Source organism: Arthrobacter sp. Y3221087 (genome assembly GCF_059089905.1).
Genome location: NZ_JBNHFE010000011.1, coordinates 1 through 56,404, shown reverse-complemented (window position 1 = coordinate 56,404; position 56,404 = coordinate 1). Strand labels below are relative to the sequence as shown.

The following is a 56,404-nucleotide window of genomic DNA, read 5'->3' as shown; positions in this document are numbered from 1 at the left end:
TCCTCCGCGCCGTCGGGCGAAACATAGGAATCGATCAGGCGCGGCTGGAGCATGACCCCGTTGTTGGCAATGGACTGGAACGCCCGCACCGTCTGGAGGGTCGACTGGGAGACGCCCTGGCCGAACAGGACCGTGTATTCCTGCCGGCCGTCCCATTGCTCCCAAGGAGTCAGGATGCCGGAGGCTTCGGCGGGAAGCCCGATGTCCGGGGCCTCGCCGATGCCGAACTTCTGCAGCCATTCGTACCGCTGTTGCTTGCTGAGCCGTTGCCCGGCCATCACCGTGCCGGTGTTCATCGAATAGCCCAGGATGCCGGCGAGGGTCCGTTCCTCCGTGCCGTGGGCGAAGGAGTCGCTGAACGTCTGGCCGTCCACTGTATAGGAGGGACCCAGGGTGAAGGTGTCCAGCGGGCTGGCTTTTCCCTCCTCGATCAGGGCGGCAACCGTCATCATCTTCTGCACGGAGCCGGGTTCATAGGCGGCCGTGACAGCGCGGACTCCGCGGTCCTTGGCGGCCACCCGGCCGGGATCATTGGGGTCCGGGGCATTGGTGTCCGCCATGGCCACCAGGTCGCCCGTCTTGGCATCCATCACGATGATGGTGCCCCACTCGGCGCCGAGCTTGTCCGTCTGGCTTTGGATGGCCTGCTGGGCGAAGTACTGAAGATCCGAGTTGAGGGTGAGCTTGACGTCCTTGCCATCCTCCGGCGGCGTCAGTTCGTCCATGCCCACCGGGATCCTCAGTCCGTCCGCACCAATCTCGAAGAGCCGCCTGCCGTCCTTGCCCCGAAGCAGTTCGTCCTGGGTCTGCTCGATGCCTGCCTGGCCGGTGCTGCCGTCCTTGAGGAAGCCGATAATGCCGCCGGCCACGGAACCGTTGGGATAGACCCGCTTGCTGACGCCTTCCGTGACGATGCCCGGGATCTGGAGTTTCGAGATGCGGTCTTCTACATCCGGCTTCACGTCCTTGGCCACGATGTAGTAGGGCCGCTCCCCGGTCACGGCTTCACGGATGGCGTCCTTGTCCATCCCCAGTGCGGCAGCGAGCTCGGTGAGCCCCTGGTCCCGGGAAACGTCCACCAGCTTTTCGTTGGCTTCGTCGAGCCGCTTAAAGGTTTCGGTCTTGGTGTTGACCCGCTGGTCCACCACCACGTTGTACCGGATGACGCTGTTGGCCAGGACGGTGCCGTTCGAGTCCAGGATGCTTCCCCGTTCGGCCGGCAGGACCGTCTCGGTCATCCGCTTGTTGAGGGCGGCCGCTGCCATGCCACCAACGTCCAGCCCCTGGACCAGGAACAGCTTGCCGCCCACCACCAGCAGGAGGGTGAGCATGATGCCGAGCCCCAGGCGCAGCCGCCGGGTGGCGTTGGGTACCTTGTCTGCCGGTTTGCCGGTCCTCTGCGCCACCGTGGAATTCCTTGCTGTTCGTCCCTGTTACCTGCCGGATGTCCTGGCTATTGCCCCGGGACCTTCTGCTGCGGCACAGGTACAGTGCCGCCGTGAAGCTCAACAGGGGGTACCGCCGCGGCAGGCGGTGCTGCGGGCGCCTGGGCCTGTGCCTGTGCCTGCGCTTGGCCGGCGGGAGCGTCAGCGGCGGGCGTCTGGGTTGCAGGCGGTGCCGCTTCCACAGGCTTGCGGCTTTCCAGCGGCTCCCCCTTGGTTGCCGGCGGGACCACCAAAAGCTGGCCGGCGACGGCCGGGGCCGGGATGACGGCTCCCTCGGAACCTCCCTTAACTGCCGGTGTCGCCTTGCCCGTCACCGACAGGGTGGACAGATCGATCTGCCCCTTGACGGTGGAGGCCACCATGCCCAAGTCCTTGGCTTTGGCGGCCAGGTTCTGCGGAGCCTCAAAGTTCTGCACCTGCTGGGTAAGGTCCTGGTTCTGCTTGGTCAGGGTGCTCTGCCGGGCGCGCAGCTCCACGAGCTGGTACTGCGCGGTGGAGACCGAGATGTTCAGGACCAGGACAGCGATCAGCGCCACGGCCAGCAGGGCAAAGCACAGCACCACGAAGGGAGCGCGGCGCTTCCGGGGAATGTTGCGGACCACGGAGAGCGGCGTGCGGCTCTTGCGGCCGACGCCCGGTGATCCTGCAGGCAGGCTGCTGCTGGCTGCCGAACTGCCGGAGACGACGGGAAAGTTCTTGACGGCAGCGGTGCTCATGCAGCTCTCCTGGCTCTGATTCGTTCAGCCGCGCGCAGCCTTGCTGAGGCTGCCCGCGGGTTTTCGGCGATTTCGACGGCGGTAGGTACCTCGGTGCCTTTGGTCAGGGTCTTGAGTTCCGGTTTATGCTCCTCCAGCTCCACGGGGAAACCGAGGGGCGCCGACGACTTGGAGCGGGACTGGAAGACGCTTTTCACGATCTTGTCCTCCAGGGAGTGGTAGGACATCACGACGATGCGCCCGCCCAAAGCGGTGGCGTCGACCGCCGCCGGGACGGCCCGCTCCAGCACATCGAGTTCTTCATTGACCTCAATGCGCAGTGCCTGGAAAGTCCTCTTGGCCGGGTGTCCCCCGGACTTGGCGGCGCCGGCAGGTACCACTGCCCGGATCTGGTCCACCAGTTGTCCGGTGGTGGTAAAGGGTGCCTCTGCGCGGGCAGCGACGATTCGGTTGGCTATCCGGCCGGCAAACTTTTCCTCGCCCCATTTGCGGATGATCCTGACCAGCTCTTCTTCGCTGTAGTTGTTGACCACATCCGCGGCGGTCTGGCCCCGGCTCGTGTCCATGCGCATGTCGAGGGGAGCATCGAAGGAGTATGCGAAGCCCCGCTCCCGCTCGTCGAGCTGCAGCGAGGAAACACCAAGGTCCATCAGGATCCCGTGCACCTCCGGCACGCCCAGGTCCTCAAGGACGTCCTGGATCTCGTCATAGACAGCGTGGACCAGGTCCGTGCGGGCTTCGAAGGGCGCCAGGCGCTCCCCCGCGAGGGCAAGGGCCTCCTCATCCCGGTCGATGCCGATGAGGTGAAGGTCCGGGAAGCGCTGGAGCATGGCTTCGGAGTGGCCGCCCATGCCGAGGGTGGCATCTATTGCCACGGGCGTTTCGCCGCGGAGCCTTGCCGCCTCGAATCCCGGGGCCAACAAATTGATGCACCGGTCCCGCAGGACCGGCACATGGCGTTCGGACGTGGGCTTCGGTTGTTCGTTCATGCCTCGTCCTTTCTCGCCGTCGTGGTCGCCGTACCTGCTTCTTGGGCCAGATCCCCATCCGCGCCTATCGTCCCGCCCGCCTGGCTCCGGGGAAGTGAGTCAGGTTGGCCAGCCGATGGGCGGCTGGAGATCTCGTCCAAGAAACTCCTGATGCTTATTCCGGGAATTCAGAGAATGCCCGGAATGGGATCATCAGTTTCCGAGAAGGCAGTTTCCTTCTCGGCGAGGTATTCATTCCAAGCCTGGGCGTCCCAGATCTCGGCCCGCGAACCCGCCCCAATAACGGCAAGCTCCCTGCCCAGTCCTGCGTACTCCCGGAGCGCCGGTGGAATAGTTACGCGCCCCTGCTTGTCAGGTACCTCGTCAGAGGCTCCAGAGAGAAAAACGCGGATGTAGTCACGGGCCTGCTTCGAGGAGATTGGCGCCTCCCGCATTTGCTCATGGACCCGTGCAAATTCCTTCTCACTGAAGACGTAGATGCATCGTTCCTGGCCCCTTGTGAGCACCAGCCCGCTGGCAAGTTCCTCGCGGAACTTCGCGGGGAGAATGATCCGTCCCTTTTCATCCAGACGTGGCGAGTGCGTGCCCAGAAACACTGGCCCACCGTCCGTCCGCTGTCAGGAACTGCACATCCCCAATGTTGCAACCACCCTCTTATGTCCTCCACATTACTCCACTTTCCCCCACAGTCAACGCAAAACACACCACGGAAGCTGCGAGTTATGGGAGTTGAACCCTGAAATGGCGCGGATTTTGGGCCGGTGGTGGAAAGTGGAGGGCATTTATCCAGCCAGCGCTGTTGGAAGCACCGCCTGCCTCGCCCGCTGCCTAACGGTCAGCAGGCATGTGGGGCAGCTGCATCCCGGTCCTGAAAAGAGGGGGCTTAAAGCAAAAAAATCCCCTTTCGGGGATCTTTTTGGAATTGCGCACCCCGCAGGGGTGGAAAGTGGCGGGGCCAGGGCCCCGGCGATTACTGCTCGCCCCTGCGCCTTTCATCCCAGCGCTCTTCGAGGCTGCTCATGAAAGAACTCCTCTGCTTGCCGGACTTTCCGCCGCCGGACTTGGTACCCGTTTTTGCCCCGGCCGAACTTCGCATCGTGGCAAAGTAAACGCCGCCGCCCATCACGATAAAACCCAGGACGCCGACGAGGATGCTCTGCAGCGTGACACCCACCAATAGCAGGAAGACTCCAGCCAATGCGCAGAGGACGCCAATCACCACATGCCGCGTGGACCAGGAGCGTCCGGGGTCGGACCCCATGGAATTCGCGAACTTCGGGTCATCCTCGTGAAGCTGCTTCTCCAGCTGCTCAAGCAGCTTCTGTTCGTGCTCCGACAGCGGCATCACGACCTCCTTTTGTAGGCCAACGTCCGGGCTGGTTCCCAGCCACTACTTCTGCACCGTTAACGACTGCTGTTCCTTTGTGGTTCCCGCTTTGCCGGCATTGGCAAAAACAGAAACCAGGCACACAGCCGCGGGAGCGGGAGCATGTCCAAGAGGGTCCGGCAGTAAGTCCAGTCACTCAAAAACTATGTATCTCTAAGGATAGTTTGTTGAGGGCTGTTCTGAAAGACGGCAATCGGCTTTGTGGACCGCCCGCAGACGGGAGCTGACCGCTGATTAAGTGCCCGTTCCGGGTTCCATCAACCGGGCCGGCAACACCGACTTGTTGCCGAATTTCCGGGCCACTTCATCCAGCGCCTGTTCCGCCGCGCGCCAGTTGTCATCCCGGCGGTCAATGCTGAGCTGGAGCGAGGTCCGGGAGGCATCTTCCAGCTGCTCAGCCCTTACTCCCACGAGGCGGACCGCCATGCCCCGGTTGCCCGCCGACTCCAGCAGCTGAAGGACCACCGCGTAGATGAGCTGGGCGCTGTCCACCGGCGTGGGCACTGTCCGGCTACGGGTAATGGTGGAAAAGTCGGCAAAGCGCAGTTTCAAGGCAACGGTCCGCGCCACCATTCCCGAACTGCGCAACCGCGCGGCGGTACGGTGCGACAGTCGAAGCAGTTCCCGGTGCAGGACTGCCTGGTCTACGGTATCCGTGGCGAATGTCTCTTCTGCCCCGATGCTCTTCTCCAGCCGTACCGGGGTCACCGGGCGGGGGTCGATGCCCCAGGAGAGCTGGTGGACGTGTTCACCTGTGGCACCCAGCGTCTTTCGGAGTGCGGATACCGGTGTTGCCGCCACGTCCGCAACCGTCCGGATGCCCATCTTGGCAAGGACCTCAGCCGTTTTGGCGCCGACTCCCCACAGCGCACCGACCGGCAGGCTGTGCAGGTAGGGCACCGTTTCATCGGGCCCGATGAGGAGCAGGCCATCAGGCTTGCACCGGGTGGAGGCGATCTTGGCCACAAACTTGGTCTCGGCTATGCCCACCGACGCCGTGATGCCCAGCTCCGAGGCTACCTGCCGGCGGACCAGTTCGCCGATCCCTCTCGGCGGACCGAGCCGGCGGAGGGCTCCGCTGACATCGAGGAAGGCTTCGTCGACGCTCAGCGGCTCAACGAGTTCGGTAATGGACCCGAAGATGGCCATCAGCTGCGCGGAAACCTCGTAGTACAGCTTGTGACGCGGTTCGATGATTACCGCCTGCGGGCACATCCTTGCTGCAACTGCCATGGGCATGGCGGATTTGACGCCGAAAGCCCGGGCCTCGTAGGAGGCGGACAGGACTACCGAGCGCTCCGCCGGAAAGCCGACGATAACGGGTCTTCCACGCAGTTCCGGACGCGTCCGGAGCTCCACCGAGACGAAAAAGGCGTCCATATCCACGTGCATGATGCACTTGCGCCTGCGGCCCGGAATGCGCGCAGCGGCTGGCTGGTTGGTATGGTCTGGCCCCACGACTGCAATCCTATCCGCCGGTACTGACTAAACTGGAGGCTGCATCCGGCATCAACTCCAGGAGGAAAATCCCTGTGACGGTCTTTGGAAACCTCAAGCCTGTGGGCTTGGCTGCTCTCGCTGCCGGTGCAGCCCTGGCGCTGGCAGCCTGCAGCCCCACTCCGTCAGCGGCACCGGGATCCACTTCCGCCACGTCCCGGCCGGCCGCCACGCAGGCTACGGTGACGGCTTCGCCCAGCCCGTCCGCTTCGCCCAACACCTCCGCCACCGTCGGCGGCGTGGTGGCAGGTTTCCCGCAGGAACTGCTGCCCCTCATGCCGGGTGCCACGGTGGTGTCCAGCAGCTTCGACAAGGCGTCGGCACCCGCAACCGCTGCCCTGGTCGCAACAGCGGGCGCGCCTCCCGCCGCCGTGCTCGATTTCTACACCAAGGCCCTGGAGGGGCAGGGCTTCAAGGCGGTCCCCGGTGATGCTGTGGGGGCAGTGGCATCCAAGGACTTTGTCCGGGGCGACAACGAAACGGTGAACGTCGCGGTAGTGGAAGCCTCGGGCGTGTCCACCTTCACCATCGGCGCCAATGTGGCAGCCGAGTCAGCCAAGTGACCGCCGCGGAGCAACTGCGGCACGAACAGGCAGACTATGTGGCGGCGGTGGCCGGTGAACTCACCGGGTTCCTGACGTCGCGGCAGTCTGTCATGTCTGCCATTTCCCCTGATATCGATCCGATCATGGGCTCCATTTCCAACCTGGTCACGGGCGGCAAGCGCCTTAGGGCCCTGATGTGCTACTGGGGCTGGCGCGGAGCAGGCGGCGAAGCCGCGGCCGCGGAAGTGGTGACTGCAGGTGCCGCCCTGGAGCTCTTCCAGGCAGCCGCCCTTATCCATGACGACATCATCGACCGCTCGGACACCCGGCGGGGAGGACCGAGCGTACACCGCCGCTTCAGCCAGCTTCACGGTGCCCAGGGCTGGGCGCTGGACAGCGAAAGGTTCGGCCAGGCGGCGGCCATCCTCGCCGGCGACCTGTGCCTGTCCTTCAGCGAGGAAGCCTTCACGGACATCGGCGAGCGGGCGGCCTCGGGGAGCAGGGCGAGACTGATCTTCAACCTCATGCGGGCAGAGGTCATGGCCGGCCAGTACCTGGACATCCTCGAGGAAGTGGCAGGCCCGGTCCGGGACCGCGCCGGCGCCGTCAGCCGGGCCCAGTCGATCATCCGCTTCAAGAGCGCCAAATACTCCACCGAGCACCCCCTTGCCCTGGGCGGTGCCTTGGCGGGTGCTTCGAATGAGCTGCTGCGGGGCTATTCAGCTTTTGCGTTGCCCCTGGGCGAAGCTTTCCAGTTGCGGGACGACGTCCTGGGTGTCTTTGGTGACCCGCTCACTACCGGAAAGCCTGCCGGGGACGACCTGCGCGAAGGCAAGAGAACCGTCCTGGTGGCCCTCGCACTCGACCAGGCAACAGCTGCGGAGTCCGCATTCATCGACGGCAGGCTGGGCAGTCCGGACCTGTCGGATGACGACGTGGAGGAAATCCGCAGGATCATTGAGGAATCCGGTGCACTGCAGGCCACGGAGGTTCTCATCAGCGAGTTCGGCTCGGCGGCGTTTGAGGCCCTGGAGGCCCTTCCGCTCGAGGAGCTGCCCAAAACAGCCCTGCGGAGGCTGGCTGAGGCCACCGTCAGCCGCGCCTCCTAGGGCTGTTTGTCACCAGGCGAGGGTCTGGGCCCGGCGCCTGATCTCGGTCTTGCGGCCCTCCCGCAGCGCGTCGATAGGCCGGCCGCGCAGCGATTCGTCGTGAGTGAACAGCCAGATGATCAGGTCCTCGTCCGAATATCCGGCATCGGCGAGGACCACGATTGTCCCTTTGAGGCTGTCAACAACCTGCCCGTCCTGGATGAATTCCGCGGGCACAGACCTGATATTGCGGTCCCCCACCCTTAAAGCGGCCAGTGCCCGCTCGTCAATAAGGCTGTGCACCTTGGTGATGGAAACATCCAAAAGACGGGCTACGTCCGGGAGGGGCAACCATTCGCCCACGAGGTCTTCTACATTACTCACGGATCAAGGTTGCCACGGTGGGCCCCCGGGCGCCTAGTCGATAAAGCGCAACCTGGCTCCTGACCTGCGGACACTCCGAAAATCTTTTCTTGCCGGGATTCCCGGAATTCTTGTGCTATTTCCGGATTCATGAGAGATTCACAGTGATAACGCCAGTAACAGCAATAACTTGAGTAACAGTAGTATCAGGAATGTCAGCGGCATCCCCGTCCGCGCCCGCAGTTGAGAAGAGGATTTTTTCCATGACAATGTCCCGCTCGCCCAAGCGGCCACCCAAGCCGAGCCTGCCAATGATTGCCGCCACCACAGCGGCACTTCCCGCGGTCGTATTGTCATCCCTGGCTGTGGCCGAGCCTGCTGCTGCGGAAAGGCCTGCGCGCGCCCTTCCTGCGACCCTGGCTGCGGCCATGGAAGCGCAGGCGGCACAGGCAAAGGCGGCCCACATTCCTGCGGCTTCGGTGTCCACGACCATCCCCACCGCTTTCAAGCCGGCACAGCCTTCAGCTCCTGCGGAGTACACCATTGTGCGGGGCGACACCATCAGCAGCATTGCCGGGCGGTACGGCTTGAACACCGGGGATGTCCTCCGGCTCAACAACCTCCAGGCGAACACCCTGATCTACCCGGGGCAGAAGATCAAACTTTCCGGAGAGCCGGCGGCACCGGCCGCGCCCGCCGCTGCGCCCGCACCGGCAGCACCCGCAACGGGTGAGGGTGCCACCTACACCGTAAAGCCCGGTGACACGCTGGGAGCGATCGCCGCCCGGCACAATGTGCGCTTGTCCGAGGTGTTCAGCTGGAACAACCTCAACATGCGCTCGATCATCCATCCGGGACAGAAGATCAAGGTGGGCGGCGGACAGCCCGCACCGGCTGCCCCCGCCGCAGCGCCGGCACCCGCGGTATTGGCGAATTCAGCCGCCACCCCCGCCCCGGCCACTGGTTCCTACACCGTCAAGGCCGGGGACAGCCTCTATGCCATCGCGTCACGGCACAACGTCAAGCTCTCCGAGCTCCTGTCCGCAAACAAGATGAGCATGAGCACCGTCATCTACCCGGGCAACAAGCTGGTCATTCCCGGCGCCCCCGGCCAGGCTCCGGCCCCGCAGCCCGCGGCGGCAGCCGCACCGCTGGTACCGAGTTCCTTCCTCGGATTCAGCTATCCCGCCGCCGTGGTCAGTTCGGCCAATGAGAACAAGGCGCTCCTGAACGCGGCTCCGGTGCCGTCCCGCGCTGAAATGCGCAACATCGTGGCGGACACGGCACGGCGCATGGGCGTTGATCCTGCGCTGGCCCTCGCCTTCGCCCACCAGGAGTCGGGCTTCGACCAGCGCGCCGTCTCTCCCGCCAACGCAATCGGCACCATGCAGGTGATCCCCAGCTCCGGCCAGTGGGCCTCGGACCTCGTGGGGAGGAAGTTGAACCTCCTGGACCCGTACGACAATGCGACTGCAGGCGTGGCGATCATCCGGCAACTCCTGGCAACCAGCAAGGACGAAGACACCGCCATCGCGGGGTATTACCAGGGTCAGTACTCCGTCAGCAAGTACGGCATGTACGACGACACGAAGGCTTACGTAGCCGCCATCAAGGCGCACCGCAAAAACTTCGCATAGTCCCAGCGGCACTTACTGTGGTGATACGGGGACTGCTGTGAGGAGGGTCCGGACCGATGATGGGTTCGGACCCTTTTCATTGCGGGATTAGGATCAAAGGGTGCAGGAACACGTCTCTGACCCCTTTGTGGGAACGCTGGTGGACAACCGCTACACCGTGCAGTCCCGGCTCGCCCGCGGCGGCATGTCCACGGTTTACCTGGCCGTGGACCAGAGGCTGGAGCGCGCCGTTGCACTGAAGGTGCTGCACCCGCACTTGGCCGCGGATGAGAGCTTCCTCGGCAGGCTGGGGCGGGAGGCGAAGGCGGCGGCCCGGCTCTCGCACCCCCATGTTGTGGGGGTCCTGGACCAGGGCCATGACGGCCACACCGCCTACCTGGTCATGGAATACATCAAGGGCCACACCCTTCGCGACGTCATTAACGACAAGGGGGCCTTGCCGCCGCGGCTCGCACTTGCCCTGATTGATCCCGTGGTGGAAGGACTGGCAGCGGCCCATACCGCGGGCTTCATCCACCGCGACGTGAAACCCGAAAACGTCCTGATCGCCGACGACGGCAGGATCAAGATCGGCGACTTCGGCCTTGCCCGGGCGGTCACCTCGTCCACGAGCTCCGGGACACTGATGGGAACCGTCGCCTATGTCCCGCCCGAGATCGTCCTGGGCCGGCCGGCAGATGCCCGGAGCGACGTCTACTCAGTGGGCATCATGCTGTTTGAAATGCTGACCGGGCAACAGCCGTTCAAAGGCGACGTCCCCATCCAGGTGGCCTACCAGCATGTCAACGGCACAGTGGGTCCGCCGTCGGCTCTGGTGCCCGGGCTGGCCGGCGAGCTGGACGAGCTCGTGCAATGGTGTACGGCCAATGACCCGGAGAACCGGCCAGTGGATGCGAATGCGCTCCTCCAGGAGCTGCGGCACATTCGGACCAACCTGACCGATTCCGAGCTGGACCTGCATCCTCCGGCCGCCGCCGGGACCCCAGCGCCTGCCTCCCCCGGCGCCCAGGAGACAGCCCCGGTCCAGGATGCAGCTTCCCGGAATCACACAGAGTTCATTGCGCAAACCAACAACCCCACCACGGTCATGCCCTCGGGCAGGCCGGCGCCGCCTGTCCATGGACCCGCGCTGGGGCGCGAGCCTGCGCGGCCGGCTCCCGGAGCCGGCCGGGGCAGCCACATCCTTACCCCTCCCGGGGAGGATGTGGAGGAACCCTGGGCGCCCCCGGCACCCCAGCTCAGCAAGCGGGCACAGCGCAAGGCTGAGAAGGAGGACGAGAAGGCCCGCGCCCGGGCCGCCGCGACCCCTGTCCGTTCACTCCGCGAAGGCAGTGCCCGACGGCGAGGCGTCCTGTGGGTGGTGGTCCTTGTCCTCGCGGCCCTGCTCGCCACGGGAGCGGGCTGGTTCTTCGGTATGGGCCCCGGGGCTGCGGCCACCATCCCGGCCGTGGCAAACAGGACGGTGGCGGAGGCCCAGCAGCTCCTCAGTGAAGCAGGATTCAGGTCCACCACGAGGGACGTATTCGACGACGATGTTCCCAGCGGGCTGGTGGTGGGAAGCGAGCCGGAGGCCGGAACGGAAATCCGAAAGTTCCAGCCTGTATCGCTTTATGTGTCCAAGGGCCCGCAGCTTTTCCCTCTGCCGCAACTCTCCGGCGGCACGCTGGACGAGGCCAAGGACGCCCTGAACGGTGCCGAAATGGCGCTGGGTACGGTCACCGCGGAATTCAACGAGGACGTGCCTGCCGGCATTGTCCTGTCCCAGGAGCCGGCTGCCGGGACGCCGGCCAGGCATGGAACGCCGGTGGCCCTGGTGGTTTCCAAGGGACCTGAGCCCATCCCCGTCCCCTCCGTGGTGGGCCAGGACGAGGATGATGCCGTGGACGCCATCGAGGCGGCCGGGCTGCAGGCTGAGGTGGCCCGCGAAGAGGTGTTTGACCGGAATGTGCCCGAGGGTGCTGTTGTCAGCCAGTCGCCTGCCAGCGGGACGCTTACCCGCGGCGGCACCGTGACCCTGACCATTTCCAAGGGCCCTCGAATGGTGGAGGTTCCCAGCTTCATCGGGCGGCAGGCGAACGAAGCCAGGCGGGCGCTCGAGGCACTGGGCTTCGAGGTCCGGGTGAACAATGTGCTGGGCGGCTTCTTTGGAACAGTCCGCGCCCAGGACCCCGTGGACACAGAGGTCCCCGAAGGGTCCGTCATAACGCTGACCGTGGTGTAGGCGGCCCGGCCGCCCACGCCATCCGGCAGGGTCAGTGCTTGGCGAGTGCGCCGGCCACCAGGAATGCCATTTCCAGGGACTGCATGTGGTTCAGCCGCGGGTCGCAGACCGACTCGTAGCGGTCCAGGAAAGCATCCTGGTCGATGGGATCGGCGCCGCCAAGGCACTCAGCCACATCGTCGCCGGTCATCTCCACATGCAGGCCGCCGGGCACCGTTCCCAGGGCATGGTGCACCTCAAAGAAGCCGCGCACCTCGTCAATGACGTCGTCGAAGTTCCTCGTCTTGTACCCGTTGGGGGACGTCACAGTGTTGCCGTGCATGGGGTCGGTGACCCACAGCACCTGGGCGCCGGAGGCAGTAACCTTCTCGACGACGGCGGGCAGCTTCTCCCGGATGTTGCCGGCACCCATCCGAGTGATGAACGTCAGGCGTCCCGGTTCGCGTTCCGGATCCAGTTTGTCGATCAGGCGCAGGGCGTCATCGCCGGTGGTCGAGGGACCAAGCTTGACGCCGATCGGGTTCCGGACGCGGGACAGGAAGTCCACATGGGCATGGTCCAGTTCGCGGGTCCGCTCCCCGATCCACAGGAAGTGGGCGGAGGTGTCGTACGGGAAGCCGGTCCGGGAGTCGATCCGGGTCAGCGCCCGCTCGTAGTCCAGCAGCAGGGCCTCGTGGCTGGCGAAGAACTCGACGCGCTTGAGCGCCTCAAAATCCGCACCGCAGGAGTCCATGAATTTGATGGCCCGGTCGATGTCCCTGGCCAGCGACTCGTAGCGGGCGTGGGCAGGGTTTTCGGTGAAGCCCTTGTTCCACTGGTGCACCGAGCGGAGGTCGGCGAAGCCGCCCTGCGTGAAGGCCCGGATGAGGTTCAGCGTGGATGCGGAGGTGTGGTAGGCGCGGAGCATGCGCGAGGCGTCGTGGCCGCGTGATTCGGGGGTGAACTCGTAGCCGTTGACGATGTCGCCGCGGTAGGCCGGCAGGGTGACACCGTTCCGGGTCTCGTCATTGGAGGAACGCGGCTTGGCGAACTGGCCGGCCATCCGGCCCATCTTGATCACGGGCATGGCAGCGCCGTACGTCAGCACGACGGCCATCTGGAGGATGGTCTTGACCCTGGCGCTGATCTTGTCCGCCGTGGCGGCCTCGAAAGTTTCCGCGCAGTCGCCGCCCTGCAGGAGGAACGCCTTCCCCTGGGCAGCAGCGGCGAGCCGCTCGCGCAGGATGTCCACTTCACCGGCAAACACCAGCGGGGGGAGCACGGAAAGTTCCTTGACGGAGGCGTCGAAAACTTCCTGGTCCTGCCAGCTGGGTTGCTGGGAAATGGGAAGGTCCCGCCAGTCGTCCAGTCCGGGATAGTTGGCGGCTCCGCTCTGGGCGGTGCTGGACAGCGAAAAGGCAGGTTTTGCAGATAGCTCAGTCACCATCTAAGACTAACGGCAGCGCAGGACCACTGGACACCGCACCGTCACGCTGGCCGGCGTCCGCGTCACAACCCCCATGCGTGAAAAAGCCCGCCCATCAGCCGGTGGCGGCAGCACCGCCGTCGTCCGTCCGGTCCTGCTGCCTCACACCGCGGCCGGGAACGGGATCCGCGGGGTTCACGCCGCCCGCCGGCGATGCCAGAGGTTCTGCGCTTGCCTCGGGTTCGACCGGCCTGCCGGCCAGCCGGAGCTTCACTACCGCCGCGTACTCGTCAACATATTCCTGCCCGGAAAGCCGCTGCAGTTCGAACATGATCTGGTCCGTGACTTTCCGCTGGACATCGCGGTCCTCTGCCTGGTCCCGGTAGGCCGTGAAGTCCAACGGCTCACCGAAGATCATGCCGATCCTGCGGATATTGGGCAGCCGTTTGCCGATCGGCTGCACCTTGTCCGTGCCGATCATGGCCACCGGGATGACCGGAACGCCGGCCTCCAGCGCCAGCCGGGCAACACCCACCTTGCCGCGGTAAAGCCTGGCGTCCGGGCTGCGGGTGCCCTCAGGGTAGATGCCGAGCAGCCCGCCGTGGTTGAGCACGTCCATCCCGGCGCTGAGGGATGCCGCAGATGCCGCACCGCCGGAGCGGTCCATGGGCAGCTGGTTGGTCAGCCGGAAGAACAGGGCTGTCAGCCGGCCCTTGATGCCGGTGCCCGTGAAGTATTCCATCTTGGCCAGGAAGACCACGGGGCGGCGGACCATCAGCGGCAGGAAGATGGAATCGGAGAACGACAGGTGGTTGGAAGCGATGATCGCCGCACCCTGGCCGGGGATGTTGTCAAGGCCCTTGACCCAGGGGCGGAAAAGCAGCTTCAGGACCGGACCGAGGAAGATCCTCTTCATGACCCAATAGAACACGTGGTGAACCTCTCCGGAAGGCGGCCCCCAGGCTCCGCACCGGGCCTGGTCAGCAGTTCAATGCAACCCTACTCTAGTGAGATTTGGCCGGAACAGTGACACGATGGACTCATGACTGAAAGCAGCGTCCCGCCCCGCCCTGCCGCTTTCAGCTATCCCGGGCATGGAGCAAACGCGCAGGTGGGCGTGGCAATCTGCCATGGATTCACCGGCAGCCCGCTGAGCGTGCTGCCGTGGGCCGAGCACCTGGCCGGGCAGGGATATGCCGTCTCGGTCCCGCTGCTGCCCGGGCACGGAACGGACTGGCGCCAGCTGGCCAGGACAGGATGGAGCGACTGGTACAGCAGCTACGAGACCGCCTTCCTGGAGCTCCAGGCACGCACCGAAACGTGCTTTGTGGCGGGACTGTCCATGGGCGGGGCGGTGGCCCTGCTGACCGCCTCCCGGCATCCGGTGGCAGGGGTCTCGGTGGTGAATCCGGGGCTCAGTTTTTACGACCGCCGCATCCATATTATTGGGGTGCTCAAATACTTCCAGCGCACAACCATCCCCATCCAGGAGGACCAGCCGACGGCGCCAGCCACCGAAGACGGTGACTACTCCCGCACGCCGCTGGCGGCCGTGCACGAGCTCAAGAAGCTCTTTGGCGCCGCAATCCGCGGCTTGCCCCGCATCACGGCACCGGTCCAGGTCTTCAAGTCCAGGACGGACATTGTGGTTCCGCCCACGTCGTTGGCATTGCTCCAGCAACGGCTCGGCCCGCACCTCACTGAGGTGGTGGACCTTGCCAGCAGCGGCCATGTGGCTACGCTGGACGTGGACGCGCCGGAGATCTTCGCCAGGTCCAGCGCCTTCATCCGCGCCCATGCCCGATTGACCAGCACTTCGGAGACACCATGACGTCCAGCCCGGACCACAGTCCCTTCACCAGCGCGTCCAGCGGGGACGGGCCCAGGACCGGCGTAGTCCTCTCCCATGGCTTCACCGGCAGCCCCCATGGACTCCGCCTGTGGGCGCAGGCCTTTGCCACTGCCGGATTCGCTGTGCGCATGCCATTGCTGCCGGGACATGGCACCAGCTGGCAGGACCTCGCCCGGACCCGCTGGCAGCAGTGGCACGGCGCGCTGGATGATGCCTACCTGGAGCTGGAAGCGGAGTGCGACCACGTGTTTGCGGCGGGGCTGAGCATGGGCGGCGCGCTGGCCCTGCGGGTTGCGGCCACACGCCCCGTGGCGGGAGTGGTGCTGGTCAATCCCGCGCTGGTGATCGACGATCCCAGGGCTCCGCTCGCGGGCATCCTCAAGCTGGTGTTGAAATCCACGCCGGCCATTGCCAACGACATCCTCAAGGAAGGCATGGACGAGGGCGCGTATACCCGCACTCCGGTAGCGGCGGCCCATGAGATGAACAAGATGTTCAGGGACACCATCCGGCTGCTCCCCCGGATCACCGCCCCCGTGCAGGTCTACAAGTCCACCGTGGACCACGTGGTCTCCGATGCGAGCATTGCCGCGCTGCGACGCGGCTTGAGCGCGCCCGTGGAGCTGGTCCGGCTCGACAACAGCTATCACGTGGCCACCATGGATAACGACGCCGAACGCATCTTCCAGGGGTCGGTGGAGTTTATCCGCCGGGTGCTGGCCGCCGGCGAAGCCCCGGCGGCGGGAAGCCAGGAGGTGCAGCATGAACAGGCATGACTCCGGTTCCCCCGACTCTGCGGACCAGGGAGCGAACCAGGACGACGCCGTCTGGCTGGACCTGGTGGCGCGGCTGGAAGCTGACACCGCTTCCGGGCCGCCGGATCCCCGCACCCCGGATCCGGCGCCGCCCGCAGAGCCGGAGGCTCCGGCAGCCCGGGGAACCGCGTCCTTCCGCGATTTCGATCCCTTGGGCCTGGCGGGCGCAGCCCCGGCCGAACCGTCTGCGGCGCAGCGCCAGGCAAGGGCCGGCCAGGGCCGGAACGGGGATGCGCCGGAGGGCCCCCGGCACTATGCAGTGGACGACGACGGCGGCGACTTCATCCCTGAAGAACCCCCGAGCCTGGCCGGCACGGACCCGCTGACCATGCTGGCGTGGCTGGCGGCGGTGGGCGGGCCGGTAGCCCTGCTGCTCTCGGCGATGTTCTGGCGTTCCGCGCCGCTGCTGGCGGTTGTGGGCATCGTGGCCGCGTTCGTGCTGGGAACGGTTTACCTGATCATGAAGCTCCCGCAGGAAAAAGACGAGGACGACGACGGCGCCCGGGTCTAGCGGGTCAGTGGCGGACCCGGCCGCTGACCCGCGACAGGTCCGCCGCCCCGATCAGTCCGGCATTGGGCCCCAGGGCGGCAAGCTCGATCCCGGCGGCGGGACGGAAGCCGCGCCCTGTAAGGTTCCGCGCGAACGCCTTCTGAGCCGGTTCAACCAGCAGGTTTCCGGCCGAGCACAGTCCGCCGCCAATCACGAACAGGCCGGGATCGAGCGCTGCTGCCAGGTTCGCGAGGCCCAGGCCGAGCCATTCGCCCACTTCCTCGAGCAGCTCACGGGAGGCAGTGTCGCCGGCCAGCGCGAGGTCGGTCACCACGGCCCCGGTGATGGTGTCAGCGCGGCCGCCGACTGCTGCGAGCAGGTCCTGCGCCATTGGGGAGTTACTGCGGGCCAGGATCCTGGCTTCGCGCCCCAGGGCATTGCCGGAGGCATACTGCTCCCAGCATCCGCGGTTGCCGCACTCGCAACGGTGCCCGCCCGGCATGATGATCTGGTGGCCGAACTCGCCGGCCACCCCGAACCGGCCGCGCTCCACCCTGCCGTCCATGACCATCGCACCGCCGATGCCGGTGCCGAGGGTGATGCAGACCAGCCGGTCCTCACCCCGGCCGGCACCGAAGCGCCATTCAGCCCAGGCCGCGGCATCGGCGTCGTTCGCCAGCAGCACGGGCCTCCGCAAGAGCTGCTGCAGGTTGGCCCTGAGGGGCTCATTGCGCCATGCCAGGTGCGGACTGAACAGTACGGTGCCGCCGTCGAGGTCCATCCAGCCGGCCGCGCCTATTCCAACCGAGCGGATGCGCTGTCCCCTGCCCAGCTCTTCCACGAGTTCCACGATGACCTGCTCAACCTCGCGCGGATCCGTGCCCGGCGTGGAGCGGCGCGCCTCGCTAAGGATCCTGCCTTCGGTATCCACCACTCCGGCCGCCACCTTGGTGCCGCCAATGTCGATACCTATGGCCAGTCCCTTCCGGCCAAGCCGCACCTGCCCGTGGAAGCCGTCACCCCCTCTTCTGCCTGCCCGGTAGGGGGCGGAGCGGCGCCGCCAAGGGACGGCCCTGCTAAGGGGACCGGCCTGCTCGCCGGAAAATTGTGCGTACATAGTTCCCCATTCTAGGTTTTGCACCCATGGGCGGCGGGACCGCTCCTCGTGCAGCGGGAGCCATTGACGGATAAGTTACTCACCAGTACGTTTAAGTGCTGCACTGCTCCCGCACCGGCGTACTACTCTGTAGGCATACCCCTGAAGCGGGAGTTCGGATATCAAAGGAGCTATAGTGCGCGAATTCAGTGTTCCGCCTCTTGTTGTTGTTCCACCGGAAACGAATATCACCGATCTGGTGCTGCGGCAGGCGAACAAAGCCAGCAACCCGGCACTGTTCTCGCGCCTTGATTCAGCGGGTGCCTGGCAGGATGTTTCCGCCACCGAGTTCCTTGCCGACGTCAAAGCGCTTGCCAAGGGGTTGATTGCCAGTGGCGTCGGCGTGGGTGACCGCGTTGGCATCATGTCCCGCACCCGGTACGAATGGTCCCTGGTGGATTTTGCCATCTGGTTCGCCGGCGGCGTCTCCGTCCCGATCTACGAAACCTCGTCCCCGTCCCAGGTTGCCTGGAACCTTGGCGACTCCGGCGCCGTGGCCGCCTTTGGCGAAGCCGCGCACCACGAGAACGTCATCCGGCAGGCCGTAACGGCGGAAGGCCTGACTGGCCTCCAGCATGTCTGGCAGCTGGAAGGTGCAGGCCTGGATGCCCTCCGCGCGGCCGGATCAGGGATCAGCGACGAGGAGCTTGAGTCCCGCCGGACTGCCGCCAAACTGTCCGATCTCGCAACGATCATCTACACCTCGGGCACCACCGGACGCCCCAAGGGTTGCGAGCTGACCCACGGCAACTTCGTCGAACTCTCCGACAACGCCTTGGCCATCATCGGCGAGATTGTCCATGAGAACGCCAAGACCATCATGTTCCTGCCGCTGGCCCACGTCTTCGCACGGTTCATTTCGGTACTGGCCATGGGCGCCGGCACCACCGTTGCCCATACACCGGACATCAAGAACCTGCTGTCGGACCTGCAGAGCTATGAGCCCACCTTCATCCTCGCAGTCCCGCGGGTATTCGAGAAGGTCTACAACTCTGCCATGACCAAGGCGGAGGACGGCGGCAAGGGAGCCATTTTCCACAAGGCGGCGGATACGGCCATCGCCTTCTCCAAGGCACGGCAGGCCGGGCGGGTGGGACTGGGGCTGAAACTGCGCCACGCCTTGTTCGACAAGCTGGTCTACAGCAAACTCCGGGCAGCGATGGGCGGCCATGTCGCCCACGCGGTGTCCGGGGGCGGGCCCCTCGGCGAACGGCTGGGCCACTTTTTCCAAGGCATCGGCCTCCAGGTCCTGGAAGGCTACGGCCTGACCGAGACCACGGCTCCCATCTCCGTCAACACCCCGTCCCGGATCAAGATCGGTTCGGTCGGCAAGCCGCTGCCCGGGAACGCCGTGAGGATCGCCGAGGACGGCGAGATCCTGGCCAAGGGCGTCTGCGTCATGCGCGGCTACTACAAGCGTGAGGACCTGTCAGCGGAAACGTTCACCGACAGCTGGTTCCGCACGGGCGACATCGGCCGCCTGGACGAGGACGGCTTCCTCTGGATCACCGGGCGCAAGAAGGAAATCATTGTCACGGCCGGCGGCAAGAACGTCATTCCCGCCCTGCTTGAGGACCAGATCCGCGCCGACGCCCTGGTGTCCCAGGTGCTGGTGGTGGGCGACAACCGGCCGTTCATCGGCGCCTTGGTGACCCTGGACCAGGAAGCCCTGCCGGGCTGGCTGCAGCGCCACGGGCTGCCCGCGGACACCACCCTGGACCAGGCCGCCGCCAACCCTGTGGTCAAGGCCGCGGTCCAGGACCTGATCACGGCGGCCAACGGCTCCGTGTCCCAGGCGGAGGCCATCAAGTCGTTCCGGATCGTGCCTGCCGATTTCACCGAGGCCTCCGGCCACCTGACCCCTTCCATGAAGGTCAAGCGGGCGCAGGTCATGAAGGACTTCGAGACAATCATCGAGGAAATGTACGCGGCGCCGCGTTCCTGACGCCGGCAACAACAAAGGGTCCTTCACTCGTGAAGGACCCTTTGTTGTTATGGCTGGTGTTACTGCTCGACCACCAGGAGCAGGTCTCCGCCCTGCACCTGCTCCACCGAGGAGATGGCGAGGCGGGAAACCTTGCCGCCCACCGGCGTCGTAATGGAAGCCTCCATCTTCATCGCCTCGATGGTGGCCACGGTGTCTCCGGCGTTGACGGTCTCGCCGGCCTTGACCGTGACGGTCACGGCACCGGCGAACGGGGCCGCAACGTGGCCCGGCTGCGCCGGGTCTGCCTTCTCGGCGGACTTGACGTTGCTCACCACCGAACGGTCGCGCACCACCACGGGCCGGGACTGGCCGTTGAGGGTACACATCACGGTGCGCATGCCCTTCTCGTCGGGCTCCGACACTGCCTCCAGGGAGGCGATCAGCCGGACGCCCTTCTCCAGCTGGATCTCGTGCTCCTGGCCGCGCTGGAGCCCGTACAGGTAATCGCGCGTATCCAGGACAGAGATGTTGCCGTAGGTCTCCACGCTCTTCAGGTAGTCCTTGGTGGGGCCGTCGAAGAGCAGACGGTTCAGCGTGTGCTGGCGGGTCTTGGAGTCGGACTTCAAGGCAGCGCTGTCCTCGGAGCTGAGCTCGGCGTCGCGGACCTTCACGCTCCGGCCCTGCAGGGCCTTGGTGCGGAAGGGCTCCGGCCATCCTCCGGGGGGATCACCGAGCTCGCCGGACAGGAAGCCGATGACGGAATCCGGGATGTCGTAGTTCTGCGGGTTCTCGTTGAAGTCGGCGGGGTCCGCGTTGAGGCCCACCAGGTGCAGGGCGAGGTCGCCCACAACCTTGGAGGACGGCGTTACCTTGACCAGGTGGCCCAGGATGCGGTCGGCAGCGGTGTACATGTCCTCAATGGCTTCAAACCGCTCCCCCAGGCCCAGCGCCATTGCCTGCTGCCGCAGGTTGGACAGCTGGCCGCCCGGGATCTCGTGCTTGTAAACCCGGCCGGTGGGGCCCGGAAGGCCCGACTCGAACGGGGCGTAAACCCTGCGGACCGCTTCCCAGTAGGGCTCCAGGGAGCTGACGGCGTCCAGATCCAGGCCGGTATCGCGCGGAGTGTGCTCCAGGGCCGCTACCAAAGCCGACGCCGACACCTGGCTGGTGGTGCCGGCCAGGGATGCGGAGGCCACGTCCACAGCGTCCACGCCTGCGTCCACAGCCGCCAGGAGTGTGGCCAGCTGGCCGCCCGCGGTGTCGTGGGTGTGCAGGTGCACCGGCAGGTCGAAACGTTCCCGCAGGGCCGCGACAAGCCTGGCGGCCGCAGCGGGACGCAGGAGGCCCGCCATGTCCTTGATGGCCAGGATGTGCGCACCGGCGTCGACGATCTTCTGGGCCAGCCCAAGGTAGTAGTCCAGCGTGTACAGCGTTTCCTTGGGGTCCAGCATGTCGCCGGTGTAGCACAGCGCCACTTCGGCGACGGCGGTGCCCGTGGCGCGGACGGCGCGGATCGCGGGTGCCATCTGGCTGACGTCGTTCAGCGCGTCGAAGATGCGGAAGATGTCGATGCCTGTTGCTGCGGCCTCGTTGACGAACGCCTCGGTGACCTCTTCCGGGTACGGCGTGTAGCCCACCGTATTGCGGCCGCGGAGCAGCATCTGCAGGCAGACGTTCGGCAGCGCCTTGCGCAGCGCCACCAGCCGGTCCCAGGGGTCTTCGCCGAGGAAGCGGAGTGCGACGTCGTAGGTGGCGCCGCCCCAGCACTCGACCGACAGCAGTTCCGGCATGAGCGCGGTCACGGCAGGACCGGCGGCAACAAGGTCGCGGGTGCGGACACGGGTTGCAAGCAGGGATTGGTGTGCGTCGCGGAACGTTGTGTCCGTCACCGCCACTGCCTGCTGCTCCCGGAGCGCCCTGGCGAACCCTTCCGGTCCCAGTTCAAGGAGCTTCTGCCGTGAGCCGGCGGCGGCCGGCCGGTCCTTGACGGACGGAAGCTTGTCTGCCGGATTGGAGTGGACCGTCAGCTCGCCGTTCGGCTTGTTGACGGTGACCTCGGCCAGCCAGGTGAGGAGCTTGGTGCCACGGTCGGCGGACACCCTGGCCTTGAGCAGCTGGGGGCGTTCGTCGATGAAGTTGGTGGCGACGTCGCCGGCGATGAAGTCCGGATCGTCGAGCACGGCCTGCAGGAAGGAGATGTTGGTTGAGACGCCGCGGATGCGGAATTCTGCCAGGGCACGGCGGGCGCGTGCCACGGCGGCGGGGTAGTCCCGGCCGCGGCAGGTGAGCTTGACCAGCATGGAGTCGAAGTGGGGGCTGATCTCGGCACCCGAGTAGACGGTGCCGCCGTCCAGCCGGACGCCTGCGCCGCCGGCGGAACGGTAGCCGGTGATCTTTCCGACGTCGGGCCGGAAGCCGTTGGCGGGGTCCTCGGTGGTGATGCGGCTCTGCAGGGCCGCGCCCTTGAGGTGGACGGTTTCCTGGGAAAGGCCGAGGTCTGCAAGCGTCTCGCCGGAGGCGATCCGCATCTGCGCCTGCACCAGGTCGACGTCGGTCACCTCTTCGGTGACAGTGTGCTCCACCTGGATGCGCGGGTTCATTTCAATGAACACGTGCTGGCCGGCGCGTTCACCGGCGGTGTCCACGAGGAACTCAACCGTGCCGGCATTGACGTAGTTGAGCGCCTTGGCAAACTTGACGGCGTCGCGGTAGAGGGCCTGGCGGATGCCCTCGTCCAGGTTGGGCGCCGGAGCGATCTCGATGACCTTCTGGTGGCGGCGCTGAATGGAGCAGTCACGCTCAAACAGGTGCATGACGTTGCCCTCGGCGTCGGCCAGGATCTGCACTTCGATGTGGCGGGGGCGCAGGACGGCCTGCTCCAGGAACATGGTGGGGTCGCCGAAAGCGGCATCGGCTTCACGCATGGCGGACTTCAGCGCTTCGGGCAGCGCCTCACGGGTGTCCACCCGGCGCATGCCGCGGCCACCGCCGCCCGCCACTGCCTTTGCAAAGATGGGGAAGCCGATCTCGTCCGCAGCTGCAAGGAGTTCGTCCAGGTCCTTGGAGGGTTCACTGGATTTAAGGACGGGCACGCCGGCCTCGCGGGCGGCCTTGAGCGCCGCCACCTTGTTGCCTGCCAGTTCCAGCACTTCCGCCGGCGGACCAACAAAGGTAATGCCGGCTTCCTTGGCTGCACGGGCCAGGTCCGGATTCTCGGACAGGAAACCGTAGCCGGGGTAGATGGCGTCCGCACCGGACTCCTTGGCCACCCGGATGACCTCTTTGACGTCCAGGTAGGCCCGGACGGGGTGTCCTTCTTCGCCGATCAGGTACGCCTCGTCCGCTTTCTGGCGGTGGATGGAGTTCCTGTCCTCTTGGGGAAAAACGGCAACGGTCTTGGCGCCCAGCTCGTAGCCGGCGCGGAAGGCCCTGATCGCGATTTCGCCGCGGTTGGCCACCAGAACTTTGGAAAACATACTTCTCCTGCATCATTGCGGGTGGATCGGTGAGTGGTCACAGTGTCTAGGACCTACAAGGACAAACACAAATCTTTGTGTCGACCATCACAAATTTCCCCGTCATGTCCCGATCGCTTCCGCCTGTCGCGGCGGAAAGCGCCCCGGCAGCACAGTGGATGCCATGCCGACCCCCGATAAGGCGGGATTCGCCAACGCATCCACATATGATGAGTAGGGCGGCAGGACCGTCCGGCTTCGGCGCTGCCGGAGCAAACATTACTCCCAACACGGCATCCGGCGTTAGGTTTTGGTCTCTCAAGTGCAAGTAGTCAGCATCAGCAGCCTTAAGGGTGGAGTCGGCAAGACTTCCGTCACCACAGGATTGGCGTCTGCGGCGCTGGCCGCGGGCGTCAGCACGCTGGTGGTGGACCTCGATCCGCACGCCGACGCAACTACCGCATTGGGCGTTCAGCCCGGGGACCAGCTGGATATCGGCAGGATGCTCAAGAGCCCGCGCCGCGCCAAACTGGCGGAGAACGTCCTTGGCAGCAGCTGGACGGCCCGGGCCGCCTCCAACGGTTCCGGCACCGCGGTCCTGGACGTCGCCGTCGGCTCGGCCTATACGGGTATTTACGACCGGCCGGACCTTGGCCGTCGCGACCTCCGCCGGCTCTCGACGGTCCTGGCCGGCGCGGACAAGTACCAGCTGGTCCTGGTCGACTGCCCGCCGTCATTGAACGGGCTTACCCGGATGGCCTGGTCCGCCAGCGACAAGGTTGCCCTCGTGGCCGAGCCGGGACTCTTCTCCGTGGCGGGTACGGAACGCACCATGCGGGCCATCCAGCTGTTCCGGCAGGAATTCGCCCCCAACCTCTCCCCGGCGGGCATTGTGGCCAACCGGGTCCGCACCGGTTCCTCCGAGCACAGTTACCGGCTGGCGGAAATGGAGTCCATGTTCGGCGAGCTCCTCCTGAGCCCGCGCATCCCGGAGCAGGCCAACTGGCAGCAGATCCAGGGCGCCGCCCACCCGGTGCACCACTGGCCGGGAGAGTCGGCGAAGTCTGCCGCTGCCCTCTTCGATGACCTGCTGGCCAACCTGATGGAAGTGGGCAGCGGGCTGCGCAGCCGCGCCAGGTAGGCCTGGCGCGTCCTGGCCGACGCCGCGCGGGACCGGTACCGGACCACCAGACAGCAAGAGGGCCGCTCCCATGGGAGCGGCCCTCTGCCTTTTAAGTCAGGGAGGCTCAGCTGATCTTGCGTGCTGCGCGGCGCTTGCTCAGCTCGTCGTCGGGAAAGGATTGTTCGGCGGCGTGTTCACTGGGCAGCGAAGCAAGGCTGCCTTCCACCTCGCGCCAGACCCGGCCCACGGCAATGCCGAACACGCCCTGCCCGCCCTGGACGAGGTCGATGACTTCGTCAGCCGAGGTGCACTCGTACACGCTGGCGCCATCGCTCATCAGGGTGATCTGCGCCAGGTCCTCGACGCCGCGTTCACGCAGGTGTTCCACCGCGGTGCGGATCTGCTGCAGGGAAACGCCCGTGTCCAGGAGCCGCTTGACCACCTTGAGGACCAGGATGTCGCGGAAGCCGTACAGCCGCTGGGATCCGGAGCCGGCAGCGCCGCGGACGGCGGGTTCCACCAGCCCGGTGCGTGCCCAGTAGTCCAGTTGCCGGTAGGTAATGCCGGCCGCCTTGCATGCGGTGGGTCCGCGGTATCCGGCGTCCTCGTCCAGCACGGGAAGGTCCTCGGTGAACAGGAGGCCCTGGGCACCGCTTGCCGGCACAGCAACACCAGCCGTGGGTTGTTTCAGCCCGCCTGCTTCGCCTTTGGGACTCACCTGGATCCTCCTTGTCCTGCGCTCCCGGGGAACACCTGCAGCAGCTGGCATGAAAAGCATGCATGTAATTTTCGCGGGGCGCACTTTCCAGTGTGACTTGCGCGGCTGCCGTAGGCAATGGGAACTTGATACTTCGACGTTAGGCCCGGCAGGGCCCGAGGTCAAAGACCTTGGAGGCTTTGTGCAGGCGTGTCGAAACGTTCAGCCTTAACTTTAACCTTAACGTGACCTTAGCCGTCGAAGTCTTCAGGCTCCACGTCGTCAAGGAATTCGCGGAACCGCCGGAGCTCGCGCTCCTCATCCACGGTGGGGCCCGGATCGGTGTCCTCGCCCTCGTCGTGCTCGGTGATGCGGACTCCGGCCTCGTCCATCACTGAATCGGCGCACCAGATGCGGCACTTGGCCCGGAGGGCGACGGCGAGGGCGTCGGAGGCCCGGGAGCTCACCGTGGTGCCGTTTTCAAACTGCAGCTGTCCGTAGAAGATGTTGTCCTCAACGGCCACGATGTTGACGCTGACCACGCTGTGGCCGAGCGACTCCACTACATCCACCAGGAGATCGTGCGTCATGGGGCGCGGGGGGATCACACCCTGCTGGGCAAGGGCGATGGCGCTGGCCTCGGGGGTGCCGATCCAGATGGGAACATGCCGTTCCCCGTGCATCTCCCGCAGCAGGACCAGGGGCTGGTTGGAAGGCAGTTCGATCCGAACGCCTACAATCTCGACTTCAATCATCAGATGTCCATGCGTGAGATGTGGTCCTGCACCAGGGCGCGGTGCAGGGTGAGGCAAAGGTCGCTGATCTCACGGGCGGCCTCTGCAGCCCGTGCCTGGGACGCGGAGTCCTTCCGTGACGCAAGTGGTGCCACCGCCCGTTCCACCAGGCCGAACTCGCGTTCCGCCGCCGCCTGGAAGGGGCGCAGGTGCCGGGGTTCCAGCCCATGGCTTTCCAGCTGCACGCAGGCGCGCGCAACCTGGAGGGCGTGTTCGTCGAACATGCCGTTGCTGTGGCTGATGAGCCCGAAATCCAGGAGTGCCTGGAGCAGGGGGACGCTGGCGCCGGATTCCGTGCGGAGCTGTTCCTCCGTGAGCTTGCGCCCGCGGTTCTGCAGCTCTGCGGCCAGCTCGTCGGAGACAATGCGCGGCGAAACCACGACGCCGGGCGGAAGGTTCTCCGGCCGCTCTCCCCTGTCGATGGCGTCAAGGTAGTCCTTGATGACTTTCAGGGGGAGGTATTGGTCCCGCTGCAGCGCCAGGACGAAGCGCAGCCGTTCCACGTCGCCGTCGGAATACTGGCGGTAGCCCGCAGGAGTCCGCCGCGGGTTGATAAGTCCCTTTTCCTCGAGGAACCGGATCTTGGACGCTGTCATGCCCGGGAAGTCGGCGCTCAGCTGCGCGAGGACTTCCCCTATGTTCAGGACCTGCGGTCCCCGGCGTTCCGGTTGTGCCATTGCCACAGGCAGCGGTCCCCGGATCAGCCGCGGCCTGCAGCGGTGGCAGGGCTCAGGTAGAAGGTGAGGCGGAACTTGCCGATCTGGACTTCGCTGCCGGACTTGAGCTCCACAGCGTCCACGCGGTCATGGTTGACGTAGGTGCCGTTGAGGCTGTTCATGTCCACCACCTCGAAGCTCCGGGCAGTACGGCGGAACTCCACATGCCGGCGGGAAACGGTGACGTCATCAAGGAAGATGTCAGCGTCGGGGTGCCGGCCGGCGGTGGTGACGTCCGAATCCAGCAGGAACCGGGCGCCGGCGTTGGGGCCGCTGTGCGCCACCAGCAGTGCGGAACCGGCAGGAAGTGCCTCGACGGAGCTGCGCTCTTCGGAGGACAGCTTGGGGGCGATGGTGGGCTCGTCCCTGACGGGGGTCAGGTTGATGGAGGTGGTCTCCGATGCCTTAGCCGCACCCGTTCCGTATCCCCCATCGGCAGGGTTCGATGTGTGGCCAGCCATGGATTCCTCCTCTTCCCGCTGCAGCCCTCCGGCGTGCAACCAACATTTGCCCTCCGGACCTGCACGGCAGGTCCGGCACCGGCTCCCCATCCGGCCCTTGACGTGCGAAGACGTCCTGCCTGCGACGCGGGGCCGGACCGGATGTACCGGTTAGCTTTAGCCTACCTGTTGTTCGTACTCCGATGCACTGAGCAATGAATCAACGGCGTCGGCCTCGGCGAGTTTGACCTCGATCAGCCAGCCGTCACCATAGGGATCCGTGTTGATCAGTGCCGAATCGGTGTCCAGGGACTCGTTGCGGGCCACGACTTCACCGCTGACCGGGGCGTAGATGTCGCTGACGCTCTTGGTGGACTCCACCTCGCCCACCACTTCGTTTGCCGTAATTTTGGTGCCGATCTCGGGCATCTGGGCGTAGACAACATCTCCAAGCGCGTCCTGCGCAAAGTCGGTAATGCCCACGCGGACCACGCCGTCGGCATTGGGAGCGGAAACCCACTCGTGTTCGGCGGTGTAGGACAGGTCTTCGGGAATGTTGCTCATGGGGGGCCTTTCATCGGGTCAATCTCGAAGGTCACGGGGCCCGGGAAACAGACCGCCGCTGAAAGTATAGGCACATCCGGCGGGGCGTCCACCGGGCTTTCTGACAAGATGGGAGCCATGAGCGTGCGCAACGATGCAGGACGTCCGGGACCCGGCAGGTAGGCCATGCCGGAACTTCCCGAAGTGGCCGGCCTGGCCCGGTTCCTCGACGAGCAGCTGCGGGGCTGCGTCCTCGACAAGCTGCAGATTGTCTCCTTTGCCGTGCTGAAGACGGCGGACCCGCCCTACTCGGCCCTGGCGGGCCGGACAGTGTCCGGGGTCCGCCGGTTCGGGAAGTTCATCAGCATCGACACCGATGGCATCTCCCTGGTGTTCCACCTGGCCCGGGCCGGCTGGCTGCGCTACACGGACTCCCCCGCCACCGGCCAGCTGAAGATGGGCAAGGGCCTCATCGCGGTCCGCTGTACCTTCAGCGGCCCGGACGGGCCGAGGGGGTTCGACCTCACGGAGGCGGGGACGAAGAAGAGCCTGGCCGTCTACGTGGTGCGGGACCCGCAGGACGTGCCTGGAATCGCCACCCTGGGTCCGGATCCTTTCACGGCTGCGTTCGACGCCGGCATGCTGGCTGAGATCCTGGCCGGCAGTTCCCAGCAGATCAAGGGGCTGCTGCGGAGCCAGAGCGTCATAGCGGGCATCGGCAACGCCTACAGTGACGAGATCCTTCACGCGGCCCGGATCTCTCCGTTTGCCACGGCCAAGTCCCTGGACCGGGCGACAGTACAGGTTCTCTATGACGCCATCCACGATGTCCTGGGTGCAGCCCTGGCGGAGGCCGGCGGCAAACCGCCCAAGGAGCTCAAGGACGTCAAGCGGAGCCACATGCGTGTCCACGCCAGGACAGGCCTGCCATGCCCGGTGTGCGGGGACACCGTGCGCGAGGTTTCCTTCGCCGATACCGCCCTGCAGTACTGCCCAACCTGCCAAACGAAGGGAAAGATCCTCGCGGACCGCCGGACATCGAAGTTCCTGAAGTAGGCGGGCTTTCCAGGAGGAGACAGGCCCCTGCACACAAAAAAGCGGAAGCGCCGGAGTTGATGTCCGGCGCTTCCGCTTTTTGGTCGGGCTGACAGGATTTGAACCTGCGACCCCTTGACCCCCAGTCAAGTGCGCTACCAAGCTGCGCTACAGCCCGCTGGTTCCGCCGTTCTCCGCTGATTTCCATCAGCAGTCCGGCCGAACCACCTAGAAGAGCTTACACGATCCGGAAGGGTGCCAGTGACACTTTCGGGGTTTCAGTCCCAACGTGTCGAAGGCAACATCCGGATCAGCGCTTCCGGCCCCGCTTCTCCCGCACGCGCATGCTGACCTCGATGGGGGTGCCCTCGAAGCCGAAGGTTTCACGGAGCCGGCGGGTAATGAAACGGCGGTATCCGGGATCCAGGAATCCGGTGGTGAACAGCACGAACTTGGGCGGCCGGCTGGACGCCTGCGTTCCGAAGAGGATGCGGGGCTGCTTGCCGCCGCGGACCGGGTGCGGGTGTGCCGCCACCAGCTCGCCCAGGAAGGCGTTCAACCGCCCGGTGGGGATGCGCCGGTCCCAGTTTTCCAGGGCCAGGTCCAAGGCAGGCACCAGGCGGTCCTTGTGCCAGCCGGTCTTGGCAGAGATGTTCACCCGCGGCGCCCAGTCCACATGCGCCAGGTCCTGCTCGATCTCGCGCTCCAGGTAGCGGCGGCGCTCGTCGTCAAGCAGGTCCCACTTGTTGAAGGCCAGGACCAGGGCGCGGCCGGACTCGATGGCCAGCTGCAGGATACGGACATCCTGCTCACTAAGGACTTCGTCCACGGCGAGGAGCACGACGGCGACCTCCGCCTTTTCCAGCGCGGCCTGGGTCCGGAGCGAGGCGTAGTAGTCCGCGCCCTGCGCCATGTGCTGGCGGCGGCGGATACCGGCCGTGTCCACGAAGCGCCAGGTGCGCCCACCGAGTTCGATGAACTCATCCACGGGGTCGCGGGTGGTTCCGGCAGTGTTGTCCACCACCACGCGCTCGGATCCGGCCAGCTTGTTCAGCAGGGACGACTTGCCCACGTTGGGGCGCCCGATCAAGGCGATCCGGCGCGGCCCGCCGGAGCGCTCCAGGCCTTCGATGGTTGAAAATTCCGGCAGCACGTCCATCACGTGGTCGAGCAGGTCCGCTACTCCGCGGCCGTGGAGCGCGGAGACGGGGTACGGTTCGCCGAAGCCAAGGCCCCACAGAACGGCGGAATCGGCCTCCTGCGCGAAGTCGTCCACTTTGTTGGCCACCAGGATGACCGGTTTCTTGCTGCGGCGCAGCATCTTCATCACGGCCTCATCGGTGGCGGTGGCACCTACGGCCGAGTCGACGACGAACAGGACCGCGTCGGCGAGCTCCACAGCCATCTCGGCCTGCTCCGCGACCCGGGCGTGGATGCCGCGGGCGTCGTGCTCCCAGCCGCCGGTGTCCACGAGGGTGAAGTTGCGGCCGTTCCAGTTCGCGGAGTACATGACGCGGTCGCGGGTCACGCCGGGGGTGTCCTCCACCACGGCTTCGCGGCGGCCCAGGATGCGGTTGACCAGGGTGGACTTGCCCACGTTCGGGCGCCCGATGATGGCCAGGACCGGGTCAAGCTTGACCGGGCCTTCGAAGTCCTCGTCGCCGTACTCCCCGCTGAGCAGGGCGGCGTCTTCCTCATCGAGGTCGTAGTCTTCCAGGCCGGCCCGGAGGGAGGCGGCGCGCAGCTCGGCCTCGTCGTCGTCAATGGCTGCCAGCCGTTCGGCCACCTGGTCGGTGCCCGTGGGCGTGTATTCGTCTTCGCCTGGGCCCGAGAGGCCGGGGGTCTGCGTGGTGTCGCTCATTGCACTGTCCTTAGTGGTCATCTGCCGGCGTCCCGGCTACTGCTGTTAAGTCTTTGGAGGTTTCGGCGAAAGGCAGGGGCTGGCCGCTGAGTTGGACGCTGTCCTGGACGTGCCCTGCCAGTGCCGCGCGGATCTCCTGCGCCGCCCTGTCCATTGAAGCACGGCCGCTTTCGCCGGCCCGGCGGCCCAGGGTGAGGGCTGTGCCGAAGCTGACGTGGAAGCGCCGGCCGGGCGGCGGCACGAAGTCAAGGTGCTCCTTCCCGGTCCGGGTGCCAAGGATCGCCACCGGCACCACCGGGGCTCCGGTGTTCAGGGCGAGCCATGCAACCCCGCCGTTGATTCCGGAGGCTTTCCCGCTCCCCCGGGTTCCTTCGGGGAGGATCCCCACGCAGCGGCCGGCGTCGAGCAGTTCCCTGCTGCGCTTCAGCGCGGCCCTGTCACCGCGCCGGTCAACGGGCAACTGGCCGGAGGCGGCCAGCACCCGGCCCAGGAAGCCCTTGAACATTTCCCGCTTGACCAGGATATGCATGGGCCGCGGCGAGGCGCCGAACATCACGGGACCGTCCAGGAAGCTGATGTGGTTTCCGGCAAAGATCACCGGACCCCCGGTGGGGATGTTCGCCTTGCCGGTGACGGTGGTCCGGTAGAGGAGGTGGTCCAGGACCCAGCCCACCGGCCGGCTCCAGGACATGGTCCAGCCTGACGGGACGCCCGGCCTGGCATCAGTCACGGTTGAGGACCTTGGTGACAATGACCAGGGCAGCGTCAACGGTCTGCTCGAAGTCCAGGTCAGAGGAATCCAGCGTGACCACGCCGTCGGCCGCCTGCGTGAAATTCACCACGGTGGAGTCCTTGGCGTCCCGGTGGGTCACCTGCGCGGCCAGCTGCTCCGCGTTCTGCGTTCCGCCCAGCTGGATCCCGCGGCGGCGCAGCCGCGCTTCCTCGCTGGCCGTCAGCAGCATCCGGACTTCCGCTCCGGGCGCGACGACGGTGGTGATGTCCCTGCCTTCCACCACCATGCGGCGGTGGTGCTTTTCGATCAGCTCCCGCTGCCGGCGGATGAGTTCGGTCCTGGCACCCAGGGTGGTGGCAACGGCGCTGACGGCCGACGAGATGGCCGGCTCCCGGATCGCGTCCGTGACGTCCACCCCGCCCACCCGCACGAATTCCTGCTGTGGGCTGGTGCTCAGCTCCAGCACGAGGTCGCGTGATGCCTGTTCCACGGAGGCGGCATCGTCCAGTTCGATTCCGTTGGTAACGCAGTACCAGGTCAGCGCGCGGTACATGGCCCCGGTATCAAGGTAGGCAAGGCGTAGCCTGCGGGCCACTTCCTTGCTGACGCTGGACTTGCCGGATCCTGAGGGGCCATCAATGGCAACGACCAGCGGCCTGCCGATACGCAGCCCGGGCATGGTGTCGAGAAGTTCCTGTGTCATGACTGAAGTACCCGCCATCCGCGGTCGTTTAATGCTTCGATCAGGTGGTCGTGCTTGTTCGGCAACACTGACAATTCCACCATGCCCACGTTCTGTCCGGATGAGTGGTCCAGCCGCAGGTCTTCAACGTTAACGCCGATTTCACCGATCTCGGTGAGCAGCCGGGCGATCTGGCCGGGCTTGTCGTCCACCAGGACCGTCAGCCAGGAATAGGCCTGCGGCGGGCCGCCGTGCTTGCCGGGGATCCGCGCCTGGCCTGCGTTGCCCTCGCTCATCAGCTGCGCGAGATCAAGGCGCGCACCGGGGGCCGTGGGCTGTTCCAGCGTGTTGATCAGGCGGTTCAGGTCCTCCCTGACGCCGTAGAGGATCTCCACCACCTTGGCCGCATTGCCGCCCAGGATCTGCACCCACAGCGTGGGATCGCTGGCGGCGATCCGGGTGACGTCCCGCAGGCCGTTGCCGGCCAGGGACAGGGCGTGCAGCGGGGTTCCCTGCAGCCTGCTGGCCAGCAGTGAGGACATGACCTGCGGCAGGTGGGACACCAGTGCCACGGCCTCGTCGTGTTCGTCAGCCGTGAACTGTGAAACAACCGCGCCAAGGTCGGTGGCCAGGGACCGGGCAGTCTGCAGGGCGGCTCCGGAGGTTTCCTCGGAAGGGCACACCACCCAGGGCATAGAGGTGAACAGCTCACCGCGCGCGGCAACCGGTCCGGACTTCTCCCGCCCTGCCATGGGGTGGGTGCCCACGTAGCGGGATAGGTCCACGCCACTGCTCCGCAGCCGGGCGAGGATGTCCGCTTTCACGCTGGCGATGTCCACCACCACCGAATCCGGGTAGTCCGCAAGGGCCTGGCGCACCACCTCCGCCGTGACGTCAGGCGGCGCAGCAACCACCACGAGCTGGGGCCGGCTGCTGCCCAGTTCGGACAGCGGACGGCCGGCACCGATATCAACTGCCACGGCCTGGTTGGTTGGCGAGGGGTCGGACAGGAAGACCGGCACTCCGCGGCCCCGCAACCCCAGGCCGATGCTGGCTCCGAGCAGGCCGGTGCCGAGCACCACCACCGGACCGTCCAGGTGCCCGCGGCCCTGGCTCTTGAAAGCGGACACGGCTCAGAGTCCTACGGATGCCAGCAGGTGGCCAATCTCCTGCTTGCCGAGGTTCCGGATGCTGCCCTGGCGCTGGTCCCCCAGTCCGATGGGGCCAACCTTGACCCGGACCAGCCGCTGGACCGGGAAGCCGACGGCGTCGAACATCCGGCGGACAATGCGGTTCTTACCCGAGTGCAGCACAACTTCGATCAGCACGTGGCCGGGCGTGGAGTCAACCAGCCGGAAGGAGTCCACGGAGGCAAGGCCGTCCTCCAGTTCAACACCGGCCTTCAGCTGCGCGCCGATCCCGTGGGGGAAGGGGCCGCGGACCTGGACCAGGTAGGTCTTGGGGACTTCGTAGGAGGGGTGGGTCAGCCGGTTGGCAAGTTCGCCGTCGTTGGTCAGCAGCAGCAGACCCTCGGTCGCAACGTCCAGGCGGCCCACGTGGAAGAGCCGCTCGCCCTTGTTCTTGGTGTTCTTAAGGAAATCGCTGATGCACGGCCGGCCCTCGGGATCCTCCATGGTGGAGACAACGCCCTTGGGCTTGTTGAACACCATGTAGACCAGGTTTTCGTCCAGCTGGATCCGCAGGCCGTCAACGTGGATGACGGCAGTCTTGGGATCCACGCGTACACCGAGTTCGGTGACCACCTGGCCGTCCACCTCCACGCGCCCTTCGGCGATCATTTCCTCACAGACGCGGCGCGATGCCACGCCGGCGGACGCCATGACCTTTTGCAGGCGGATGCCATCGGCGTCGTGGAGTTCCGACTGCGGCACGTCGCGGCCGGGCCCCTTCCGGCGCGAGGGCTTGCGGAGCGGGCCGAGGTTCTGGCCGAAGCGTTCGCTGCCGAAGGCGCGCGAAGCGGCGGCACCCGGTGCCGCGGTGCGGGGCTTGGCCTTGGGCGCACCCGGGGTTCCGGGAGCCTTCTTCGAACCGGGCTTGCGCGCTGACGGCTTCCGCGACGACGGTTTGGCGGGCTTGTCAGTAGCGCCGCGCCCCTGGCGAACGCCGGCTTCATCGGGATCGACGAAACGTTCCTCGCGCGGCTTGGGTGCCCGGTGCGGGCGTTCGCCGCCGAATCCTGTGGCGCGCTTTGCTGCCCCTCCCCGTGAGCCGCCGCCGGTGCTGCCTCCGGGGGTATTGCGTTGTGGGAGATTGCGTCCCGAACCGCTGCGTGGTGAACCCTGGCGTCCCGCCTGTGTCATGACCCGTCCTTCAATGTTCCTGGCTGTCAAGGGTGTCCAACAACAACCCTAGCCAGCCCTGCAGATTTACTCTGCCCTGATAAATAATTCCTGTGCAGGCCGCGGCCTACATTCTTTCAGCGTCGTAGAACTCCGCGATGCCTTCCAGCCCCGGCAGATGCGGGGACAGCTGCGGCAGGTCCGCCACTGAGCTGATTCCCAGACGCTCCAAAAAGTAGGAGGTGGTCCGGTAAAGGATTGCCCCGGACTCGGGATCCGTTCCCGCGTCCTCGATCAGCCCGCGCTGGGCCAGTGTCCGTACAACAGAGTCAACGTTGACGCCGCGAATCGCAGACACCCTTGCCCGGGAAACCGGCTGGCGGTAAGCAATGACCGCGAGTGTTTCCAATGCCGCCTGGGTGAGTCTGGCAGTCTGCCCTTCGAGCACGTATTTGCCGACGATGTCAGCAAATTCTGCCCGCGAGTAGATGCGCCAGCCACCGGCGATGTTCCGCAATTCAAAACCCCGGGGGCTGGAACCAAAACCAGGCGTGCTGGCCGTTTCCGTATCCGGGGCCTTACCAGTATAGCCGTTATACTCGAGCGCCAGTTCAGCCAGCAGGGTTTTGACGTCGTCGACCGTCAGGTCGAGCCCGGCGGCCAGTTCCTCCTCGGTGGCCGGCTGGTCGAGGACCATCAGTACTGCCTCCAGTGCAGCCTTGGCCCCGCCGGGCAGGTCATGGACCGACTGCCCGGGCATTGAGCCGTCCGGCAGCTGCTCGTTCATGCTTGCACCTCGTATTCCTCGCTCAGGTTTTCGGCTGACCAGTCCCCCAGCCCGGCGGCCCAGTGGACGGCCAGGTCGGCCAGGGGTGAAAGCTGGTCGAAGGAGACCGCCTTGTCCCGGTAGAGCTCCAGGAGCGCCAGGAAGCGGGCCACCACCACCAGGGTGGAGTCGGCGTCGGAAATCAGCGCCCGGAAGGTCTGCGGCGAGTCCTGCTGCAGACGCAGTCCCAGGATCTCCGCCTGCTCTTTGACGCTGACCTGGCTGCCGTGCAGGTGGGCGGTCCCCACCTCGGTGGGTTGTGGGGCTTTGGGCCGGAGGGCCGCCCCAGCCAGGGCGGCGAACTGTTCCGGGGTGTGTTTCCACACCAGTTCGGGCAGCATCCGCGCGAAGTGTTCCTCCAGCGCCACCTGCCTGGGGAGGCGCTGCCCTTCCTGGTGGAGGGTCTCGCCCAGCAGGCCTGCCACGTGCTTGAAGGCCTTGTACTGGAGGAGCCTGGCAAAGAGCAGGTCGCGGGCTTCGAGCAGCGCAATGTCCTCGTCATCCTCCACCTCCCCGGCGGGCAGCAGCCGGGCGGCCTTGAGGTCCAGCAGCGTTGCCGCGATCACGAGGAATTCGCTGGCCTCGTCGAGGGCCCATTCCTCGCCGAGTTCCTGCAGCTTGCGAATGTACCTGATGAATTCGTCGGTCACCGTCGCGAGCGCCACCTCGGTGATGTCCAGCTGATGCTTGGCGATGAGGCCCAGCAGGAGGTCGAAAGGACCCGTGAAGTTGGCCAGCCGCACCTCGAAGCCGGGCTTGGGGTCGGCCACGGCTATGGCTACGGCGCTCCGCCGCGCGAGATCAGTTCCTTGGCGAGCCGGCGGTACGCGTCGGCGCCCACGTGGGTGGCGGCGTAGCTGGTGATGGGTTCCGCAGCGACGGTGGCGTCGGCGAATTTGATGGACCGCTTGATCACGGTTTCGAAGACCTTGTCCCCGAAGGCCTCCACCAGCCGGGTGATGACTTCACGGCTGTGCAGGGTGCGGGCGTCGTACATGGTGGCGAGGACGCCGTCCACCTGCAGGCGGGGGTTGAGCCGGTCCTGGACCTTGTCGATGGTTTCCACCAGCAGGGCCACGGCGCGCAGGGCGAAGAACTCGCAGATCAGCGGGATGATGACCCCGTGTGCCGCGGTGAGGGCGTTGACGGTCAGGAGGCCAAGCGACGGCTGGCAGTCGATGAGGACGACGTCGTAATCGTCTTCGACCTTCTTCAGCGCCCGGTCCAGCACCTGCTCGCGGGCAACTTCGTTGACCAGCTGGACTTCGGCTGCGGAGAGGTCGATGTTGGCTGGCAGCAGGTCCACGTTGTCCACGCCCGTCTGGTGGATCGCCTGTCGGATGTCCACCTTGCGGTCCATGAGGACGTTGTAGACCGTGAGGTCCAGCTCGTGCGGATTGACGCCCAGGCCGGCGGACAGCGCACCCTGCGGGTCGAAGTCCACCAGGAGCACCCGGCGACCGTACTCGGCCAGGGCCGCTGCCAGGTTGATGGTTGAGGTGGTCTTGCCGACGCCGCCCTTTTGGTTCACCATGGCGATGACGCGGGCCGGACCGTGGGAGGAAAGCGGCGCGGGCTCCGGGAACTCGCGGTATGGGCGCCCCGTGGGGCCCATCACCGCGTTGTCCAGGTCGAATGCGGTGCCTTCCAGAGTTGCTGAACCCTGTTCGCTGCTCACGTATCTGTCCACACTTTCGATGACGGGGATGTCCTGCCGCTGGATGGCCAGCGCCGTTCCTTCTTCTCCCCAAGGCTACAGGGGCCGACACGGTATTCGACGGAACTTGACTTTCCGCGAATGGTGAGCCTGACCCTCTAGTAGAGGTCGAAGGTTGTCCGTCCGCGTACGCAAAACCGCCCCCGCAGCGTTGGCTGCGGGGGCGGTTTCCAGTAGCGGGCCGGGGTCAGGCGTTGACCGGAACCGGGCGAGCTTCGGCCTGCTCCGGAGCGGGATCACCATGGTGGTGGGCCAGCATGGTTGCTTCGTCGAAGGGCTCCTGGCCGGAGAGGACGCTGTCGACCTGGCTGCCGTCGATTTCCTTGACCCAGGTGCCGATCAGGACGGTGGCTACGGCGTTGCCGGTGAAGTTGGTCAGCGCACGGGCTTCGGACATAAACCGGTCAATGCCCACGATCATGCCCACGCCGCCCAGCAGTTCCGGCTTGTGGGCCTGCAGGCCCGCAGCCAAGGTGGCAAGGCCGGCACCGGTGACACCGGCGGCGCCCTTGGAGGCGATGATCATGAAGATCAGCAGGGAGATCTGTGCGCCGAGGTCCAGCGGAGTTCCCATGGCGTTGGCAACGAAGAGGGATGCCATGGTGAGGTAGATGGCCGTGCCGTCAAGGTTGAAGGAGTAGCCAGTGGGTACGGTCACGCCCACAACCGGCTTGGAGACGCCGAGGTGCTCCATCTTTGCGATCAGGCGGGGCAGGGCAGCTTCGGAAGAGGATGTGGAGAAGATCAGCAGGTACTCACGGCCCAGGTACTTCATGAGCTTGAAGATGTTGACTCCGGACACAATCTTGAGCAGACCGCCCAGGATGATGACGATGAACAGTGCGCAGGTGATGTAGAAGGCGGCCATCAGGGTGAACATGCTGACGATGGCCTGGAAACCGGTGGCTCCCACGACGGCGGCGATGGCACCGAAGGCGCCCACGGGGGCCAGCCACATGATCATGATGAGGATACGGAACACGACAGCCTGGCCGTGGCCGATGGCCTTGAGTACCGGCGCGCCCTGCGGGCCCATCTTCTGCAGGGCGAAACCTACGAGGAGCGCGGCAAAGAGCGTCGGAAGGACCGGAATGTCGCCCGGGATGATCCCGAGGAGGAAGGCGACGGTGCTGTCCACTTCCGCCTTCTTGGAAGGATCGTACGGCGCCAGCTTCAGGCCCTCGCCCGGGTGGATCAGGTTGCCAACCACCAGGCCGATGGCGAGCGCGAACGTAGACATGAGCACGAAGTATCCCAGTGCCAGGCCACCGACCTTGCCCACCGTGGCGGCCTTGGCGATGGAACCGATGCCCAGGACGATGGTGCAGAAGATGATGGGCGCAATCATCATCTTGATCAGCTTGATGAACCCGTCACCCAGCGGCTTGAGCGACTTGCCCACCTCGGGGAACATCAGGCCGACGACGGCGCCGAGGATAACGGCGGCAATGACGGCGATGTAGAGGTAGTGCGACTTGTCGATGCCCTTGCGCCGCGACTTCACGGTGTCGAGCGACTCTCCTCGTTGAGAAGCCATGATGTGTCTCCTTATATGGATAATCTGATAGACGCTGCGGCACATTCTCTGGGCTCCACGCGTCCTCCGGTGTGATATCCATCATTGGTTACGCCGTGACCCAGCTCACCGTTGCGTTCATATTGGTCGCGGCACACCAACTTGGCCGGAGGTAGACATGATCCAGCGCTGGAGCATCGCCCGGCGGCTTTTCGTCGCGAACCTCCTGATCGTGGTGGTGTTCATCGCCATCGTGGGGTCTGCCACGTACATCGACGCCCGTGAGCGGACGTATGACGAAGCCGGCTTGCGGATGGCGGGCATTGCCAGCTCAATTGCCGCCAGCCCCCTGGTGCTTGAGGCCGCCGCATCGCCGGATCCCTCAGCCCTGCTGCAGCCGTACGCCATGGACGTCATGGCCGCGGCCGACGTCGACTTCATCACCATCATGGCCCCGGACCGCACCCGGTGGACCCACCCGCGGCCGGAGGAAGTGGGGCGGCCGTACATCGGTTCCATCGACGCCGCGTTGCAGGGCGGGGAACTCACCGAGGTCACCGCCGGCACCCTGGGGCCATCCGTGCGGACGATCGTCCCCGTGAAGGATGGTGCCGGCAACGTCAGGGCGCTCGTTGCCGCCGGCGTCACGGTAGGCACGCTGGACGTGGCCTTCGCAGCGCGCCTGCCTGCCCTTCTGGCAATAGGGCTGGCACTGCTGGGGGGCGGATCCTGGGCCTCCTGGCTGCTTGGCCGGTACCTCCGCCGGGTCACCCGCGGCTGGGGGCCGGAGCAGTTGGCCCAGCTGTTCGCCTACTACGAGTCCGTGCTGCACTCGGTCCGCGAAGGACTCATCCTGATCGACACCAAGGGCAGGGTGGTGATGTACAACGACCAGGCCGCCGAGCTCCTGGGCCTGGACGAGGCCGGCAGCAAGGACCCTACCCGCCCGCCGGCACTGGCCGACCTGCCCCTCGACGAGGGGCTTCGGGGCCTGTTCGAGTCCGGCCGCACCGCCAAGGACGAGATCGTCCTCACCGGCTCCCGCGTGCTGGTCATCAACCAGGGACCGGCACGAGGCCCCGAAACGCCTGACCGGCGCGGAAGGAACGCGGTGTACGGCACCGTGGCCACGCTCCGCGACAGGACGGAGATCGAGTCCCTGGGCAATGAACTGGAAACCATGCGGACTCTTTCGGACGCGCTGCGGGCACAGACGCACGAGCATGCAAACCGGCTGCACACGATGGTCTCGCTCCTGGAGCTGGGCCGCACCCGGGAAGCCCTGGACTTCGCCACCAGGGACCTGGAACTCAGCCAGCAATTGACGGACGAGATGGTGGGATCCGTGGACGAACCGGTCCTCAGCGCCCTGGTCATGGGCAAAGTGGCCGAAGCCCATGAGCGGGGCGTCCAGCTGGATGTGGCCACTCTTGGGTCCGGAACAGTGGCCGGCATAGCCGTGCAGGATCTGGTGACCATTTTGGGGAACCTGTTGGACAACGCCATAGATGCTGCGGCTGACGGAGCCCCGCCCCGACGGGTGGAGCTGACGGTGGAGTCCGATGACGAAGGACTGGACATCGCCGTCCACGACACCGGGGCGCCCCTTGAGGCGGCGGCAGCCGGCAACATCTTCCGGCACGGCTACAGCACCAAGCCCGCGGGTTCCGGCGGCCGCGGCATCGGCCTCGCCCTTGTCCGCCAGGCGGTGCAGCGGCTGGGAGGTACGCTGACCATCAACGGACGGCGCGGTGCCAAATTCGAAGTGTTCCTGCCCGCGGCGGTACCTCCGGGGAAGGAGCGCGACGCGTGAGCGACATCCGGGTCCTCGTGGTGGAGGACGAGGCCATTGCCTCCGCCGCGCATGCGGCGTATGTGGGGAGGCTGCCTGGATTCGAGCTCGCCGGAACCGCTCCAGATGGGCAGTCCGCGCTCCGGCTGCTGAACGAGTTCTCGGCGGCAGGCAAACCTGTGGAACTGGTCCTGCTGGACATGAACCTGCCGGACCTCCACGGCCTGGACATTGCGCGTAGGATGCGTGCCGCCGGCATTCTTGCCGACATCATTGCGATCACGGCGGTCAGGGAACTGGCCATCGTGCGCAGCGCAGTGGCCATCGGCGTGGTGCAGTACCTGATCAAGCCGTTCACGTTCGCCACCTTCGCAGACAAGCTGGAGAGCTACCGGCAGTTCCGGCAACAACTGGCAGGCTCCCACTCGGGGTCCGGGAAATCCGCGGCATCCCAAAGCGACGTGGACCAGGCCTTCGCCAGCCTGCGTGCGCCCTCGGAACTGCCGTTGCCGAAGGGGCTGTCCGTGTCCACGCTGGAGTCCGTTCAGGAGTTCCTGAAGGGGCACCAGGATGCGGTGTCCGCCACCGAGGTGATGGACGCGCTCGGGATGTCCCGGGTTACTGCCCGCCGCTACCTGGAATACCTTGCCGACGCAGGCACCGTCTCCCGCACTGCACGGTACGGCACGCCCGGGAGGCCGGAGAACGAGTACCGCTGGAGCGGCAGGTAGCCCCCGGCCGCATGTGTATACACGAAACCGCACCTCATCTGTTTTCCGCCAAAAAGGACGCTTTTAGTCCGCTTTGTGTATACAGTGGTGAATCGTAGGAGCGAAAGGAGCAGCGATGCGGGCCAGTGAACGGGCGTACGCCGTCCTGCGCGATGACATCGTCGAGTGGCGGCTGCCGCCCGGTACTTTGCTGGCCGAAGTGGAGCAGGCTGAACGCCTGGGCGTCTCCCGCACTCCGCTCCGGGAAGCCTTGGGCCGCCTCACGGCGGAAGGCCTGACGGCCCCTGGCGGGCGGGGCGTCGTGGTCACCGGCATCTCGCTCGCCGACATCGACGAGCTCTTCGAGCTCCGCGGGATCCTGGAAGGCCGCGCCGCTGCACTTGCCGCCGAGCGCGGCGAGCCTGCCACATTCCGCCGGCTGCAGGACCAACTGCTGGCAGCGCCGGCACTCCTCACCGGCTCCGCATCCGGCATCCACGACTACTACGGGCTGGCGGGCAGGCTGGATGAAGCCATCGATGCGGCCATCGCCAATTCGTACCTGGTGCAGGCCATGCGAAGCCTGCGGGTACACCTGGTGCGCATCCGCCGGATGGCAGCTGACAACACCGACCGGCTGTCCGCTGCGGCCGCCGAGCACGCGGCCATCGCCGGGGCCATCGCGGACCGGAACCCGCGGCTTGCCGAAGCTGCCACCATCATGCACCTGCACCGCAGCCTTGCCCACATCAAAACCGCCTCGCCATCCCTGTAGAAGGAGCCCCATGGTCCAGGAACACCACGTCCGCGTATACAAGAGCGAAGAGAACCTGCCCCGGGAGGAGCAGCTGGCGCACAAAATCGCCGTGGTAGCCGCCGACCCCGTCGACGTCACCCCGGAAGTCACGGAGATGGTGATCAACCGGATCATCGACAACGCCTCAGTGGCCATCGCCTCGCTGAACCGTGCCCCGATCGTCGCCGCCCGGGCGCAGGCACTGGCCCACGCGCCGAGCACCGGCGGGACGGGCGCGAAGGTCTTCGGCATCGGCGAACGCGTCTCCCCCGAATGGGCCGCCTGGGCCAACGGCGTGGCCGTCAGGGAACTGGACTACCACGACACCTTCCTCGCCGCGGACTACTCCCACCCCGGCGACAACATCCCGCCCATCCTTGCCGTCGCACAGCACGTGGGATCCAGCGGCCATGACCTCATCCGCGGCATCACCACCGGCTACGAGATCCAGGTGAACCTGGTCAAGGCGATCTGCCTGCACAAGCACAAGATCGACCACGTCGCCCACCTCGGCCCCTCCGCCGCCGCCGGGATCGGCACCCTCCTGGGACTCGACGTCGAAACCATCTTCCAGTCCGTCGGCCAGGCCCTGCACACCACCACCGCCACACGCCAGTCCCGCAAGGGCGAAATCTCCACCTGGAAGGCCCACGCCCCCGCCTTCGCCGGGAAGATGGCCGTCGAAGCCGCAGACCGGGCGATGCGCGGCCAGACCTCCCCCGTCCCGATCTACGAAGGCGAAGACGGCGTGATCGCCTGGCTCCTCGACGGACCCGACGCCTCCTACCAGGTTCCCCTGCCGACACCAGGGGAAGCCAAGCGGGCCATCCTGGACACCTACACCAAGGAACACTCCGCCGAGTACCAGGCCCAGGCCTGGATCGACCTCGCCCGGAAACTCAACCGCGAACACCCTGAAGCCACCGACCCCGCCAACGTCGCATCGGTGCTGATCAGGACCAGCCACCACACCCACTACGTGATCGGCTCCGGCGCCAACGACCCCCAGAAATACTCCCCCACCGCATCGAGGGAAACCCTGGACCACTCCATCCCCTACATCTTTACCGTGGCTTTGCAGGACGGCGCCTGGCACCACGTGGATTCCTACGCCCCCAAACGCGCCGCCCGCCCGGACACCGTGGAACTCTGGCAGAAAGTCAGTACCGAGGAAGACCCCGAGTGGACCCGCCGCTACCACTCACTGGACATCAACGAAAAGGCCTTCGGCGGCTCGGTGGAGATCATCCTCACCGACGGCAATGTCATCACCGATGAGATCGCCGTCGCCGACGCCCACCCCCTCGGCGCCCGCCCGTTCGCACGGGAACAGTACGTGCACAAGTTCCGCACCCTCGCCGCCGGGCTCGTGGAGGAGGCAGAGATCGAACGGTTCCTCGCCGCCGTCGAACGCCTCCCCGAACTCGGCCCCGGGGAACTCGACCAGCTCAACATCACCGCCGCCCCCGGCGCCATCAACCTCAACAACGCGCCCAAGGGACTCTTCTGATGCTGTACTCGAAGGTCACGCCCGAGCAGAAGCGAATCGATTTCCACAACCTGCTTGCTTCGGGCACTATCGCGCAGTTCCCCGGCGCGTTTAATCCCCTCTCGGCCAGGCTGATCGAGGAGAAGGGCTTCGCGGGGGTCTACATTTCCGGCGCGGTCCTGGCCAACGACCTCGGCCTGCCGGACATCGGCCTCACCACCCTCACCGAAGTCGCCACCCGGGCCGGACAGATCGCCCGGATGACGGACCTGCCCGCCATCGTGGACGCCGACACCGGCTTCGGCGAACCCATGAACGTGGCCCGCACCGTCCAGGAAATCGAAAACGCCGGCCTCGCCGGGCTGCACATCGAGGACCAGTTCAACCCCAAACGCTGCGGCCACCTCGACGGCAAAAACGTCGTGGACCTGGACACCGCCACCAAACGCATCCGCGCCGCCGCCGACGCCCGCCGCGACCCCAACTTCCTCATCATGGCCCGCACCGACATCCGCGCCACCGACGGACTCCAGGCAGCCAAAGACCGGGCCCGTGCCCTGGTGGACGCCGGCGCCGACGCGATCTTCCCCGAAGCCATGCGCGACCTCGCCGAGTTCCAGGCCATCCGCGATGCCGTCCGCGTGCCGATCCTGGCCAACATGACCGAATTCGGCAAAAGCGACCTCTTCACCACCCGGCAGCTCCAGGCAGTGGGCGTGAACATGGTGATCTACCCAGTCACGCTGCTCCGTAGTGCCATGGGCGCCGCGGAGCGTACGCTGGACTCGATCAAGGCAGACGGAACGCAGGAAGCACAGGTCAGCAGCATGTTGACCCGTGCCCGACTCTACGAACTGGTTGACTACGAGGGGTACAACCGGTTCGACACGGGGGTCTTCAACTTCCATATTCCCGGGGAGCACTGACCCGGCCAGCCGCCGGCTCCGGCCGGCATCCAACAGGCGACAGGAACAAAGGAGTTTCAGCATGGCTGAACAGGACATCAAAAAAGGTCTCGCCGGCGTCGTGGTGGACTACACCTCCGTCTCCAAAGTCAATCCGGACACCAACTCGCTGCTTTACCGCGGCTACCCGGTCCAGGAACTCGCGGCGCGCTGCAGCTTCGAGGAAGTGGCGTACCTGCTGTGGAACGGGGAACTGCCCACGCAGGACCAGTTGACGGAATTCACTGCCAGGGAACGCGCGGGGCGCCCCCTGGACCCGGTGGTGAAGCAGGTGGTGGATGCCCTCCCCGAAACCGCACATCCCATGGACGTCTGCCGGACGGCCGCCTCGGTGATGGGCGCCCGCCACCCCCTTGCCGAGGATTCCTCGCGGGAAGCCAACATGGCCAAGGCGATCGACTTGTTCTCGGCCATGCCCGCCGTAGTGGCATACGACCAGCGGCGGCGCCGCGGCCAGTCCCCCGTTGATCCCCGCGACGACCTGGGCTACTCCGCCAACTTCCTCTGGATGACTTTCGGCGAGGAGCAGGTTCCCGAGGTGGTGGAGGCCTTCAACGTCTCGATGATCCTCTACGCGGAGCACTCCTTCAACGCGTCCACCTTCACCGCGCGGGTCATTACCTCCACGCTCTCGGACCTGCACTCCGCTGTCACCGGCGCCATCGGCGCACTCAAGGGGCCACTGCACGGCGGCGCCAACGAGGCCGTTATGCACACCTTCGACGAGATCGGCATCCGCCCGCAGGAGTCCCTGGAGGAAGCGTCCGCCCGCGCCAAAGCATGGATGGACAACGCCCTGGCAGAGAAGAAGAAAGTCATGGGCTTCGGCCACCGGGTCTACAAGCACGGCGATTCCCGTGTTCCCACCATGAAGGCGGCCCTGGACAAGATGATTGCCCATTACGGCCGGCCTGAGATCCTGGGCCTGTACCAGGGCCTGGAACATGCCATGGACGAGGCCAAGGGCATCAAGCCCAACCTCGACTATCCGGCCGGCCCCACCTACCACCTGATGGGCTTCGACACTGCCACCTTCACGCCGCTGTTTGTCGCCAGCCGCATTACCGGCTGGACCGCCCACATCATGGAGCAGTTGGACTCAAACTCCCTGATCCGGCCGCTCAGCGAGTACGTCGGTCCGGAGGAGCGGCACCTGGCGTAATCGTTCAGAAACGAAGACCACGACGCCGGCCCGGCACCTTCTGCCGGGCCGCCGTCGTCAGCAGAAAAGTTAGGGAAGCAGGCTTTCGGACGAGGCAACCGACTCATTGTCTGTATGCATGGTGACCACCACGTTCACCTGTCCGCCTTCCAAAACCACCGGGAGCCAATGGTCGGCATCCTGCCACATTCGGTCAGCCGGTAGCCTGCCCGTGGGGAACCACTCCGGGACGATCTCGTCGCTTTCAGCAGGTTCGCCCTGCCAGGTCCAGGCCGTGAAGAGGCTGGTTTCCATGTTCCACTCCGGACGCGCCGGAAAAACGAAGCGGACTGCCCCGGCATCAACAAGGTCCTCCGGCTGCACCGAAACACCGGTTTCCTCGAACACTTCGCGGATGACCGCTTCCCGGTCAGTCTCCCCCGGCTCCACGTGCCCGCCGATCCCAACGATTTTTCCCTTGCCGAACCCGGTCCGCTTCATCCCGAGCAGCACCTCCGTGCCCCCGGGCGTGTCCCGAAGGAGGAAGCACAGTGTAACTGCGGCGCCCTGGCGGGTCATCCGAGTGCCCGGGGATGCGCGGCGGCGTAGATCTCGCGCAAGGTGTCTGCGGTGACCAGCGTGTAGACCTGCGTGGTAGTCACCGAGGCGTGGCCCAGGAGTTCCTGTACCACGCGGACATCCGCGCCGCCCTCGAGCAGGTGGGTGGCGAACGAGTGCCGCAGGGTGTGGGGCGATACGTCCTTGGTGATGTTGGCTTTGTCGGCGGCGGTCTTCAGGATGGTCCAGGCGCTCTGCCGGCTGATCCTGCCGCCGCGGGCATTCAGGAACAGTGCGGGCGTGCCCTTCCCCTTCGCGGCCAGCAGCGGGCGGCCGCGCACAAGGTAGGCGTCCAGCGCCCTGGCTCCGTACGAGCCCAGCGGCACAAGCCGCTCTTTGGATCCCTTGCCAAAGAGCCGCACAATAGCCGGCCCCGCTTCGGCCTCGGCGAGGGAGATATCGTCAACGTCCAGGCCGACGGCCTCGCTGATGCGGGCGCCGGTGGAATACAGGAACTCCAGCAGTGCTCGGTCCCGCAGCCCGGTGGCGGTGTCCGTCCCGGCTGATTCGAGGATCCTGGTGACCTCATCGACGCTGATGGCCTTGGGCAGCCGCTTGCCTGCCATGGGCGGATGGACGTCGCCCGCGGGATCAGACGGTGTGTAGCCTTCCAGCGCCCAGAACTTGTGCAGCCCCCGGACCGCCACCACCGTCCGTGCGGCTGACCTGACACCCAGTGCCGAACCGCCGTCAGAGCCGTCCGAGAGCGCACGGACATAGCCGGTCACGTGCTGGCGGGTGATGTCCTCCGGCGCCCGGCAACCGGCGGATTCCAGAAAGCGGGCGTAACGGGCAAGGTCGCGACGGTAGGCAGCAAGGGTGTTGGCTGCCAGGCCGCGCTCCACGCCCATGTGCTGGAGATAGTCCGTGATGCCGCGGCTGATCGCAGCGGGTACGGCGGGCGTCGCTGCCGGGGGGACGTCCTGTACCGGGGCGGATCCGGCCGCAGGAGCAGCGTCGACGGAGGGGTTGGGGACCATTACCGCTGGCTGGGGTGTTCCGGCCACGGGGCGTCAGCGGGACGCAGGCCCGCGTAGCCGTTGGCACGGGCTGCCGCGGCCGCCAGGATCCCGACGACGGCGGAGGGGTTGTGGAGCCGGCCGGCCAGGACTGATGCCACGGCGTCGTCCAGCTTGATCCAGTGGAATTCGATCTCGGCTTCCTCATCCGTCCGCTCGTGGCGTTCGTGATGGGGAACGAACGTCAGTCCGCGGGCGAGGTAGATGCGGATGGCCTCGCTGGAGGACCCGGGAGAATTGAAGACGTCCGCAAGGACGTTCCAGGTGCTGGCGGCGAGGTCCGCCTCCTCAGCCAACTCGCGGGCCGCGCCCACCAGGAAGTCCTCACCCTCGACGTCCAACAGGCCGGCCGGGATCTCCCAGAGGTCCATCCCCACGGGGTGCCGGTACTGCCTGAGCAGCAGGACCTCGCCGTCGTCGTTCATGGGCAGGACGGCCACGGCGCCCGGGTGGTCGATGTAGTCGCGCGTGAGGGCTTCGCCGGACTCCTGCAGCTGGAACGTATCGCTGACCACGTCCCAGATCCGGCCTTCGTAGACCTTTTCCGTGGACAAGAGACGGCGCGGGCTCGGTGCATCCGAAACCTGCACTACATGGGTGGCTTCAGGTGTACCGGGCATCGCGCCGTCCTTTTTCTGTTGTGGGAACTACTTAGCGGCTACCGTACCGGAGGCCTGGGCTTCCGAAGCACCGGCAGCAGCCGTGTCGGCAGGGTCCGCCTCGGTGCCGGTGCCCTGGTGGTCCAGGGCGGCCTTGACCAGTCCGGCGAACAGCGGATGCGGACGGGTGGGGCGCGAGCTCAGCTCCGGGTGCGCCTGGGTGGCCACGTAGTACGGGTGGACGTCGGCGGGCAGCTCCACGAACTCCACCAGCTTTCCGTCCGGGGAGGTCCCGGAGAACACCAGGCCCTTGTCCGCGATCTGGTCGCGGTACTTGTTGTTGACCTCGTAGCGGTGGCGGTGCCTCTCGCGGACGGTGGTCTTGCCGTACGTTCCGGCGATGACCGAGCCTTCGTCGAGTTTGGCTTCGTAGAGGCCCAGGCGCATCGTTCCGCCCAGGTCGCCGCGGCCTTCGACGAACTCGAGCTGCTCCTCCATGGTGGCAATCACCGGGTACTTGGAGTCCGGTTCGAACTCGCTGGAGGAGGCGCCTTCCAGCCCCACCACGTTGCGAGCGTATTCGATCACCATGCACTGCAGGCCGAGGCAGAGGCCAAGGACGGGCAGCTTGGTTTCGCGGGCGAACTTCAGCGCACCGAGCTTGCCTTCAAGCCCGCGGATGCCGAAGCCGCCGGGGACGCAGATGGCGTTGACGCCGTCGAGCGCCTTGATGGCACCTTCACGCGTTTCGCATTCGTCGGACGGAACCCAGCGGATCTTCACCTTGGTGTCGTTGGCGAAGCCGCCGGCACGCAGGGCCTCTGTCACGGACAGGTAGGCGTCCGGAAGGTCGATGTACTTGCCCACGAGGGCGATCTCGACGTGGTGCTTGGGGTTGTGCACGGCTTCGAGCAGCTTGTCCCAGCTGGTCCAGTCCACGTCCTTGAACGGCAGGTCAAGGGCGCGCACGATGTAGGAGTCCAGGCCCTGGGTGTGGAGGGTCTTGGGGATGTCGTAGATGCTGGGGGCATCGGCGGCGTTGACCACGGCGTCGATGTCGACATCGCACATGCGGCCGATCTTCTCGCGCATCGCCTCGGGCACTTCACGGTCCGAGCGGATCACGATGGCCTCAGGCTGGATGCCGATGGAGCGCAGGGCGGCGACGGAATGCTGCGTTGGCTTCGTCTTCAGTTCCTGCGAGGGCCCGATGTAGGGCACCAGCGAGACGTGGAGAAAGAACACGTTGGTGCGGCCGACGTCCTGGCGCACCTGGCGGGCGGATTCGAGGAACGGCTGGGACTCGATGTCGCCAACGGTGCCGCCGATTTCGGTGATGATGACGTCCGGGGCGTTCTTGCCCTCGGCCGGCAGGCGCATGCGGCGCTTGATCTCGTCCGTGATGTGCGGGATGACCTGGACGGTGTCGCCGAGGTATTCGCCGCGGCGTTCCTTGGCGATGACCGTGGAGTAGATCTGGCCGGTGGTCACGTTCGCGGAACCTTCAAGGTTCTCGTCGAGGAAGCGTTCGTAGTGCCCGATGTCCAGGTCGGTCTCTGCGCCGTCGTCCGTGACGAAGACTTCACCGTGCTGGAAGGGGTTCATCGTGCCCGGATCCACGTTCAGGTAGGGATCGAGCTTCTGCATAGTTACAGACAGGCCGCGTGCCCGCAGCAGGTGGCCGAGGCTCGAAGCCGTCAGTCCCTTACCGAGCGAGGACGCCACACCACCGGTGACGAAGATGTGTTTGGTCGTCTTGGATGAGCCCGGGAACCGGGAATTTACACGGGAATTTGATCGCTGCACCACGGAATTCGAGCCTATCATCAATTGAGCCTTCCACGGGTCGGGTGGAACTGTCCCCCAAACCTCCTAGTCTGCAGGTCCGGCCGCCCGTGGATCAAGGGTTGTGGACCGGCGGGAGGCGGCTGGGTTCCGGCGCGCCGGCGCCGTCAGGCCCGCTGTGGCAGGAGTTTGGCGTCATCCAGCAGTTCCTGCGCGTGTGCCCGGGCGGATTCCGAGTCCTCCTGCCCGGCCAGCATGCGGGCCAGCTCGCGGACCCTTTCCGGGCCGTCAAGGAGGCGCACATCACTGGACGTGAACCCGGTGGCCGTGCCGCCGTCGGCGCCCCGGACCGAGGTCTTGGTGACGGTGATGTGCTGGTCCGCGAAGGCGGCGACCTGGGGCAGGTGGGTCACCACCAGGACCTGCACGTGCCGGGCCAGCATGGCCAGCCGGCGGCCGATCTCGACGGCGGCGCGTCCGCCCACGCCGGCGTCCACCTCGTCGAAGACAAACGTCGGCACCGGATCGACCGCGGCCAGCACCACCTCGATGGCGAGCATGACGCGGGACAGTTCACCGCCGGACGCGCCCTTGCCGAGCGGCCGGGCCGGCGCACCGGAATGCGGCTGCAACAGGAAGCCGATCTCGTCCGCCCCATGCGGGCCAAGCTGGGCGGCCGGCTCCAGGGTGATCACCAGGGTTGCATCAGCCATGGCCAGCGCCTTCAGTTCGGCGCTGACGCGGGCCGAAAGGTCCTTGGCTGCCTTGGCCCTGATCTTGCTGATGGCGGCGGCCTGCTTCTTCAGCTCGACCTCTGCCCGGACCACCTCCGCGTCCAGGGCCTCGATCCTTGATGAATCGTCCTGCAGTTCGTCGAACCGGATCCGGGCTTTCTCCGCCCACTCCAGCACCTCGTCGATGGTGGGCGCATATTTCCGGACCAGCTTGGCCAGCGAGGCACGCCGGTCCTCGATTTCCGCCAGCCGTTCCGGGCCCTCGGAATCCAGTCCGGCCTGGTAGCTGGCCAGTTCCGTGGCGATGTCGTTGAGCAGGAAGCCCACTTCGGCAAGGCGGGCGGCGGCCGATCCCAGTTCGGCGTCATGTTCGGCCACATGTTCCAGGGTCCGCTTGGCCGTGTCCACCAGGGTGGTAGCGTCGCCTTCCTCGCCGAAGTCCTCGGCGATCAGTGCCTGATGGGCCGTGCTGGCGGCGATGCGCAGCTCTTCCACGTTGGCGAGCTTGACCGCCTCGGCCTTCAGCAGCTCGTCCTCCCCCGGCTGCGGATCCACCTCGTCGATTTCGGCCAGGGCAGTCTGCAGCGATTCGGCCTCGCGCAGCCGGTCGCGGGCGGCGCTGCGCAGCGCGTCCAGCTCGGACTGGCTGGCTTTCCAGTGGTTGTAGAGGTCCTGGTAGGCGGCCAGCGGCCCGGCCAGGGCTTCCCCCGCGAACTTGTCCAGGGCACCGCGCTGGGCGGCGGCCCCTTTCAACCGGATCTGGTCCGACTGGCCATGCACCACCACAAGGGTTTCACCGATCTCGGCCAGGACCCCGACGGGGGCGGCGCGGCCACCCAGGAACGCACGGCTGCGGCCGTCAGCACCCAGGCGCCGTGCCAGGATCAGCTCGGCGCCGCCGTCGAACTCTTCCGCTTCCGCGCCAGCATCAAGGGCGCGGGCCACAGCCGGGTGGCCGGCGTCGAGCTTCAGCACAGCTTCCGCCGTGGCGCTCTTCGCCCCGCTCCGGACTGCGCCGGCGTCCGAGCGGGCGCCCAGCAGCAGGCCGACGGCGGTCACCACCATGGTCTTGCCGGCACCGGTTTCACCGGTCACCACGCTCAGGCCCGGGCCCAACGGCAGGGTTGCGTCGGTGATGACGCCGAGATCGCGGATTCTCAGTTCTTCAAGCATCGTTTCACTTTGCGGTCGACGGATCGGGATCAGCATCGGGCTGGCCGTGTTCCGGCACCTGGAGGGGCGGCATGGGCCGCGGCGTCCGGACGATCGGGATGGGCCCGGTGTGGATGGCCTCGGCCTTGGGCACCGGGCCGCGCCAGCCGTGGATGGGGAGCTCGAACTTCCGGACCAGCCGGGCGGAGAACGGCGTCTGATGGGTCCTTGCCAGCCGGACGGGGGTGGCCGACTTGGTGACTTCCACGCGCGAGCCGGGCGGGAGGTCCACGGAGCGCCGGCCATCGCACCAGAGGACCCCCAGGGCGTCGGTGCGGCCCAGGACCTCCACCGCCAGCTTCGAGCGGGGAGAGACCACGAGGGGCTTGGCGAAGAGGGCGTGGGCGCTGATGGGGACGATCACCAGGGCCTCCACCTCCGGCCAGACCACGGGGCCGCCCGCCGAAAAGGCGTAGGCGGTGGAGCCAGTGGGGGTTGCGAGCACGATGCCGTCCGAGCCGAAGGACGTCAGTGGACGTTCGTCCACTTCGGTGACCACCTCCAGCATGCGTTCACGGTTGGCTTTCTCGATCGCGGCCTCGTTCAGGGCCCAGGTGTGCCAGATTTTTTGGCCGCGGACCCACACCTGCACGTCGATGGTCATCCGTTCTTCCACCGTGTACTCGCGGCTGGCAATCCAGTCGACGGTCTGGGCAAGGTCCGCCCGTTCGCTTTCCGCCAGGAAGCCCACATGGCCGAGGTTGACGCCCAGCAGGGGCACGTCCACCTCGCGAACCAGCTCGGCGGCGCGCAGGATGGTGCCGTCGCCGCCCAGGACCATCACCAGTTCGACGTCCGGCAGCTGGACGTGGTCGTGGAGGACCTCCACGGGCTGGGCGAGGTGCCCGAAGAACCGCTCCATGTCCCCCAGTTCGGACTCCTGCATCACCGGCACAATGCCGGAAGCGTGCAGCAGGGCGCAGGCCTCCCAGGCAGCCTTCAGGGATTCCTCGCGGCCGGTGTGGGCAAGGACCAGTACTCGCCTGCTCATCAGGTTCCGCTCTCTAGTGGTTCGGCCAGATACGTCCGAGCAAGGCAGCAACTGCTGCCCCGCGCTCTTCGATCTTAGGCAAGTCTGTGCCGATCCTGCGTCTTATCCACAGGAAGTACTCGACGTTTCCGTCCTGGCCGGGCAGTGGACTGGCCGCCAGACCGCAGAGGTCCAGCCCGGCGTCGAACGCCGCCAGCGCCACTTTCTCCACCGCCAGCCGGCGTTCGCGCCCGGAGGTGACCACGCCGGTGCGGCCCAGCCGGTCCTTGCCGATCTCGAACTGCGGCTTGACCATCAGCACCAGGTCGCCGCCGGGTTCGGTGCACTGCGCCAGCGGCTGGACCACCAGGGTGAGCGAGATGAAGGACAGGTCCGCGACGGTCAGGGCAGCGGGTCCGCCGATGTCCGCCGGTTCGATGTACCGGACGTTCATGCCCTCGTGGACGGCCACCCGCGGATCGTTGCGGAGGTGCGGCACCAGCTGGCCGTGCCCGACGTCGACCGCCACCACGGAGGCCGCGCCCCGCCGCAGCAGGACGTCAGTAAAACCGCCCGTGGAGGCGCCGGCATCCAGGCACCGCTTGCCCTCTGCCGTAACCTCCGGAAAGGCGTCCAGGGCGCCCGCAAGCTTGTGCCCGGCGCGGCTGGCGTAGGTATCCTCTTCGTCGTGTTCGACGGCGAGGTCCCGGTCGTCGTCGACCTGCAGGGACGCTTTTGCCAGGACTTTGCCGGCGGACGTGACCTTTCCTTCGGCGATCAGCGCGGCAGCGTGCGTGCGGGACCGGGCCAGGCCGCGCACAACCAGGGCCTGGTCGAGGCGTACAGGCATCAGGCTCCGCCGTCCGTAGCCCGCGTGTCCGCCTGCACGGCGTCCGGGTGCTCATCATTCAATGCTTCGAGGAGCTCGTCATGCAGGGCGGTGTAGGCTGCTTCGTGCTCTGCCACGGGGGCCTGGGGCAGGTCCGCCAGCCGGGCGAGGGCCCGCGCCACGGCAGGATCCGTGATGCCGGCGCCGGCTGCCTCCGGCCAGTCCGGGAAAGGCTGGGCTGCTGCTGCGTCGGGTCCGGTCAGCTCAGTCATTCAACCAGTCTAATGATCCAGCCAGGCAAGTTTTGGCGCCCTGGGAGCCGTGGCTTCCGGGGTCGCCGCCCACCACGCAGCGCAGGCCGCCCGCCAGGCATCCAGGCTGTCCTGACTGCCGATGATGCCCACCGCGCCGTTGGCCACGCGGGCCGAAGCCCGCCCGCACATGTAGGTGCCGTCGTCGTGCGTCACCTCCGGGTAGGGCCGGTACAGGTCCGGAAGCGTCTCGATGATGTAGTCCGGACGTTCGGCGGCGCGTGCCGCCAGGATGGTCTGCCGGGTGTCGACGCCGGTCAGCACCGCCACTGTGGCAAAGCCGGCGTTGTTGCCGCCCAGGATGTCAGTGTCCAGCCGGTCCCCCACCACCAGCGGACGCTCAGCACCCAGCCGCTTGGCGGCCGAGTGGAAGAGCGGCGCCTCCGGCTTTCCTGCCACCAGCGGCTGCTGCCCGGTTGCCGCGGCTACCGCAGCCACCAGCGTTCCGTTGCCGGGGGCGATTCCCCGTGCCTGGGGTATGGACATGTCCGTGTTCGTGGCAACCCAGAGCGCTCCTGCGTTGACCACATACGTGGCTTCCGCCAGGTCCTTCCACCCAATGTCCGGGTTGAAGCCCTGGACCACTGCCACGGGATTTTCGTCCTGGCTGTAAACCGGGACCAGGCCCACCAGTTCGATCTCGCGGGCCAGCGCCGGGCTTCCGGTGATCAGGATCCGGGATCCTGGCGCCAGCCTCGACGCCAGGAGCTCGGCCGCAGCCTGCGACGAGCTAACCACCTGGTTGTCCTCCGCGGGAGCACCCAGTTCACGCAGGTGCGCCGCAACCTGCGCCGGAGAGCGGGACGCGTTGTTGGTCACGTAGCCCAGCCCCACTCCCAGGCCGGACAACCGCTGCAGCGACTCCACGGCACCGGGAATGGCGTGGGGACCCGCGTAGACCACTCCGTCCAAATCGGCCAGGAGCGCATCGAACAGGGAGATCAGGGGAACTTCGGCCATTCGTGTCAGTCTTCCCGGCTGTCCTGGTTGTCTTCGGTGCCCTGGATGCCGCTGGTGTCCGCAGCGTCGCTGTTGTCCGGGGCATCGCCGTTGTCCGAGAAACCGTCCAGTTCGTCGTGCTCCACGGAGTCTTCATCGGACTCCGCATCGTCGGACATGAAGTAGTCCGCTTCCTGGTCGTCGATGTCAGCGTCGTCGAGGCGGGCTGCGTGGACCTCATCGGTACCAGCAGCGGTGCCGGCGTGGGCAGCAACGGAGGGACCGGCGTCGGCCGTTGCTTCCCCGGCTGAGCCGTCCGCTGTACCGGTGGATGCACCGGCAGCGGCGGCCGACTGGCTGGCCACGGAGGCGCGCTCCAGGTTGCGGCGACGCTCGGCTTCCTCGCGGGCCTCTTCCTCCTCGTCCCAGCCGAGGTCGATGATGTCAGGCTCCTCGTCGATTCCCTGGCCCAGCGCGTTCTCAGCCACAACGGCCTGCTTCTGCCACTTGTCCGCCTCAGCTTCACGGCCCACGGCGGCGAGGGCATCAGCATAGGCGCGGAACAGCCGGGGGCTGTAGGAGAAGGCCCGGTTCATGTCCAGCTGCGGAATTTCAAGTTCGGCGACGGCGGCGTCCAGTTGGCCGAGGTCCCTCCGGGCCCCTGCTGCCACGATTGCCAGTTCCACCTTGCCGGGAGCGTCCAGGTCCTGGGCTTCCTCCGACCGGGCCACATCAAGTGCCCGGTCAGGCCGGCCCAGGCCCCGCTCGCAGTCGGCCATCACCGGCAGGTGCACGTTGGAACCGCTGATGCGCCGGTAGGTGCGGAATTCCCGGAGCGCCTCGCCGTAGTGGCCGGCAGCGTAGGCGGTGAGGCCCACAGCTTCACGGACCGCAGCAAGCCTGCCGCCGCGGCGGCTTGCCGCCAATGCGTGCTGGAACGCCAGTTCCGGTTCGTCATCAATCAGGCGCCCGGCCATGACCAGGTGGCGGGCAACCCACTCCGCGCTCCGCGATTCGAGGGTCTTGATCTGGTGCTGAGTGGCGCGGTCCAGCTCCTTGCCCGTGACGTCCTCGTCAATCTCCGGAGAGCGTTCGCGGTCGGGGCGGTTGGCGCTGCGGATGTCCCGGGCGTTGGGAACGCGTGCCGGACGGTCCTCCTGGCGGTCGCGGCCAAATCCACGGGGACCGGAGTCGCTACGGGGTGCACCACCGCGGGGTGCCTCACCACGGTCGAAACTGCGGGAGTCACGGTCCTGCCGATCCTGCCGGTCACCGAAAGGCCTGCGGTTGTCGCCGCCGCCGAAGCTGCGGCGGTCGCCATCGTCGCGGCGCGGGCGGTCACCGTAGGGCCGGTTGTCCCGGTCACTGTACTGCTTGCGCTCCCCGCCGCCAAACCCGCGGCGGTCCTCGCCCTCACGGCGCGGCCGGTCACCGAAAGGCTTCCGGTCACGATCGCCAAAGGACTTACGGTCGCCGAAGGGCTTCCGCTCGCCGCCGCCGAAGCTGCGGCGGTCGCCGTCGTCGCGGCGCGGGCGGTCACCGTAGGGCCGGTTGTCCCGGTCACTGTACTGCTTGCGCTCTCCCCCGCCGCCGAACCCGCGGCGGTCATCGCCCTCACGGCGCGGACGGTCACCGTAAGGCCGGTTGTCCCGGTCACCGTACGGCTTGCGCTCCCCGCCGCCAAACCCGCGGCGGTCATCGCCCTCACGGCGCGGACGGTCACCGAAAGGCCGGTTCTCCCGGTCCCCGTACGGCTTGCGCTCCCCGCCGCCAAACCCGCGGCGGTCATCGCCCTCACGGCGCGGACGATCGGCGAAAGGCTTCCGGTCACGATCGCCAAAGGGCTTCCGCTCTCCGAAGGGCTTCCGCTCGCCGCCGCCGGCCGCGCCCCGGTCATTGTTGTCGCGGTTAGCGCGGGATCGGAACCCGCGTGGATCGCCGCCGGAGTTGTTGTTTCCCCGGAAGGCTCCGCGGTCGTTTCCGCGGTTGCCGCCGTTGTGCTCGGCCATGATGGATTCCTCCTGTTGTGAGCCGACCACTGGCGCAACTGCAGCCGCTCGTATCCGTGTTTCGTTTCCTACGCAACCCGAAATCAAGCGCTTCGAAGTCCGTACATCTTCATCAATTCTAGGCGAGCCCCATAAACCACCGGGACAGTCCGGCCCGGAAGTGGCGCATCGTGGCAATCTTCACACCCGACCGCCGCCCAGGCGTGCACCTTCCCGGGCCGACGCGCGCTCCTTTGTGGCGGCGATTGAGCCGATGCGCGCTCACTTCTGGTGGTTCCGGGCTGGACGCGTGGGCGGTCGTTCCTGGGGAGGGTGGCTGTTATCCGTGGGGGGCCGGCCTGGGGCTTAATGCCTGACGTTGGGTGGTGGTTAAAGTGGTAGGGCCCTGACAGTGATTGTCAGGGCCCTACTAATGTTATGTCCGGCGGTGTCCTACTCTCCCACACCCTCCCGGGTGCAGTACCATCGGCGCTGTGGGTCTTAGCTTCCGGGTTCGGAATGGGACCGGGCGTTTC

General features: G+C 66.4%; 51 protein-coding genes, 1 tRNA gene and 1 rRNA gene (1 of these 53 cut by a window edge). 16 read left to right on the top strand and 37 right to left on the bottom strand.

Features of this window, described 5'->3' with window-relative positions; translation table 11 throughout:
- From AC5RUO_RS19380 to dinB, 6 genes are all read right to left on the bottom strand, one after another.
- Positions 1–1,406 carry the 5' portion of a peptidoglycan D,D-transpeptidase FtsI family protein gene (locus tag AC5RUO_RS19380; protein WP_494011957.1) on the bottom strand. It extends 385 nt beyond the left edge of the window, so 1,406 of the gene's 1,791 nt are visible here — the first part of the coding sequence; the start codon lies at positions 1,404–1,406; its stop codon lies beyond the left edge, outside the window.
- A gap of 47 nt (positions 1,407–1,453) precedes the next feature.
- Positions 1,454–2,161 carry a cell division protein FtsL gene (gene ftsL, locus AC5RUO_RS19375; RefSeq protein WP_494104393.1) on the bottom strand — a complete coding sequence of 236 codons (708 nt, stop codon included), beginning with the start codon at positions 2,159–2,161 and terminating at the stop codon, positions 1,454–1,456.
- The gene (gene rsmH / locus AC5RUO_RS19370) at positions 2,158–3,150 is read right to left on the bottom strand and encodes a 16S rRNA (cytosine(1402)-N(4))-methyltransferase RsmH (RefSeq protein WP_494011959.1); all 993 of its coding nucleotides are present in this window, start codon (positions 3,148–3,150) and stop codon (positions 2,158–2,160) included. The genes ftsL and rsmH overlap by 4 nt, the downstream gene beginning before the upstream one ends.
- Positions 3,151–3,317: 167 nt before the next feature.
- Entirely contained in the window at positions 3,318–3,746 is a 429-nt protein-coding gene (gene mraZ / locus AC5RUO_RS19365; RefSeq protein ID WP_009358613.1) for a division/cell wall cluster transcriptional repressor MraZ, read from the bottom strand.
- A gap of 374 nt (positions 3,747–4,120) precedes the next feature.
- The gene (locus AC5RUO_RS19360; protein WP_494011960.1) at positions 4,121–4,495 is read right to left on the bottom strand and encodes an SCO2097 family morphological protein; all 375 of its coding nucleotides are present in this window, start codon (positions 4,493–4,495) and stop codon (positions 4,121–4,123) included.
- Positions 4,496–4,771: 276 nt separating this feature from the next.
- Positions 4,772–5,995: a DNA polymerase IV gene (gene dinB, locus AC5RUO_RS19355; RefSeq protein WP_494104392.1), complete on the bottom strand. Its 1,224-nt coding sequence runs from the start codon at positions 5,993–5,995 to the stop codon at positions 4,772–4,774.
- Positions 5,996–6,069: 74 nt separating this feature from the next.
- Between dinB and AC5RUO_RS19350 the strand changes: the two genes are divergently transcribed.
- Positions 6,070–6,597 carry a hypothetical protein gene (locus AC5RUO_RS19350; RefSeq protein ID WP_494011962.1) on the top strand — a complete coding sequence of 176 codons (528 nt, stop codon included), beginning with the start codon at positions 6,070–6,072 and terminating at the stop codon, positions 6,595–6,597.
- Positions 6,594–7,688 carry a polyprenyl synthetase family protein gene (locus AC5RUO_RS19345; protein WP_494011963.1) on the top strand — a complete coding sequence of 365 codons (1,095 nt, stop codon included), beginning with the start codon at positions 6,594–6,596 and terminating at the stop codon, positions 7,686–7,688. Before AC5RUO_RS19350 ends, AC5RUO_RS19345 begins: the two co-directional genes overlap by 4 nt.
- Positions 7,689–7,697: 9 nt before the next feature.
- Here the strand turns inward: AC5RUO_RS19345 and AC5RUO_RS19340 are convergent, their stop codons facing one another.
- Positions 7,698–8,051 (bottom strand): Rv2175c family DNA-binding protein, encoded by a 354-nt coding sequence (locus tag AC5RUO_RS19340; protein ID WP_494011964.1) that lies wholly within the window; start codon positions 8,049–8,051, stop codon positions 7,698–7,700.
- A 242-nt stretch (positions 8,052–8,293) separates the two neighbouring features.
- Between AC5RUO_RS19340 and AC5RUO_RS19335 the strand changes: the two genes are divergently transcribed.
- Both AC5RUO_RS19335 and AC5RUO_RS19330 read left to right on the top strand, forming a co-directional pair.
- A complete protein-coding gene (locus AC5RUO_RS19335; protein WP_494011965.1) occupies positions 8,294–9,667 on the top strand; it encodes a lytic transglycosylase in 1,374 nt (457 codons plus the stop codon).
- A 100-nt stretch (positions 9,668–9,767) separates the two neighbouring features.
- Positions 9,768–11,888, top strand: coding sequence for a Stk1 family PASTA domain-containing Ser/Thr kinase (locus AC5RUO_RS19330; protein WP_494104391.1), 2,121 nt, complete (start codon positions 9,768–9,770; stop codon positions 11,886–11,888).
- A 31-nt stretch (positions 11,889–11,919) separates the two neighbouring features.
- Here the strand turns inward: AC5RUO_RS19330 and AC5RUO_RS19325 are convergent, their stop codons facing one another.
- A complete protein-coding gene (locus AC5RUO_RS19325; protein ID WP_494011967.1) occupies positions 11,920–13,314 on the bottom strand; it encodes a class II 3-deoxy-7-phosphoheptulonate synthase in 1,395 nt (464 codons plus the stop codon).
- A gap of 94 nt (positions 13,315–13,408) precedes the next feature.
- Positions 13,409–14,224: a lysophospholipid acyltransferase family protein gene (locus AC5RUO_RS19320; protein WP_494011968.1), complete on the bottom strand. Its 816-nt coding sequence runs from the start codon at positions 14,222–14,224 to the stop codon at positions 13,409–13,411.
- Positions 14,225–14,335: 111 nt separating this feature from the next.
- Here AC5RUO_RS19320 and AC5RUO_RS19315 point away from each other — a divergent pair, with 111 nt between their 5' ends.
- Genes AC5RUO_RS19315 through AC5RUO_RS19305 form a run of 3 tightly spaced genes read left to right on the top strand, consistent with a single transcriptional unit; the run spans position 14,336 to position 16,471 of the window.
- Complete coding sequence (locus AC5RUO_RS19315) at positions 14,336–15,124, top strand: alpha/beta hydrolase (RefSeq protein ID WP_494011969.1); 789 nt, start codon at positions 14,336–14,338, stop codon at positions 15,122–15,124.
- Entirely contained in the window at positions 15,121–15,921 is an 801-nt protein-coding gene (locus AC5RUO_RS19310) for an alpha/beta hydrolase (RefSeq protein WP_494104390.1), read from the top strand. Before AC5RUO_RS19315 ends, AC5RUO_RS19310 begins: the two co-directional genes overlap by 4 nt.
- Positions 15,908–16,471 (top strand): hypothetical protein, encoded by a 564-nt coding sequence (locus tag AC5RUO_RS19305; RefSeq protein ID WP_494104389.1) that lies wholly within the window; start codon positions 15,908–15,910, stop codon positions 16,469–16,471. The genes AC5RUO_RS19310 and AC5RUO_RS19305 overlap by 14 nt, the downstream gene beginning before the upstream one ends.
- Positions 16,472–16,475: 4 nt before the next feature.
- On the opposite strand, the gene AC5RUO_RS19300 is transcribed toward AC5RUO_RS19305, so the two are convergent.
- Positions 16,476–17,567: an ROK family glucokinase gene (locus tag AC5RUO_RS19300; RefSeq protein WP_494104388.1), complete on the bottom strand. Its 1,092-nt coding sequence runs from the start codon at positions 17,565–17,567 to the stop codon at positions 16,476–16,478.
- A gap of 175 nt (positions 17,568–17,742) precedes the next feature.
- Between AC5RUO_RS19300 and AC5RUO_RS19295 the strand changes: the two genes are divergently transcribed.
- A complete protein-coding gene (locus tag AC5RUO_RS19295) occupies positions 17,743–19,551 on the top strand; it encodes an AMP-dependent synthetase/ligase (RefSeq protein ID WP_494104387.1) in 1,809 nt (602 codons plus the stop codon).
- Between the two features lie 59 nt (positions 19,552–19,610).
- Here AC5RUO_RS19295 and AC5RUO_RS19290 read toward each other — a convergent pair whose 3' ends face one another.
- Complete coding sequence (locus AC5RUO_RS19290; protein ID WP_494011974.1) at positions 19,611–23,009, bottom strand: pyruvate carboxylase; 3,399 nt, start codon at positions 23,007–23,009, stop codon at positions 19,611–19,613.
- A gap of 301 nt (positions 23,010–23,310) precedes the next feature.
- Between AC5RUO_RS19290 and AC5RUO_RS19285 the strand changes: the two genes are divergently transcribed.
- Positions 23,311–24,129, top strand: a complete 819-nt coding sequence (locus AC5RUO_RS19285) for a ParA family protein (protein WP_494104386.1) — start codon at positions 23,311–23,313, stop codon at positions 24,127–24,129.
- Between the two features lie 106 nt (positions 24,130–24,235).
- Here the strand turns inward: AC5RUO_RS19285 and AC5RUO_RS19280 are convergent, their stop codons facing one another.
- From AC5RUO_RS19280 to gcvH, 5 genes are all read right to left on the bottom strand, one after another.
- Complete coding sequence (locus tag AC5RUO_RS19280; protein WP_009358601.1) at positions 24,236–24,829, bottom strand: MerR family transcriptional regulator; 594 nt, start codon at positions 24,827–24,829, stop codon at positions 24,236–24,238.
- 230 nt (positions 24,830–25,059) lie between these two features.
- Positions 25,060–25,563 carry a bifunctional nuclease family protein gene (locus tag AC5RUO_RS19275; RefSeq protein ID WP_494104385.1) on the bottom strand — a complete coding sequence of 168 codons (504 nt, stop codon included), beginning with the start codon at positions 25,561–25,563 and terminating at the stop codon, positions 25,060–25,062.
- Positions 25,563–26,279 (bottom strand): transcriptional regulator FtsR, encoded by a 717-nt coding sequence (gene ftsR, locus AC5RUO_RS19270; RefSeq protein WP_133352406.1) that lies wholly within the window; start codon positions 26,277–26,279, stop codon positions 25,563–25,565. The genes AC5RUO_RS19275 and ftsR overlap by 1 nt, the downstream gene beginning before the upstream one ends.
- A gap of 23 nt (positions 26,280–26,302) precedes the next feature.
- A complete protein-coding gene (locus tag AC5RUO_RS19265) occupies positions 26,303–26,779 on the bottom strand; it encodes an FHA domain-containing protein (RefSeq protein WP_494011977.1) in 477 nt (158 codons plus the stop codon).
- 156 nt (positions 26,780–26,935) lie between these two features.
- On the bottom strand, positions 26,936–27,322 hold the full coding sequence (gene gcvH, locus AC5RUO_RS19260; RefSeq protein ID WP_009358597.1) for a glycine cleavage system protein GcvH: 387 nt from the start codon (positions 27,320–27,322) through the stop codon (positions 26,936–26,938).
- Between the two features lie 165 nt (positions 27,323–27,487).
- Here gcvH and AC5RUO_RS19255 point away from each other — a divergent pair, with 165 nt between their 5' ends.
- A complete protein-coding gene (locus AC5RUO_RS19255) occupies positions 27,488–28,357 on the top strand; it encodes an Fpg/Nei family DNA glycosylase (RefSeq protein WP_494104384.1) in 870 nt (289 codons plus the stop codon).
- 80 nt (positions 28,358–28,437) lie between these two features.
- Here the strand turns inward: AC5RUO_RS19255 and AC5RUO_RS19250 are convergent.
- The 10 genes from AC5RUO_RS19250 to AC5RUO_RS19205 all read right to left on the bottom strand — a co-directional run bounded on the left by AC5RUO_RS19250 (position 28,438) and on the right by AC5RUO_RS19205 (position 37,992).
- Positions 28,438–28,514: transfer RNA gene (locus AC5RUO_RS19250), tRNA-Pro, on the bottom strand.
- A gap of 132 nt (positions 28,515–28,646) precedes the next feature.
- Positions 28,647–30,197: a ribosome biogenesis GTPase Der gene (gene der, locus AC5RUO_RS19245; protein WP_009358989.1), complete on the bottom strand. Its 1,551-nt coding sequence runs from the start codon at positions 30,195–30,197 to the stop codon at positions 28,647–28,649.
- A gap of 10 nt (positions 30,198–30,207) precedes the next feature.
- Positions 30,208–30,888, bottom strand: coding sequence for a lysophospholipid acyltransferase family protein (locus AC5RUO_RS19240; protein ID WP_494104405.1), 681 nt, complete (start codon positions 30,886–30,888; stop codon positions 30,208–30,210).
- Between the two features lie 31 nt (positions 30,889–30,919).
- Complete coding sequence (gene cmk / locus AC5RUO_RS19235; protein WP_494011979.1) at positions 30,920–31,633, bottom strand: (d)CMP kinase; 714 nt, start codon at positions 31,631–31,633, stop codon at positions 30,920–30,922.
- A complete protein-coding gene (locus tag AC5RUO_RS19230) occupies positions 31,630–32,742 on the bottom strand; it encodes a prephenate dehydrogenase (RefSeq protein WP_494011980.1) in 1,113 nt (370 codons plus the stop codon). The genes cmk and AC5RUO_RS19230 overlap by 4 nt, the downstream gene beginning before the upstream one ends.
- Before the next feature lie 3 nt (positions 32,743–32,745).
- Positions 32,746–33,933, bottom strand: coding sequence for a pseudouridine synthase (locus tag AC5RUO_RS19225; protein WP_494104383.1), 1,188 nt, complete (start codon positions 33,931–33,933; stop codon positions 32,746–32,748).
- Positions 33,934–34,039: 106 nt separating this feature from the next.
- Positions 34,040–34,699, bottom strand: a complete 660-nt coding sequence (gene scpB, locus AC5RUO_RS19220) for an SMC-Scp complex subunit ScpB (RefSeq protein WP_494104382.1) — start codon at positions 34,697–34,699, stop codon at positions 34,040–34,042.
- Positions 34,696–35,508 carry a segregation and condensation protein A gene (locus AC5RUO_RS19215; protein ID WP_494104381.1) on the bottom strand — a complete coding sequence of 271 codons (813 nt, stop codon included), beginning with the start codon at positions 35,506–35,508 and terminating at the stop codon, positions 34,696–34,698. The genes scpB and AC5RUO_RS19215 overlap by 4 nt, the downstream gene beginning before the upstream one ends.
- An 8-nt stretch (positions 35,509–35,516) precedes the next feature.
- On the bottom strand, positions 35,517–36,416 hold the full coding sequence (locus AC5RUO_RS19210; protein ID WP_133352394.1) for a ParA family protein: 900 nt from the start codon (positions 36,414–36,416) through the stop codon (positions 35,517–35,519).
- 226 nt (positions 36,417–36,642) lie between these two features.
- A complete protein-coding gene (locus tag AC5RUO_RS19205) occupies positions 36,643–37,992 on the bottom strand; it encodes a cation:dicarboxylate symporter family transporter (protein WP_494104380.1) in 1,350 nt (449 codons plus the stop codon).
- A gap of 157 nt (positions 37,993–38,149) precedes the next feature.
- On the opposite strand from AC5RUO_RS19205, the gene AC5RUO_RS19200 reads away from it, so the two are divergent.
- From AC5RUO_RS19200 to AC5RUO_RS19175, 6 genes are all read left to right on the top strand, one after another.
- Positions 38,150–39,784 (top strand): sensor histidine kinase, encoded by a 1,635-nt coding sequence (locus tag AC5RUO_RS19200; RefSeq protein WP_494011985.1) that lies wholly within the window; start codon positions 38,150–38,152, stop codon positions 39,782–39,784.
- On the top strand, positions 39,781–40,494 hold the full coding sequence (locus AC5RUO_RS19195; protein WP_494011986.1) for a response regulator: 714 nt from the start codon (positions 39,781–39,783) through the stop codon (positions 40,492–40,494). The genes AC5RUO_RS19200 and AC5RUO_RS19195 overlap by 4 nt, the downstream gene beginning before the upstream one ends.
- A gap of 115 nt (positions 40,495–40,609) precedes the next feature.
- On the top strand, positions 40,610–41,248 hold the full coding sequence (locus AC5RUO_RS19190) for a GntR family transcriptional regulator (protein ID WP_494011987.1): 639 nt from the start codon (positions 40,610–40,612) through the stop codon (positions 41,246–41,248).
- A gap of 10 nt (positions 41,249–41,258) precedes the next feature.
- Positions 41,259–42,779 (top strand): MmgE/PrpD family protein, encoded by a 1,521-nt coding sequence (locus AC5RUO_RS19185; RefSeq protein ID WP_494104379.1) that lies wholly within the window; start codon positions 41,259–41,261, stop codon positions 42,777–42,779.
- Positions 42,779–43,684 (top strand): methylisocitrate lyase, encoded by a 906-nt coding sequence (prpB, locus tag AC5RUO_RS19180; protein ID WP_494104378.1) that lies wholly within the window; start codon positions 42,779–42,781, stop codon positions 43,682–43,684. The genes AC5RUO_RS19185 and prpB overlap by 1 nt, the downstream gene beginning before the upstream one ends.
- A gap of 61 nt (positions 43,685–43,745) precedes the next feature.
- Complete coding sequence (locus AC5RUO_RS19175; protein ID WP_494011990.1) at positions 43,746–44,885, top strand: bifunctional 2-methylcitrate synthase/citrate synthase; 1,140 nt, start codon at positions 43,746–43,748, stop codon at positions 44,883–44,885.
- Between the two features lie 69 nt (positions 44,886–44,954).
- On the opposite strand, the gene AC5RUO_RS19170 is transcribed toward AC5RUO_RS19175, so the two are convergent.
- The 11 genes from AC5RUO_RS19170 to rrf all read right to left on the bottom strand — a co-directional run.
- Positions 44,955–45,443, bottom strand: a complete 489-nt coding sequence (locus AC5RUO_RS19170) for an 8-oxo-dGTP diphosphatase (protein WP_494011991.1) — start codon at positions 45,441–45,443, stop codon at positions 44,955–44,957.
- Positions 45,440–46,462, bottom strand: a complete 1,023-nt coding sequence (gene xerD / locus AC5RUO_RS19165) for a site-specific tyrosine recombinase XerD (RefSeq protein ID WP_494011992.1) — start codon at positions 46,460–46,462, stop codon at positions 45,440–45,442. The genes AC5RUO_RS19170 and xerD overlap by 4 nt, the downstream gene beginning before the upstream one ends.
- Complete coding sequence (locus AC5RUO_RS19160) at positions 46,462–47,121, bottom strand: NUDIX domain-containing protein (protein WP_494011993.1); 660 nt, start codon at positions 47,119–47,121, stop codon at positions 46,462–46,464. Before AC5RUO_RS19160 ends, xerD begins: the two co-directional genes overlap by 1 nt.
- Before the next feature lie 27 nt (positions 47,122–47,148).
- The gene (pyrG, locus tag AC5RUO_RS19155) at positions 47,149–48,927 is read right to left on the bottom strand and encodes a CTP synthase (RefSeq protein WP_494011994.1); all 1,779 of its coding nucleotides are present in this window, start codon (positions 48,925–48,927) and stop codon (positions 47,149–47,151) included.
- 125 nt (positions 48,928–49,052) lie between these two features.
- Positions 49,053–50,792, bottom strand: coding sequence for a DNA repair protein RecN (gene recN / locus AC5RUO_RS19150; RefSeq protein WP_494104377.1), 1,740 nt, complete (start codon positions 50,790–50,792; stop codon positions 49,053–49,055).
- A gap of 4 nt (positions 50,793–50,796) precedes the next feature.
- Positions 50,797–51,822 carry an NAD kinase gene (locus tag AC5RUO_RS19145; protein ID WP_494104376.1) on the bottom strand — a complete coding sequence of 342 codons (1,026 nt, stop codon included), beginning with the start codon at positions 51,820–51,822 and terminating at the stop codon, positions 50,797–50,799.
- A 13-nt stretch (positions 51,823–51,835) separates the two neighbouring features.
- Positions 51,836–52,651 carry a TlyA family RNA methyltransferase gene (locus tag AC5RUO_RS19140; RefSeq protein ID WP_494104375.1) on the bottom strand — a complete coding sequence of 272 codons (816 nt, stop codon included), beginning with the start codon at positions 52,649–52,651 and terminating at the stop codon, positions 51,836–51,838.
- Positions 52,651–52,902, bottom strand: a complete 252-nt coding sequence (locus AC5RUO_RS19135; protein ID WP_494104374.1) for a hypothetical protein — start codon at positions 52,900–52,902, stop codon at positions 52,651–52,653. The genes AC5RUO_RS19140 and AC5RUO_RS19135 overlap by 1 nt, the downstream gene beginning before the upstream one ends.
- Positions 52,903–52,911: 9 nt before the next feature.
- The gene (locus AC5RUO_RS19130; RefSeq protein WP_494104373.1) at positions 52,912–53,901 is read right to left on the bottom strand and encodes an HAD-IIA family hydrolase; all 990 of its coding nucleotides are present in this window, start codon (positions 53,899–53,901) and stop codon (positions 52,912–52,914) included.
- A gap of 5 nt (positions 53,902–53,906) precedes the next feature.
- Positions 53,907–55,889, bottom strand: a complete 1,983-nt coding sequence (locus AC5RUO_RS19125; protein ID WP_494104372.1) for a hypothetical protein — start codon at positions 55,887–55,889, stop codon at positions 53,907–53,909.
- A gap of 419 nt (positions 55,890–56,308) precedes the next feature.
- A 5S ribosomal RNA gene (gene rrf / locus AC5RUO_RS19120) occupies positions 56,309–56,404 on the bottom strand; the annotation flags it as partial.

What these genes read in the sequence shown, in the direction of transcription:
- cmk (WP_494011979.1), bottom strand. Translation starts at nt 31,633, where the DNA reads ATGACACAGGAACTTCTCGACACCATGCCCGGGCTGCGTATCGGCAGG.
- recN (WP_494104377.1), bottom strand. Translation starts at nt 50,792, where the DNA reads ATGCTTGAAGAACTGAGAATCCGCGATCTCGGCGTCATCACCGACGCA.
- AC5RUO_RS19300 (WP_494104388.1), bottom strand. Translation starts at nt 17,567, where the DNA reads ATGTACGCACAATTTTCCGGCGAGCAGGCCGGTCCCCTTAGCAGGGCC.
- pyrG (WP_494011994.1), bottom strand. Translation starts at nt 48,927, where the DNA reads ATGATAGGCTCGAATTCCGTGGTGCAGCGATCAAATTCCCGTGTAAAT.
- rsmH (WP_494011959.1), bottom strand. Translation starts at nt 3,150, where the DNA reads ATGAACGAACAACCGAAGCCCACGTCCGAACGCCATGTGCCGGTCCTG.
- xerD (WP_494011992.1), bottom strand. Translation starts at nt 46,462, where the DNA reads ATGGTCCCCAACCCCTCCGTCGACGCTGCTCCTGCGGCCGGATCCGCC.
- AC5RUO_RS19125 (WP_494104372.1), bottom strand. Translation starts at nt 55,889, where the DNA reads ATGGCCGAGCACAACGGCGGCAACCGCGGAAACGACCGCGGAGCCTTC.
- AC5RUO_RS19265 (WP_494011977.1), bottom strand. Translation starts at nt 26,779, where the DNA reads ATGGCTGGCCACACATCGAACCCTGCCGATGGGGGATACGGAACGGGT.
- AC5RUO_RS19310 (WP_494104390.1), top strand. Translation starts at nt 15,121, where the DNA reads ATGACGTCCAGCCCGGACCACAGTCCCTTCACCAGCGCGTCCAGCGGG.
- AC5RUO_RS19185 (WP_494104379.1), top strand. Translation starts at nt 41,259, where the DNA reads ATGGTCCAGGAACACCACGTCCGCGTATACAAGAGCGAAGAGAACCTG.
- AC5RUO_RS19255 (WP_494104384.1), top strand. Translation starts at nt 27,488, where the DNA reads ATGCCGGAACTTCCCGAAGTGGCCGGCCTGGCCCGGTTCCTCGACGAG.
- AC5RUO_RS19325 (WP_494011967.1), bottom strand. Translation starts at nt 13,314, where the DNA reads ATGGTGACTGAGCTATCTGCAAAACCTGCCTTTTCGCTGTCCAGCACC.
- AC5RUO_RS19160 (WP_494011993.1), bottom strand. Translation starts at nt 47,121, where the DNA reads ATGCCCGGTACACCTGAAGCCACCCATGTAGTGCAGGTTTCGGATGCA.
- der (WP_009358989.1), bottom strand. Translation starts at nt 30,197, where the DNA reads ATGAGCGACACCACGCAGACCCCCGGCCTCTCGGGCCCAGGCGAAGAC.
- AC5RUO_RS19335 (WP_494011965.1), top strand. Translation starts at nt 8,294, where the DNA reads ATGACAATGTCCCGCTCGCCCAAGCGGCCACCCAAGCCGAGCCTGCCA.
- scpB (WP_494104382.1), bottom strand. Translation starts at nt 34,699, where the DNA reads ATGAACGAGCAGCTGCCGGACGGCTCAATGCCCGGGCAGTCGGTCCAT.
- AC5RUO_RS19225 (WP_494104383.1), bottom strand. Translation starts at nt 33,933, where the DNA reads ATGACACAGGCGGGACGCCAGGGTTCACCACGCAGCGGTTCGGGACGC.
- AC5RUO_RS19305 (WP_494104389.1), top strand. Translation starts at nt 15,908, where the DNA reads ATGAACAGGCATGACTCCGGTTCCCCCGACTCTGCGGACCAGGGAGCG.
- AC5RUO_RS19315 (WP_494011969.1), top strand. Translation starts at nt 14,336, where the DNA reads ATGACTGAAAGCAGCGTCCCGCCCCGCCCTGCCGCTTTCAGCTATCCC.
- AC5RUO_RS19205 (WP_494104380.1), bottom strand. Translation starts at nt 37,992, where the DNA reads ATGGCTTCTCAACGAGGAGAGTCGCTCGACACCGTGAAGTCGCGGCGC.
- AC5RUO_RS19240 (WP_494104405.1), bottom strand. Translation starts at nt 30,888, where the DNA reads ATGTCCTGGAGCCGGCCGGTGGGCTGGGTCCTGGACCACCTCCTCTAC.
- AC5RUO_RS19140 (WP_494104375.1), bottom strand. Translation starts at nt 52,651, where the DNA reads ATGCCTGTACGCCTCGACCAGGCCCTGGTTGTGCGCGGCCTGGCCCGG.
- gcvH (WP_009358597.1), bottom strand. Translation starts at nt 27,322, where the DNA reads ATGAGCAACATTCCCGAAGACCTGTCCTACACCGCCGAACACGAGTGG.
- AC5RUO_RS19175 (WP_494011990.1), top strand. Translation starts at nt 43,746, where the DNA reads ATGGCTGAACAGGACATCAAAAAAGGTCTCGCCGGCGTCGTGGTGGAC.
- ftsR (WP_133352406.1), bottom strand. Translation starts at nt 26,279, where the DNA reads ATGGCACAACCGGAACGCCGGGGACCGCAGGTCCTGAACATAGGGGAA.
- AC5RUO_RS19275 (WP_494104385.1), bottom strand. Translation starts at nt 25,563, where the DNA reads ATGATTGAAGTCGAGATTGTAGGCGTTCGGATCGAACTGCCTTCCAAC.
- AC5RUO_RS19145 (WP_494104376.1), bottom strand. Translation starts at nt 51,822, where the DNA reads ATGAGCAGGCGAGTACTGGTCCTTGCCCACACCGGCCGCGAGGAATCC.
- AC5RUO_RS19190 (WP_494011987.1), top strand. Translation starts at nt 40,610, where the DNA reads ATGCGGGCCAGTGAACGGGCGTACGCCGTCCTGCGCGATGACATCGTC.
- AC5RUO_RS19360 (WP_494011960.1), bottom strand. Translation starts at nt 4,495, where the DNA reads ATGCCGCTGTCGGAGCACGAACAGAAGCTGCTTGAGCAGCTGGAGAAG.
- AC5RUO_RS19200 (WP_494011985.1), top strand. Translation starts at nt 38,150, where the DNA reads ATGATCCAGCGCTGGAGCATCGCCCGGCGGCTTTTCGTCGCGAACCTC.
- AC5RUO_RS19135 (WP_494104374.1), bottom strand. Translation starts at nt 52,902, where the DNA reads ATGACTGAGCTGACCGGACCCGACGCAGCAGCAGCCCAGCCTTTCCCG.
- prpB (WP_494104378.1), top strand. Translation starts at nt 42,779, where the DNA reads ATGCTGTACTCGAAGGTCACGCCCGAGCAGAAGCGAATCGATTTCCAC.
- AC5RUO_RS19130 (WP_494104373.1), bottom strand. Translation starts at nt 53,901, where the DNA reads ATGGCCGAAGTTCCCCTGATCTCCCTGTTCGATGCGCTCCTGGCCGAT.
- ftsL (WP_494104393.1), bottom strand. Translation starts at nt 2,161, where the DNA reads ATGAGCACCGCTGCCGTCAAGAACTTTCCCGTCGTCTCCGGCAGTTCG.
- AC5RUO_RS19290 (WP_494011974.1), bottom strand. Translation starts at nt 23,009, where the DNA reads ATGTTTTCCAAAGTTCTGGTGGCCAACCGCGGCGAAATCGCGATCAGG.
- AC5RUO_RS19170 (WP_494011991.1), bottom strand. Translation starts at nt 45,443, where the DNA reads ATGACCCGCCAGGGCGCCGCAGTTACACTGTGCTTCCTCCTTCGGGAC.